General features: G+C 71.6%; 57 protein-coding genes, 1 tRNA gene and 1 pseudogene (1 of these 59 running past the window's edge). 42 read left to right on the plus strand and 17 right to left on the minus strand.

Going from position 1 to position 55652, the window contains the following annotated elements:
* Positions 1-212: 212 nt before the first annotated feature.
* Complete coding sequence (locus GUI43_RS17385; RefSeq protein WP_112601574.1) at positions 213-1124, minus strand: iron-sulfur binding domain-containing protein; 912 nt, start codon at positions 1122-1124, stop codon at positions 213-215.
* A gap of 96 nt (positions 1125-1220) precedes the next feature.
* Here GUI43_RS17385 and GUI43_RS17390 point away from each other — a divergent pair, with 96 nt between their 5' ends.
* From GUI43_RS17390 to GUI43_RS17400, 3 genes are all read left to right on the plus strand, one after another.
* Positions 1221-1733, plus strand: coding sequence for a glycine cleavage system transcriptional repressor (locus GUI43_RS17390; RefSeq protein WP_112588162.1), 513 nt, complete (start codon positions 1221-1223; stop codon positions 1731-1733).
* Complete coding sequence (locus tag GUI43_RS17395) at positions 1730-2302, plus strand: peptide deformylase (RefSeq protein ID WP_112699277.1); 573 nt, start codon at positions 1730-1732, stop codon at positions 2300-2302. Before GUI43_RS17390 ends, GUI43_RS17395 begins: the two co-directional genes overlap by 4 nt.
* A 106-nt stretch (positions 2303-2408) precedes the next feature.
* Complete coding sequence (locus GUI43_RS17400; RefSeq protein WP_112699310.1) at positions 2409-3125, plus strand: hypothetical protein; 717 nt, start codon at positions 2409-2411, stop codon at positions 3123-3125.
* A 6-nt stretch (positions 3126-3131) separates the two neighbouring features.
* On the opposite strand, the gene disA is transcribed toward GUI43_RS17400, so the two are convergent.
* The 4 genes from disA to GUI43_RS17420 form a co-directional block, all read right to left on the minus strand.
* Positions 3132-4316, minus strand: a complete 1185-nt coding sequence (gene disA, locus GUI43_RS17405; RefSeq protein WP_030327921.1) for a DNA integrity scanning diadenylate cyclase DisA — start codon at positions 4314-4316, stop codon at positions 3132-3134.
* Positions 4317-4447: 131 nt separating this feature from the next.
* The gene (gene radA / locus GUI43_RS17410; RefSeq protein ID WP_091403173.1) at positions 4448-5905 is read right to left on the minus strand and encodes a DNA repair protein RadA; all 1458 of its coding nucleotides are present in this window, start codon (positions 5903-5905) and stop codon (positions 4448-4450) included.
* Positions 5906-5990: 85 nt separating this feature from the next.
* Positions 5991-6770 (minus strand): hypothetical protein, encoded by a 780-nt coding sequence (locus GUI43_RS17415; RefSeq protein WP_112588159.1) that lies wholly within the window; start codon positions 6768-6770, stop codon positions 5991-5993.
* Between the two features lie 140 nt (positions 6771-6910).
* Positions 6911-7750 (minus strand): UbiA family prenyltransferase, encoded by an 840-nt coding sequence (locus GUI43_RS17420; RefSeq protein ID WP_225855232.1) that lies wholly within the window; start codon positions 7748-7750, stop codon positions 6911-6913.
* Positions 7751-7796: 46 nt separating this feature from the next.
* On the opposite strand from GUI43_RS17420, the gene GUI43_RS17425 reads away from it, so the two are divergent.
* The 4 genes from GUI43_RS17425 (at position 7797) to GUI43_RS17440 (ending at position 11596) form a co-directional block, all read left to right on the plus strand.
* A complete protein-coding gene (locus GUI43_RS17425; RefSeq protein WP_112699278.1) occupies positions 7797-8570 on the plus strand; it encodes a class I SAM-dependent methyltransferase in 774 nt (257 codons plus the stop codon).
* Positions 8571-8610: 40 nt separating this feature from the next.
* Entirely contained in the window at positions 8611-9777 is a 1167-nt protein-coding gene (locus GUI43_RS17430; protein WP_112601545.1) for an acyl-CoA dehydrogenase family protein, read from the plus strand.
* 85 nt (positions 9778-9862) lie between these two features.
* Positions 9863-10921, plus strand: coding sequence for a type III polyketide synthase (locus GUI43_RS17435; protein ID WP_373861210.1), 1059 nt, complete (start codon positions 9863-9865; stop codon positions 10919-10921).
* Between the two features lie 24 nt (positions 10922-10945).
* Positions 10946-11596: a hypothetical protein gene (locus GUI43_RS17440; RefSeq protein WP_112699279.1), complete on the plus strand. Its 651-nt coding sequence runs from the start codon at positions 10946-10948 to the stop codon at positions 11594-11596.
* Positions 11597-11606: 10 nt separating this feature from the next.
* Here GUI43_RS17440 and GUI43_RS17445 read toward each other — a convergent pair whose 3' ends face one another.
* Positions 11607-12299: a hypothetical protein gene (locus GUI43_RS17445; protein ID WP_112699280.1), complete on the minus strand. Its 693-nt coding sequence runs from the start codon at positions 12297-12299 to the stop codon at positions 11607-11609.
* A 328-nt stretch (positions 12300-12627) separates the two neighbouring features.
* Between GUI43_RS17445 and GUI43_RS17450 the strand changes: the two genes are divergently transcribed.
* The 4 genes from GUI43_RS17450 to GUI43_RS17465 are packed head-to-tail and all read left to right on the plus strand — an operon-like array spanning position 12628 to position 15403.
* Positions 12628-13113 (plus strand): CarD family transcriptional regulator, encoded by a 486-nt coding sequence (locus GUI43_RS17450; protein ID WP_007073334.1) that lies wholly within the window; start codon positions 12628-12630, stop codon positions 13111-13113.
* A gap of 56 nt (positions 13114-13169) precedes the next feature.
* Positions 13170-13865, plus strand: coding sequence for a 2-C-methyl-D-erythritol 4-phosphate cytidylyltransferase (ispD, locus tag GUI43_RS17455; RefSeq protein ID WP_091403154.1), 696 nt, complete (start codon positions 13170-13172; stop codon positions 13863-13865).
* Between the two features lie 13 nt (positions 13866-13878).
* Entirely contained in the window at positions 13879-14364 is a 486-nt protein-coding gene (ispF, locus tag GUI43_RS17460) for a 2-C-methyl-D-erythritol 2,4-cyclodiphosphate synthase (protein WP_112588173.1), read from the plus strand.
* Positions 14365-14374: 10 nt separating this feature from the next.
* On the plus strand, positions 14375-15403 hold the full coding sequence (locus GUI43_RS17465) for a tetratricopeptide repeat protein (protein WP_112588148.1): 1029 nt from the start codon (positions 14375-14377) through the stop codon (positions 15401-15403).
* On the opposite strand, the gene GUI43_RS17470 is transcribed toward GUI43_RS17465, so the two are convergent.
* On the minus strand, positions 15400-16566 hold the full coding sequence (locus tag GUI43_RS17470; RefSeq protein ID WP_112699281.1) for a homogentisate 1,2-dioxygenase: 1167 nt from the start codon (positions 16564-16566) through the stop codon (positions 15400-15402). The genes GUI43_RS17465 and GUI43_RS17470 overlap by 4 nt on opposite strands.
* A 94-nt stretch (positions 16567-16660) precedes the next feature.
* Here GUI43_RS17470 and GUI43_RS17475 point away from each other — a divergent pair, with 94 nt between their 5' ends.
* The 9 genes from GUI43_RS17475 (at position 16661) to GUI43_RS17515 (ending at position 23926) form a co-directional block, all read left to right on the plus strand.
* Positions 16661-17530, plus strand: coding sequence for a hypothetical protein (locus GUI43_RS17475; RefSeq protein WP_112588144.1), 870 nt, complete (start codon positions 16661-16663; stop codon positions 17528-17530).
* Positions 17527-18723 (plus strand): fumarylacetoacetase, encoded by a 1197-nt coding sequence (gene fahA, locus GUI43_RS17480; RefSeq protein ID WP_112588142.1) that lies wholly within the window; start codon positions 17527-17529, stop codon positions 18721-18723. The genes GUI43_RS17475 and fahA overlap by 4 nt, the downstream gene beginning before the upstream one ends.
* A gap of 175 nt (positions 18724-18898) precedes the next feature.
* Entirely contained in the window at positions 18899-19108 is a 210-nt protein-coding gene (locus GUI43_RS17485) for a DUF397 domain-containing protein (RefSeq protein WP_112588140.1), read from the plus strand.
* Between the two features lie 144 nt (positions 19109-19252).
* Positions 19253-19735, plus strand: coding sequence for an SRPBCC family protein (locus GUI43_RS17490; protein ID WP_091403139.1), 483 nt, complete (start codon positions 19253-19255; stop codon positions 19733-19735).
* A gap of 81 nt (positions 19736-19816) precedes the next feature.
* Entirely contained in the window at positions 19817-21073 is a 1257-nt protein-coding gene (locus tag GUI43_RS17495) for an outer membrane protein assembly factor BamB family protein (protein ID WP_112699282.1), read from the plus strand.
* Positions 21074-21175: 102 nt separating this feature from the next.
* Positions 21176-21535, plus strand: coding sequence for an LPXTG cell wall anchor domain-containing protein (locus tag GUI43_RS17500; RefSeq protein WP_112699283.1), 360 nt, complete (start codon positions 21176-21178; stop codon positions 21533-21535).
* Between the two features lie 166 nt (positions 21536-21701).
* Entirely contained in the window at positions 21702-22238 is a 537-nt protein-coding gene (locus GUI43_RS17505; RefSeq protein WP_112699284.1) for a hypothetical protein, read from the plus strand.
* A 58-nt stretch (positions 22239-22296) separates the two neighbouring features.
* Positions 22297-22839: a hypothetical protein gene (locus GUI43_RS17510; RefSeq protein ID WP_112699285.1), complete on the plus strand. Its 543-nt coding sequence runs from the start codon at positions 22297-22299 to the stop codon at positions 22837-22839.
* A gap of 58 nt (positions 22840-22897) precedes the next feature.
* Complete coding sequence (locus GUI43_RS17515; RefSeq protein ID WP_249037776.1) at positions 22898-23926, plus strand: hypothetical protein; 1029 nt, start codon at positions 22898-22900, stop codon at positions 23924-23926.
* A 63-nt stretch (positions 23927-23989) separates the two neighbouring features.
* Here the strand turns inward: GUI43_RS17515 and hisC are convergent, their stop codons facing one another.
* From hisC to hppD, 4 genes are read right to left on the minus strand one after another with little or no spacing between them, the layout of a single operon-like run.
* On the minus strand, positions 23990-25093 hold the full coding sequence (hisC, locus tag GUI43_RS17520; protein ID WP_112699287.1) for a histidinol-phosphate transaminase: 1104 nt from the start codon (positions 25091-25093) through the stop codon (positions 23990-23992).
* Positions 25090-26085: an RDD family protein gene (locus GUI43_RS17525; protein ID WP_112699288.1), complete on the minus strand. Its 996-nt coding sequence runs from the start codon at positions 26083-26085 to the stop codon at positions 25090-25092. Before GUI43_RS17525 ends, hisC begins: the two co-directional genes overlap by 4 nt.
* Complete coding sequence (locus tag GUI43_RS17530) at positions 26082-26789, minus strand: RDD family protein (RefSeq protein WP_112699289.1); 708 nt, start codon at positions 26787-26789, stop codon at positions 26082-26084. The genes GUI43_RS17525 and GUI43_RS17530 overlap by 4 nt, the downstream gene beginning before the upstream one ends.
* A gap of 11 nt (positions 26790-26800) precedes the next feature.
* Positions 26801-28006, minus strand: coding sequence for a 4-hydroxyphenylpyruvate dioxygenase (hppD, locus tag GUI43_RS17535; protein WP_112588126.1), 1206 nt, complete (start codon positions 28004-28006; stop codon positions 26801-26803).
* A gap of 139 nt (positions 28007-28145) precedes the next feature.
* Between hppD and GUI43_RS17540 the strand changes: the two genes are divergently transcribed.
* From GUI43_RS17540 to GUI43_RS17560, 5 genes are all read left to right on the plus strand, one after another.
* Positions 28146-28649 (plus strand): Lrp/AsnC family transcriptional regulator, encoded by a 504-nt coding sequence (locus tag GUI43_RS17540; RefSeq protein ID WP_112588124.1) that lies wholly within the window; start codon positions 28146-28148, stop codon positions 28647-28649.
* A 72-nt stretch (positions 28650-28721) separates the two neighbouring features.
* Positions 28722-30164, plus strand: coding sequence for an outer membrane protein assembly factor BamB family protein (locus GUI43_RS17545; protein ID WP_373861211.1), 1443 nt, complete (start codon positions 28722-28724; stop codon positions 30162-30164).
* 126 nt (positions 30165-30290) lie between these two features.
* Positions 30291-31958 carry a fumarate hydratase gene (locus GUI43_RS17550; protein WP_091403108.1) on the plus strand — a complete coding sequence of 556 codons (1668 nt, stop codon included), beginning with the start codon at positions 30291-30293 and terminating at the stop codon, positions 31956-31958.
* 259 nt (positions 31959-32217) lie between these two features.
* A complete protein-coding gene (locus tag GUI43_RS17555; protein WP_112699290.1) occupies positions 32218-35196 on the plus strand; it encodes an AfsR/SARP family transcriptional regulator in 2979 nt (992 codons plus the stop codon).
* A 35-nt stretch (positions 35197-35231) separates the two neighbouring features.
* A complete protein-coding gene (locus GUI43_RS17560; RefSeq protein WP_181518450.1) occupies positions 35232-36641 on the plus strand; it encodes a class II fumarate hydratase in 1410 nt (469 codons plus the stop codon).
* Between the two features lie 19 nt (positions 36642-36660).
* On the opposite strand, the gene GUI43_RS17565 is transcribed toward GUI43_RS17560, so the two are convergent.
* Complete coding sequence (locus tag GUI43_RS17565) at positions 36661-36951, minus strand: hypothetical protein (protein WP_112699291.1); 291 nt, start codon at positions 36949-36951, stop codon at positions 36661-36663.
* An 856-nt stretch (positions 36952-37807) separates the two neighbouring features.
* On the opposite strand from GUI43_RS17565, the gene GUI43_RS17575 reads away from it, so the two are divergent.
* From GUI43_RS17575 to GUI43_RS17585, 3 genes are all read left to right on the plus strand, one after another.
* Positions 37808-38620, plus strand: a complete 813-nt coding sequence (locus GUI43_RS17575) for a helix-turn-helix domain-containing protein (RefSeq protein ID WP_112601578.1) — start codon at positions 37808-37810, stop codon at positions 38618-38620.
* Positions 38611-38793, plus strand: a complete 183-nt coding sequence (locus tag GUI43_RS17580; protein ID WP_112601554.1) for a DUF397 domain-containing protein — start codon at positions 38611-38613, stop codon at positions 38791-38793. Before GUI43_RS17575 ends, GUI43_RS17580 begins: the two co-directional genes overlap by 10 nt.
* A 97-nt stretch (positions 38794-38890) precedes the next feature.
* A complete protein-coding gene (locus GUI43_RS17585; RefSeq protein WP_112699293.1) occupies positions 38891-39490 on the plus strand; it encodes a GNAT family N-acetyltransferase in 600 nt (199 codons plus the stop codon).
* Here GUI43_RS17585 and GUI43_RS17590 read toward each other — a convergent pair.
* Positions 39457-40002: a CGNR zinc finger domain-containing protein gene (locus GUI43_RS17590; protein WP_091403587.1), complete on the minus strand. Its 546-nt coding sequence runs from the start codon at positions 40000-40002 to the stop codon at positions 39457-39459. The two genes, GUI43_RS17585 and GUI43_RS17590, sit on opposite strands and share 34 nt — an antisense overlap.
* A gap of 86 nt (positions 40003-40088) precedes the next feature.
* Here GUI43_RS17590 and GUI43_RS17595 point away from each other — a divergent pair, with 86 nt between their 5' ends.
* The 3 genes from GUI43_RS17595 to GUI43_RS17605 all read left to right on the plus strand — a co-directional run bounded on the left by GUI43_RS17595 (position 40089) and on the right by GUI43_RS17605 (position 43817).
* Positions 40089-41054 (plus strand): EamA family transporter, encoded by a 966-nt coding sequence (locus GUI43_RS17595; protein WP_112699294.1) that lies wholly within the window; start codon positions 40089-40091, stop codon positions 41052-41054.
* 97 nt (positions 41055-41151) lie between these two features.
* Positions 41152-41847: an HAD family hydrolase gene (locus GUI43_RS17600; RefSeq protein WP_112699295.1), complete on the plus strand. Its 696-nt coding sequence runs from the start codon at positions 41152-41154 to the stop codon at positions 41845-41847.
* A gap of 251 nt (positions 41848-42098) precedes the next feature.
* Positions 42099-43817, plus strand: coding sequence for a S8 family serine peptidase (locus GUI43_RS17605; RefSeq protein WP_112699313.1), 1719 nt, complete (start codon positions 42099-42101; stop codon positions 43815-43817).
* 199 nt (positions 43818-44016) lie between these two features.
* Here GUI43_RS17605 and GUI43_RS34280 read toward each other — a convergent pair whose 3' ends face one another.
* Positions 44017-44511, minus strand: coding sequence for an endonuclease domain-containing protein (locus GUI43_RS34280; protein ID WP_211326716.1), 495 nt, complete (start codon positions 44509-44511; stop codon positions 44017-44019).
* A 224-nt stretch (positions 44512-44735) separates the two neighbouring features.
* Here GUI43_RS34280 and GUI43_RS34285 point away from each other — a divergent pair, with 224 nt between their 5' ends.
* Entirely contained in the window at positions 44736-45068 is a 333-nt protein-coding gene (locus tag GUI43_RS34285) for a hypothetical protein (protein WP_211326717.1), read from the plus strand.
* Between the two features lie 19 nt (positions 45069-45087).
* A complete protein-coding gene (locus GUI43_RS34290; protein ID WP_181549239.1) occupies positions 45088-45228 on the plus strand; it encodes a hypothetical protein in 141 nt (46 codons plus the stop codon).
* A 497-nt stretch (positions 45229-45725) separates the two neighbouring features.
* Here the strand turns inward: GUI43_RS34290 and GUI43_RS17615 are convergent.
* A pseudogene (locus tag GUI43_RS17615) lies at positions 45726-46367 on the minus strand (IclR family transcriptional regulator); the annotation flags it as partial.
* Between the two features lie 348 nt (positions 46368-46715).
* Between GUI43_RS17615 and cysS the strand changes: the two are divergent.
* A complete protein-coding gene (cysS, locus tag GUI43_RS17620; protein ID WP_112699296.1) occupies positions 46716-48131 on the plus strand; it encodes a cysteine--tRNA ligase in 1416 nt (471 codons plus the stop codon).
* Positions 48131-49264, plus strand: a complete 1134-nt coding sequence (gene rlmB / locus GUI43_RS17625) for a 23S rRNA (guanosine(2251)-2'-O)-methyltransferase RlmB (protein WP_112582882.1) — start codon at positions 48131-48133, stop codon at positions 49262-49264. The genes cysS and rlmB overlap by 1 nt, the downstream gene beginning before the upstream one ends.
* A 138-nt stretch (positions 49265-49402) precedes the next feature.
* On the opposite strand, the gene GUI43_RS17630 is transcribed toward rlmB, so the two are convergent.
* Complete coding sequence (locus GUI43_RS17630) at positions 49403-50494, minus strand: ABC transporter ATP-binding protein (RefSeq protein WP_091403085.1); 1092 nt, start codon at positions 50492-50494, stop codon at positions 49403-49405.
* Positions 50495-50835: 341 nt separating this feature from the next.
* Between GUI43_RS17630 and GUI43_RS17635 the strand changes: the two genes are divergently transcribed.
* The 6 genes from GUI43_RS17635 (at position 50836) to GUI43_RS17660 (ending at position 54370) form a co-directional block, all read left to right on the plus strand.
* Positions 50836-50912, plus strand: a tRNA-Thr gene (locus GUI43_RS17635).
* A gap of 129 nt (positions 50913-51041) precedes the next feature.
* Positions 51042-51821 carry a hypothetical protein gene (locus tag GUI43_RS17640; RefSeq protein WP_112699297.1) on the plus strand — a complete coding sequence of 260 codons (780 nt, stop codon included), beginning with the start codon at positions 51042-51044 and terminating at the stop codon, positions 51819-51821.
* 297 nt (positions 51822-52118) lie between these two features.
* A complete protein-coding gene (locus tag GUI43_RS17645; RefSeq protein WP_112605121.1) occupies positions 52119-52520 on the plus strand; it encodes a helix-turn-helix domain-containing protein in 402 nt (133 codons plus the stop codon).
* A gap of 35 nt (positions 52521-52555) precedes the next feature.
* A complete protein-coding gene (locus tag GUI43_RS17650) occupies positions 52556-52975 on the plus strand; it encodes a VOC family protein (RefSeq protein ID WP_088952055.1) in 420 nt (139 codons plus the stop codon).
* Between the two features lie 10 nt (positions 52976-52985).
* Positions 52986-53657 carry a DUF998 domain-containing protein gene (locus tag GUI43_RS17655; protein ID WP_112605124.1) on the plus strand — a complete coding sequence of 224 codons (672 nt, stop codon included), beginning with the start codon at positions 52986-52988 and terminating at the stop codon, positions 53655-53657.
* 68 nt (positions 53658-53725) lie between these two features.
* Positions 53726-54370, plus strand: a complete 645-nt coding sequence (locus GUI43_RS17660; protein ID WP_112605127.1) for a histidine phosphatase family protein — start codon at positions 53726-53728, stop codon at positions 54368-54370.
* Here the strand turns inward: GUI43_RS17660 and GUI43_RS17665 are convergent.
* Entirely contained in the window at positions 54358-54927 is a 570-nt protein-coding gene (locus GUI43_RS17665; protein ID WP_112605130.1) for a hypothetical protein, read from the minus strand. The two genes, GUI43_RS17660 and GUI43_RS17665, sit on opposite strands and share 13 nt — an antisense overlap.
* A 167-nt stretch (positions 54928-55094) precedes the next feature.
* Here GUI43_RS17665 and GUI43_RS17670 point away from each other — a divergent pair, with 167 nt between their 5' ends.
* Positions 55095-55652, plus strand: partial view of a M4 family metallopeptidase gene (locus GUI43_RS17670; protein WP_112699315.1) — the beginning only. It continues 1830 nt past the right edge of the window; only the first 558 of its 2388 coding nucleotides appear in the window; the start codon lies at positions 55095-55097; its stop codon lies off the right edge, out of view.

Below are 55652 nucleotides of genomic sequence, written 5' to 3' on the forward strand. Positions count from 1 at the left end.
TCAGCAGCGGGGGCGGTCGAGTGGAGCGGCGGCACCCGCGAGCGCTTCGACTGTCGGTGCGGCCGACTCCGTGGAGGGCGGCGCGGGCGTGCGGAGGGCGGCCTGTGGGCGCGCGGACGTAGCAGCGTGTGGGCGTGCGGAGGGCGTGCGGACGTAGCAGCGTGCGGGCGTGCGGATGCCGGCCTGTGGGGCCGGCGCGAAGGGTGGGCGGGTCAGGTGGTGAGGTCCACGGTTGGCAGGGACGGGCCGTCACCGACCAGGCGGAAGGAGTCGGTGCCGGCGGGTTCGACCAGCCCGTCCTGCACCAGCCCGGCGAGGGCGCGGGCGCGTTGCACGTCGTCGGTCCAGACCTGGTCCAAGCGCTGGTGCGGGACCGGCCCGGTGCTGTCCCGGAGCACTCCGAGCAACAGACCGCGGACCTGTCGGTCGGTGCCCGCGTACCGCTGGGGTCGGCGGGTCGGCCCGGCCGGCGCCTCCTGGCCGGACGCCCGCCAGGCGCAGACCGACTCGACGGGGCAGGCGGTGCAGCGCGGTGACCGGGCTGTGCAGATCACCGCGCCGAGTTCCATGAACGCTGCGCTGGCCAGTGCTGCTGCGGCCGGTTCGGTCGGAAGCAGTTCTTCGGTGGCGACGAGGTCCGCTGGTCGGGTGACGGGCCCGGCGTCCGGTTCGCCGGCCACCGCCCGGCACACGACCCGGCGTACGTTGGTGTCGACGACCGGGTGCCGCTGCCCGTACGCGAAGGCGGCCACCGCCCGGGCGGTGTACGTGCCGACGCCGGGCAGTGCGAGCAGCTGCTCCAGCCGGTCCGGCACCTGGCCGCCGTGCCGGTCGACGATCGCGACCGCGCATTCGCGTAGCCGGACCGCCCGACGGGGGTAGCCGAGGCGTCCCCACATCCGGATCGCCTCGGCTGGGGTGTCCGCCGCCAACGCGGCCGGCTCCGGCCAGCGGGCCAGCCATGCCTGCCAGGCCGGCACCACCCGGATCACGGGTGTCTGCTGGAGCATGACCTCGCTGACCAGGATGGCCCACGGGGTGACGCCGGGCTCGCGCCATGGCAGGTCACGGGCGTGCTGCTGGAACCACCGGCTGACCAGGGAGGCGAAGTCGGGTTGAGTCATGGCGTCGTCGATGATGTCACGACCGGCGTTCCCGTTGGGTGGGCGGCTCGGGCGGGGTGCCACGTCCTCGTTCGGCGGACGGGGGAGAATGCGCGGATGAACGAGCTCGCGATCACCGTCATCGGTCGGGACCGGCCGGGCATCGTGGCCGACGTCGCGGAGGTGCTGGCCCGACTGGGCGCAAACCTCACCGACAGCACGATGACGCGGCTGCGGGGGCATTTCGCGATGACCCTCATCTGCACCGGCCCGGCGGCCGCCGAGGTCGAGGCCGCGCTGGCGTCGCTGGCCGCCGAGGGTCAGCTGCTGGCGACGGTACGCGCCGTCACCCCGGACGGTGATGTGCCTCCGGTGGGTGAGCCGTACGTGATGGCGGTGCACGGTTCGGACCGGATGGGGATCGTCGCGGCGATGACGCGGGTGCTGGTGGATGCCGGGGGGAATGTCACCGACCTGAGTACCCGGTTGACCGGTGCGCTCTACGTGGTCCTGGCGGAGGTCGAGTTGCCGGCCGGTGTGGCGGACGCTGTGCTCGACCGGCTGCACCGGACGGCTGCCGAGCTGGGCGTGGAGGTCACCCTCCGGCCAGCGGATCCGGATCTGTTGTGAGCGGCGGGGAGCGCGGGCCGGAGGTCGGCCTGGGGGACTGGACACCGGAGTCGCTGGACGTGCCGGGCGAGGTACGGGCGGTGGTGTCCGCCCCGCATCCGGTGCTGAGTCGGGCCGCGGACGAGGTCGACCCCACGGCGAAGGAGACGGTCCAACTCGCGGCCGACCTGATAGCCACTATGAAGGTGTCGCCGGGCTGCGTCGGGCTGGCCGCGCCGCAGGTCGGGGTGGGTGCGCGGGTGTTCGCCGTCGACGTGACCGGGCACCCGAAGGCGGTGACGGTGCACGGCACCTTCGTGTTGTGCAACGCGCGCGTGGTCGAGGCGACGCGGTGGAAGCCGGGCCGGGAGGGCTGCATGTCGGTGCCGGACCTGACCGGGGACGTGAAGCGGGCCAGCCGGCTGGTGGTGGAGGGTGACCTGCCGGGCAGCGGCGAGCCGGTGCGGCTGGTGACCGACGGCTTCGAGGCTCGGGCGTTGCAGCACGAGATCGACCACTGCGCGGGGCTACTCTTCCTGGACCGGGTGGCCGGCGCGCACGCGGTCTATCAGCGCAAGGTCTACCTGTGATCGGGTGCCGGACCGTCCTCAATGGAGGGTGGTGTGAGCGCCCCGGAGCGGCTCCGGCGCGTCGCGCCGCACTGCCGGGTACGGCGCGGCTACGGTGGAGGGCATCATGCGTCTGACGGTCGGCCCCCTGCCACCCGCCGTGTACTGGCGGCGTCGCGCCGTCGTACTCGGAGCGGGGTTCCTGTTCCTGATTGTCCTGCTCTACTCCTGCACCGGTTCGGGTCGTTCCGGCGACAAGGAGCCGAAGGCGGGCGGTTCGCCGTCGGCGACGTCCGCGGCGACGTCTGGTCCCGCCGGGCCGGTGCTGACACCTCAGACCGGCGGTCCGTCGTCGTCCGCGTCCGCTGATTCGGGTGCGACGAGCCCGAGTCCGGCGATCACCAGCAACACACCGCCGCTGGGCGCGGCGGCCGGTTCGGAGGACGACGGCACCTGCACCGATGAGGAGATCAGCGTGGTCTCGTCGGCGAGCCCGACCTCGGTGCAGCGGGGCGCGGTGGTCCAGCTGCAACTGAAGATCAAGAACACGTCGGATCGGACCTGCAGTCGCAACGTGGGTGCGGACGTCCAGGAGATCTTCATCAAGTCCGGTGCCGAGAAAATCTGGTCGTCGGATACCTGCGGCAAGGTCCAGGGCTCGGACGTCGTGTCCTTCACGCCGAACATCGAGCGCTCCTACCAGGTGCCGTGGAACGGGCGGGACACCAGCCGCTGCGACGGCGCGTTGGCCGGCGGGCCGTTCCCGCCGGTCGGGGCGTACCAGGTGTTCGCTCGGGTCGGCACGAAGCTCAGCGACCCGGTGAAGCTCACCGTCACCGGCTGAGCCGGGTCAGACGTAGCGTTCCAGGATGGATGCCTCGGCGAGCCGGGACAGCCCTTCACGAACGCCGCGGGCCCGGGCGTCACCGACCCCTTCGACGGCTTGCAGGTCCTCCACTGTCGCGCCGAGCAGACGCTGGAGGCTGCCGAAGTGCAGCACCAGGCGATCGACCACCGCCACCGGCAGCCGGGGCACCTTGGCCAGCAGTCGGAAGCCGCGCGGGCTGACCGCGGCGTCGAGCGCGTCGGACGCGGCCGGGTAGCCGATCGCCTTGGCCACCGACACCAGGTCGATCAGCTCGGTGGCACCGAGCAGATCCAGCTCGACAAGAGCCTCGTCCAGGGTGCGCGACTTGCGGCCGACGGGGAGGTAGTCCCGGATGACCAGCGTGCGGTCGGCGTCCACGCCGGCCATCAGCTCGTCGAGTTGCAGGGCGAGCAGGCGACCGTCAGTGCCCAGCTCCACCACGTAACCGGCGATCTCGTCGGCGATCCGGCGAACCATCTCCAGTCGCTGCACCACTGCCACCGCGTCCCGCACGGTGACCAGATCCTCGATCTCCAGGGCGGAGAGCGTGCCGGAGACCTCGTCCAGCCGGAGCTTGTAGCGCTCCAGGGTGGCGAGCGCCTGGTTGGCGCGGGAGAGGATGGCCGCCGAGTCGTCGAGCACGTGCCGTTGGCCGTTGACGTAGAGGCTGATGATCCGCATGGACTGGCTAACCGAAATGACCGGATAGCCGGTCTGGCGGGCCACCCGCTCGGCGGTGCGGTGCCGGGTGCCGGACTCTTCGGTCGGGATGGACGGGTCGGGCATCAGGTGCACTGCCGCCCGGACGATCCTGGTGCCGTCGCTGGAGAGCACGACAGCGCCGTCCATCTTGCACAGCTCGCGCACACGGGTCGCGGAGAACTCCACGTCCAGTGGGAAGCCGCCGGTGCAGAGGCCCTCGACCACCTTGTCGTAGCCGAGCACGATGAGCGCGCCCGTGCGACCCCGCAGGATGCGCTCCAGACCGTCGCGCAGGGCGGTGCCCGGGGCCATCAGGGCGAGATTGGCGCGTAGCGGATCTCCGGCGCTCCCGGCGGCTCCCGCAGTCACGCTCACGCTGATCGGGCGGGCGGGCGAGCCCACGGCGCCGGTGCGGGCCTGGGGCGGCGCGCCGGCTGGCTTGGTGGTATCGCGGTCGATCGGCACGGGCACAGTCTACGGACTGCCGTGCGGTGGGTGCTGTCGTGGTTACTGTGATGTGTCACGATGCCGCCCTTTCCAACGTTTCCCGCTTGGGACGTGCTGTCCGGTTTGGCCGCCCTCGTCGGCACGGTGGGTCACTCGGCGGACGCGCGGGCAGCATGGTGCAGCGCCGAACGGACGTCGGTGACCTCGGTCACCCGCATCTGCTCGGGGCCCGCGCCGGTGCTGGCCGGGCCGCAACCGGGCGGCACCAGGGCTACCTTGAACCCCAGTCGGGCGGCCTCGGCCAGCCGGCGCGGCACCGCCCCGACCCGGCGCACCTCGCCGGTCAGCCCCACCTCACCGATCGCCACCAGGTGCGGCGCGATCGCCAGGTTGAGCCCGCCGGAGGCGACCGCCAGAGCCACCGCCAGGTCGGCGGCCGGCTCCACCACCCGGATCCCGCCCACGGTGGCAGCGAAGACCTCCCGGTCGTGCAGGGTCAGCCGCTCGGTGCGCCGTTGCAGCACCGCGAGCACCATCGCCAGTCGCGCCGAATCGAGGCCGGAAACGGTGCGTCGGGGAGAACCCGCCACTGTCGCGCCGATCAGCGCCTGCACCTCGGTGACCAGGGCCCGCCGCCCCTCCATGGCCACCGTCACGCAGGTGCCCGGGACCGGTTCCGCGTAGCGGGTCAGGAACAGCCCGGACGGGTCGGCCAGGCTGCTGATGCCGCCCTCGTGCATCTCGAAGCAGCCGACCTCGTCGGCCGCGCCGAACCTGTTCTTCACGCCGCGCACCAGGCGCAGCGACGAGTGCTTGTCGCCCTCGAAGTGCAGCACCACATCGACCAGGTGCTCCAGCACCCGAGGCCCGGCCACCTGGCCGTCCTTCGTGACGTGCCCGACCAGCACTGTGGCGATGCCCCGCTCCTTGGCGACCGAGACCAGCGCGGCGGTGACCGCGCGGACCTGGGTCACCCCACCGGGCACCCCCTCGGTGCCGGTGGTCGAGATGGTCTGCACCGAGTCGAGCACCAACAGGCCCGGCTTGACCGCGTCGAGGTGACCGAGCACCGAGGCGAGGTCGCTCTCCGCGGCGAGGTAGAGCTGCTCGTGCAGCGTGCCCATCCGCTCGGCGCGCAGGCGCACCTGACTGACCGATTCTTCGCCGCTGACCACCAGCGAGGGGCTGCCGGCGCCGATCGCCCAATGCTGCGCCACATCCAGCAGGAGGGTCGACTTGCCCACGCCGGGCTCGCCGGCGAGCAACACCACGGCACCGGGGACCAGGCCGCCGCCGAGCACCCGGTCGAGCTCGCTCACCCCGGTGGGCACGGCGCGGGCCGGAGCGGCGCTGATGGTGGCGATCGGTCGGGCCGGCTCGGACGGCATCCGGGAGCTGACCACCCGACCGGAGACGGTCGGGCCGGTCACCGTGTGCTCGACCACCGCCCCCCACTCGCCGCATTCCGGGCAGCGCCCCACCCACTTGGGCGGCTGGTGCCCGCAGGCGTCGCACTGGTAGGCCGGACGCGGATCGCGGGCGGCGGACCGACCACGGGCGGCACCGGCCGTGCCGCCACGCGGAGGGGTCGATCGGGAGGTGGTCACATCAGGACGCTAGCCCTCGCGTACGACGAAAACACCCCGGCGTGGTGGTCACCACGCCGGGGCGTTTGTCGATGTGCGGGTCGGGTCACTCGTGGGTCGTGCCGCCCTCGTTGCCCTCGTAGCCACCCTCGCGCTCGATGATCGGCGACGGAGGGGCCGCCGGGGTGAGCGGCACGGCGATCGGCGCCTGCCCGGTGACGGTGTTGCCGTTGCCGAAGTCGAAGGTCACGACGACGTTCTGGCCGGAGCGCAGCGCCTCGGTCAGGCCGATCAGTCGGAGCTGCGTGGTGGCCTCGGAGTTGAACTGGACGTAGCTCAACGGCGCCAGCTCGATCCGAGCCGGCTGGCCGGGGGCGGAGGGGCTGGCCGAACCGGACGCCCGCGCCGACTCCGGGGCGGACGGGGTGGCCGAGGACGATCCGGTCTCGGAGGGCGTCACCGACGGGCTCGGCGAACCGGACGTCGAGTTCGACGGGCTGGCCGAACCGGACGGCGACGGGCTCATTGAGGCGGATTCCGAGGCGGACGGCGACGGGCTCGCCGAGCCGCCGCTGATCACGATCTCGCGGGCGCTCTCCGTGGTGACGGTGACCGTCACCGTCTCCTTCGAGTCGTTGTAGATCACGGCGCTGAGCCCAGCGTCCTGGCCGGCCTTGTAGCCCTCGGTGCCCGGGTAGTCCACGAGCAGGCCACGCACGGAGAAGGATCCGTTGTTGGTGGTGAGGCTGACGCCCTGGACCGACGCCTCCTTGGTGGCGGTCTCGGCGATCTGACCGGTGCCGCAGCCGGACGTCAGCAGACTGGCCGCCGCAATCCCGGACAGCAACAGGGCCGCCCGCCGGGATCCCCTGATCGAGCGCGTCACGTCGGTCCTCCTCGTCACAATCCCCACCCGGGCCGTACGCCGGGCACGGTGGCCATACCCGCGCAGACCGCGCTCCAGGGTAGTTGGGACTGATCGAGGCCCGCACGCGGACCCGGCAATGCCACCTGCCCGGGTGGCGTTCACACCACCCGACCGCTCGCCACCAGCAGAACCACGTCGATGAGGGCCACCAGCATCACCGCCCGGAAGGCCGCCACCGGCCGCCGGCCGGCCCGGGTCGCCGAGCGCCCGGCGTACCAGCTCAGCGGCGGCACCACGGCGGCCGTGCCGACCGCCGCCCAGCCGATCGCCGACGGCGGCCCCGGTGGTCCGAGGACCAGCGTCGCGGTCGCCGCGAGGAGGAGACCCGCCGCGGCCACCCGGCTGCCGGCGGCACCCAGCCGGTGGGGCAGGCCGCGCACGCCGGTGCGGGCGTCGTCGGCCAGGTCGGGCAGCACGTTGGCGAAGTGCGCACCGGCACCCAGGCAGGCTGCCGCCGCCACCAGCCAGACCGGCGGGGTCGGCTGACCGGGCAGCGCCAGCACCACGAAGGCGGGCAGCGCGCCGAACGACACGGCGTAGGGCAGCACCGAGAACGCGGTGGCCTTGAGCGGCCAGTCGTAGAGCAGGGCGGAGACCAGGGCGAGCGTCAGCCAGAACGCCGCCACCGGGTTCGTGGTCAGCGCCAGCAGCGGGCAGGCCACCGCGGCCGCCGCGGCGGCCCAGGCCGTGACGCGTCGACCGACCGCGCCACTGGCGACCGGCTTGTCGGTACGCCCCACAGTGGCGTCCCGCTCGGCGTCCAGCGCGTCGTTGGTCCAGCCGACGGCGAGCTGGCTGGCCAGCACGGCGAGCACCACCGAGACGATTCCGGCCGGCCGGTGGCCCACTCCCCAGGCCAGCAGACCGGCCACCGTGGTCACCGCCGCGGCCGGTTCCGGATGGCTTGCTCTGACCAGCCCTAACACCCTCGACGACATAAGGGAAGTCTGGTCGTTACCGAGCAGTCGTGCCACGCTCGGTTCCATGCGAGACGTGGCTGCGGCCGGGGCGTCCACCGGTCCGAGGGTGCTGCCGCGAAACGATCCGCGTCAGTACGACGATCTGGCCGGTGAGTGGTGGCGGCCGGACGGCGCGTTCGCGATGCTGCACTGGCTGGCTGAGGCCCGTGCCGCGCTGGTGCCGCCGGCCACCCGTCCGGACGCGTTGCTTGTCGACCTGGGTTGCGGCGCCGGCCTGCTCGCGCCGCACCTGGCCGGCAAGGGCTACCGCCACGTGGGGGTGGATCTGACCCGCTCGGCGCTCGTCCAGGCGGCCGAGCACGGGGTGCGGGTGGTCCAGGGTGATGCCACAGCGGTGCCGCTGCCCGACGGCTGCGCCGACGTGGTCTCGGCGGGTGAGCTGCTGGAGCACGTGCCGGCCTGGCCGCGCGCGGTGGCCGAGGCGTGCCGGCTGCTGCGCCCCGGGGGCGTGCTGGTGCTGGACACCCTCAACGACACGGCGCTGGCCCGGCTCGTCGCGGTCCGGATCGCCGAGCGGCTGCCGACGGTGCCGCGTGGCATCCACGACCCACTGTTGTTCGTGGACGCCCGGGCGCTGGTGGCCGAGTGCGCCCGACACGGTGTCGAGCTGAGCCTGCGGGGCATCCGTCCGCAGGTCGGCGGCATGCTCGCCTGGCTGCTGCGCCGCGCTCGCGCGAGCCGAACGGCCGGTGCGGTGCCCGCCGGCCGGGCGCCGCGCATCGTGCCGACCCGCTCCACCGCCGTGCTCTACCAGGGCCGGGGGGTCCGCAAAGGATAGTCAGGCCGTGGCGGGGTATGGAACGCCGAGGAGGAACGAGATGACGGTGCACGCGCTTGAGGCAGCACGCCGGTTGGCGCCGCGGTTCGCCGCGCGGGCGGCCGAGCACGACCGGGACGGTTCCTTCCCCGTGGACGACTTCGCCGACCTGCGCGAGGCCGGCCTGTTCGGGCTGATGGTGCCCCGGGCGCTCGGCGGTCTGGGTGCCAGCTTCGCCGAGTACGCCGCGGTGGCCACTGAGCTTGCCCGGGGCAACGGTGCGACCGCCCTGGTGTTCAACATGCACGCCTCGGTGACCGGCGCGCTGGGCGCGGTGACGGAGGAGTTGGCCGAGGCGCTGGGCGTGCCCGACGAGGCGCTGGCCGCCCGCGACCGGCTGCTCAGCGCGGCGGCGCAGGGCTCCTGGTACGCGGTCGCGATGAGCGAGCGTGGCGCGGGCGCGCGGCTGTCCCAGCTGACCACGGCGTACGAGCCGACCGACGGGGGTTGGCATCTCAAGGGCAGCAAAACCTTCTGCTCCGGCGCCGGGCACGCGGACGGCTACCTGGTGGCGGCGCGCAGCGCGGCCGACCAGTCGGTGGTCTCACAGTTCCTGGTGCCGGCCGGCGACGGGCTGACAGTGGAGCCGACCTGGGACTCGCTCGGCATGCGCGCCACCTCCTCCCACGACCTGCACCTGGACGTCACGGTGCCCGCCGACCGGCTGCTCGGTGGGGTGGAGGGGCTTGCGCTGGTGGTGGCCCAGTTGATGCCGCACTGGTTGGTAGCCAGCTACGCCGCCGTCTACGTGGGGGTCGCCCGTGCGGCGATCGACGCGGCGGCCGAGCACCTCAACGCCCGCAACCTGGCCGGTCTGCCGGCGGTGCGGGCCCGGCTGGGTCGGGCGGACGCGGCGACGGCCGCCGCACAGTTGGTGGTGGCCGAGGCGGCCCGCCGGGTGGACGAGGCGCCCGGTGACGAGGAGACCAACCGTTGGGTGTGGCGGGCGAAGCTGCTCGCCGGGACCACGGCCGCCGAGGTGGCGGCGTCGGTGCTGGAGGCGGCGGGCACCTCGGCGACCCGCCGTGGACATCCGCTGGAGCGGCTCTACCGCGACGCCCGCTGCGGCTCGCTGCACCCGGCCACGTCGGATGTCTGCGCCGACTGGCTCGGCATCGCCGCACTGGGCGGCGACCCGGATCGTGACGGATCGGCACCGCGTTGGTGAGCCCGCCGCACCGGGCTCGCACGGAAGAACGACCAGCCGAGGTGGCTGGTGGGACGGCCAGGGGGAGGACAGCATCTGACGAGAGGTGGGGATCGTGTTCGTACCAGTGATCGCGGGGCTCGGGACAGCGCAGCCGCCGTCCGCTTCGCAGGACGAGTTGTGGGAGGGCTTCTTCTCCCGGCACTTCACCGGCACCACCCGGTCGTTGGCCCAGCGGATCTTCGCCAACTCGGGGGTGACCCGGCGGCAGGCCGCGGTCAATCCGCTGCTGGAGGACGTCTCGGACTGGCCGACCGAGCGCCGGATGCGCCGCTACCAGGTGGAGGCGCTGCCGCTGGGCAAGGAGGCGGTGGGTCGGGCGTTGACAGCGGCCGGGCTGAGCGCCGGCGACATCGGGCTGTTCATCGTCTGCTCCTGCACCGGGTACGCCACCCCGGGGCTGGACATCCTGCTCGCCCGGGACCTGGGCATGGCCGCGGACACCCAGCGGATGTTCATCGGCCACATGGGCTGTTACGCGGCGTTGCCGGGGCTCGGCGCGGCGAGTGACTTCGTCACCGCCCGGGGGCGACCGGCGCTGCTGCTCTGCGCGGAGCTGACCAGCCTGCACATCCAGCCGTCCAGCGCCCGGGTGGACACGCAGCAGATCGTCTCCCACGCGCTCTTCTCGGACGCCGCGGTCGCCGCCGTGGTCATGCCGGGCGGCTCGGGGTACGCGGTGCGCGAGGTCACCGCCGTCACCGACACGTCGACCGCCGACCACATGACCTGGGACGTCACCGACGCCGGGTTCCGGATGGGGTTGTCGCCGAAGGTGCCGCAGGTGCTGTCGAGGCACGTCCGCGGGCTGGTCGACGATCTGTTGGCCCGGCACGGCATCACCAGCTCCGAGGTGGACGGTTGGGCGGTGCACCCGGGCGGGCCGCGGATCCTCAACGTGGTGGAGCGGGAGCTGGCGCTGCCTCCGCTGGGGCTGGCGGCGTCCCGGGCGACGCTTGACGAGCACGGCAACTGCTCGTCGCCGACCGTGCTGCTGATCCTGGACCGGCTGGGTCGGGCGACACCGGCGGCTCGGCGCATCGTCATGCTGGCCTTCGGCCCCGGCCTCACCCTGTACGCCGCCCTGCTCGATCGACAGGACTGAGCCTCCGGCCGGTACGCTCACGGGGTGGATGTGACCTCGGACGACCGGCTGCGCTCGGTGGTCCTGTTTGGCGCGGCGGTGGCCGTCCTGGTCGTCGGTGCCTGGTGGTGGCGTGCCGCCGCGCCCGCGTCGACGGCAGGGACGGCTGTCCCTTCGGCGGCGGCGGCGCCGTCGGTCGGGCCGAGCGTCAGCACCCCGATGGAACGTCTCCTCGCGGCCGAGGAGCCCGATGAGCGGGTGACGGTGAGGTTGGACCCGAACACCGGCGAGGTCCTCCGGGTGCGCAACGGCTCGCACGTGGTGCTCGACCCGGCGACGGGCTCGATCACCGACATCGAGGGCGATCCCGCGGTGCTCTTTCCCGCGGGTGAGCTGCCCTCGTTTCAAATGACGATCTGGCGGGAGGAGCGGGAGCTCGCTCCTGGCCAGGATGTGACCCGGCAGGCCAGCAACGACGGCTCCCGCTACCTGCTCCAGTACCGGTGCACCCGGCCGGGCACGCTGGCGGTGACGAGCGACGAGGCCAAGATCAACGGTCCGGCGCGCATCGACTGCGACGGCACGGTCGCCAATGCCGAGGTGCTGCCCGGCGCCGGGCCGTTCCGGGTGTCACTGACGGCCGTCGATAAGCCCATCGACATCCAGGCGCAGCTCGTCGCCCTGCCCCCTCGCTGACAGGGGCCGCTCAGGCGGCCAGGGCGCTCAGGTCGCTCCGGTAGGAATCGACAGTGCCCAGGTCGGGCAGCACCCGGGTCACAGTGCCGGCCCGGTCGACCAGCAGGGCTGTCGCGGCGCCGGAGCGGGCCGGCTGGCCCAGGAACGAACGCAGGCCTCCGGCGGGGTCGGCCAGGGCGCGAGCCTGCCGTTCGATGGTGGGCCCGGCTGGGGCCGTCCGCCCTCCGGTCACGGTGACCACGGAGACGCCGGCGGGCGCGGCCGCCAGGGCGTCGGTGACCCGGTCCGGGCAGGGGCAGCCGTCCAACAGAATGATCATGGCGGGCAGCAGGCCGCGCAGTGGCACGGGTGCGTCGTCCGCGTCGACCAGGTCCAGTGCGGGCAGCGCCCGACCGACGAGGGTCGCGGGTGGCGAGTAGGGGGCCGGAGTCGGCCGGTCGGCGCCGCGGTTGGCGCGGGGCCAGGTGACCGCCAGCAGGCCGGCCAGCGTGGTGAGGACCGCCACCAGCAGGACCACCAGCGGCAGGCCCAGGGCCCGGTGACCGCCCGGGAGGCCACTGGCCCGGCGCAGCTCACGGCGAACCTGAGCGGCCTCGGCGGCCAGCGCGGAGGCGTCGTCGGGAACCACCACGCGGCCCCATTCGGGCGGTAGGCCGGGCAGGCCGTCGGCTGGCCCGTGACCCTCTGCGTCCGGCTTGCCCATCGGACCTCCTGGAAGCGTCTCGAGAGCGGAGTGCGGCTCGGTCTCCAGGGTCGCGCACCAGGGGCTCCTCCCGCTACATCTGGGCGCAGTCCTGCTGGCCGGGCTACCATGGGAGGAGCGCATAGCCCTTGATCTCGACGTTCTGTTCACCCGTACCGGGCAGTCATTTCCGCGTTACGGAGTGTGTTCGAACCATCGGTTTGACCGCCTGTCAAGCTGAAGCAAGACCTCTCACAGGGCCCCTGAGCTGCGCCAACGGTCAGGACATCGGTGAGACATCGGTGCCTGAGCGTGTTACCCTAGACACAGCGAAAGGGGTTTCGAACCTATGGTTTTCAGTGTCGGCGAGACCGTTGTTTACCCCCACCACGGGGCCGCACTCATCGAGGCAATCGAGACTCGGGTCATCAAGGGCGAGCCTAAGCAATACCTCGTCCTGAGGGTCGCGCAGGGTGACCTGACGGTCCGGGTGCCGGCCGAGAACGCCGAGATCGTGGGCGTCCGCGAGGTGGTCGGCGAAGAGGGCCTCGGGAAGGTCTTCGACGTTCTGCGGGCTCCGCACACCGAGGAGCCGACCAACTGGTCGCGGCGTTACAAGGCCAATCTGGAAAAGCTGGCTTCCGGCAACCCGCTGAAGGTCGCCGAGGTCGTGCGTGACCTGTGGCGCCGGGAGCGGGAGCGGGGCCTCTCTGCGGGCGAGAAGCGGATGCTCGCCAAGGCCCGCGACATTCTCGTCGGCGAGGTCGCGCTGGCCGAGAAGAGCACCAAGGACGAGGCGGAGACGCTGCTCGACAAGGTCCTCACCGAGGCCTAGTCCGCACAGCATCGTCGTACCCACTTCGTAGTGAAGAAACCACCGAGGACCGCGACGTGACCGCGCAGCTCAATCCGCGCGGTGACGTCGCGGTCCTCGTGCCTGCGGCGGGTGCCGGCGTACGGCTCGGCCCCGGCCGACCCAAGGCGCTGCGCCTGCTCGCCGGTGAACCGCTGTTGGTGCACGCCGTGCGTCGACTGGCCGCCGCTCCGTCGGTGCACACCATCGTGGTGGCCGCGCCGGCCGCCGAGGTGCAGGCCGTCCGCGAGCTGTTGGCCCCGGTCGCCCCGGTGATCGTGGTGCCCGGCGGTGCCGAACGGCAGGCGTCGGTGGCCGCCGCGCTGGCCGCTGTCCCCGCCGGCCCGACGATCGTCCTGGTGCACGATGCCGCCCGGGCGCTCACCCCACCTGATCTGGTCGAATCTGTCGCGGCGGCGGTGCGTGGCGGGCGTGACGCGGTGATCCCGGTCCTACCGGTCGTCGACACGATCAAGGAAGTCGGTGCCGACGAGGTCGTGCTCGGCACCGTCGACCGTTCCGCCCTGCGCGCGGTGCAGACCCCGCAGGGTTTCCGTCGGGCCGTGCTCAGCGCCGCCCACGCCGCCGCCGGTGACTCCCTCACCGACGACGCCGGGCTGGTCGAGAAGCAGGGCGTCGCGGTGAGCTGCGTGCCCGGCTCGGAGTACGCAGTGAAAATCACCCGACCGTTCGACCTGGCTCTGGCCGAGCATCTGCTTGCCGCTGCCGGTTGACGCGTACCCTCTGATCATGATCGTTCCCCGGGTGGCCATCGGCACCGACGTGCACGCGTTCGAGCCGGGCCGGCCCTGCTGGGTGGCCGGGCTGCTCTGGCCCGATCAGGACGGCCTCGCCGGGCACTCGGACGCCGACGTGGCCGCGCACGCCGCCTGCAACGCGCTGCTCTCCGCCGCCGGTCTCGGTGATCTCGGTTCCGCCTTCGGGGTGGGCCAGCCGGAGTGGGCCGGCGCGTCCGGGGTGGCTCTGCTGACCGAGACGGCCCGTCGGGTGCGCGTCGCCGGCCTGGAGATCGGCAACGTGTCCGTGCAGGTCATCGGCAATCGCCCCAAGATCGGCCGGCGCCGCGCGGAGGCGCAGGAGGTCCTCTCCGCTGCGGTCGGCGCTCCGGTCACCGTCTCGGCGGCGACCACGGACGGGCTCGGCTTCGCCGGCCGCGAGGAAGGGTTGGCCGGGGTCGCGGTGGCCCTGGTGTACGACGCGCCGGCCGCCTAGGCTCGCCGCGATGTCCAGCGACCCCGCCCCCGACCAGTTCGCCGCCGACGGCTACGTCCAGCGGGCCCAACTCCTCGCCGAACTCGGCCGCTACGACGAGGCGGCCGGGGAGCTGGCGTACGGGTTGGCCCTCCAGCCGGATGACGTCGACGCGCTCACCATGCTGGCCCGGGTGCACCTGGCCGCCGGTCGCCCGGCCGAGGCGCTCACGGCCGCCGACACGGCCGTGGCCGCCGCACCGGAGGCCCTGCCGCCACTGGTCGCCAGGGGCATGGCCCTGGCCGACCTGGAGCGCTACAGCGAGTCGGCGGCCACCGCCGATCGGATCCTCACCCTCGGCCCGGCCGACGCGTACGCCCAGCGGAGCGCCGCGGCGATCCTGGCCGGCGCCCGCAACGGTCAGCCGGCGCTGAACGCGGCCTGGCGCGGTGTCGAGTTGGCCCCGCAGGAGCCGCAGGCGCACCTGGTGCTCAGCCTGGTCGCCGCCCGCCTGGACCTGTTCGACCTGGCCGAGCGGGCCTACCGGGAGGCGCTGCGGCTCGACCCGCGGATCGGCGAGGCCGGCCACGACGTGGGCGTCATGCGGCTGGAGCAGCGCCGCTGGTCGGAGGCGTTGGAGCACGTCGCCGAGGCGGTGACGGTCAGCCCGAGCCGGATCGACTCGCCACGAACCCTCGCGTACGGGCTGCACCGCCTGGTGCTCTACGGCGCGGGCTGGTCGCTGGTGGCGGCGGTGCTGGTCGCGTTCGCGGCGTCGGCGAGCGACGGGTTCTCCCGCGTCCTGGCGGTGCTCGCCGCCCTGACCGGCGGGATCATCGTCTGGCAGCTCGCGGCTCGGCTGCCCGGGCTGACCCGGACCGTCCTGCCCGCCCTGCTGCACTCGGACCGGGCGATGGCCCTGGCCATCTACGCCGTGGCCGCCGCGCCGCTGCTGCTGCTGGTGTACGCCATGGTCGGCTCCCCGTGGCCCCTGGTGCTGGCCATCGCCACCACGGCGGTAGCCGAGTTCGCCGTATTCACCAGAACCGCCATCCGCTAGACAGAACGCGCCCACGTCCAGGCGTACCCCTCGTCTTCGCAGGCGCTGGCGGCGTCGCAGAGATCCAGCGGGCGGAAGGTGTCGACCATGACGGCCAGCTCGTCGAAGTAGTCCGCGCCGATGGAACGCTCGGCGGCACCCGGCTGGGGGCCGTGGGTGAAACCGGACGGATGCAGGGAGATCGAGCCCTGTTCGATGCCGGAGCCGCGCCGCGCCTCGTAGTTGCCCCCGGTGTAGAACAGCATCTCGTCGGAGTCGACGTTGTGGTGGTTGTACGGCACCGGGATCGACTGCGGGTGGTAGTCGACCTTGCGCGGCACGAACGAGCAGATGACGAAGTTGGGCCCCTGGAAGGTCTGGTGCACAGGTGGGGGCTGGTGGATGCGGCCGGTGATCGGCTCGAAGTCGTGGATGGAGAACGCCCACGGGTAGAGGTGCCCGTCCCAGCCGACCACGTCGAACGGGTGGTTCGCGTAGACGTAGCGGGTCCAACCGCGACGGTGCCGGACCAGCACCTCGACCTCCTCGCCGTCGACGAGCAGCGGGGCGTCGGGGCCGCGGACGTCCCGCTCGCAGTACGGCGAGTGCTCCAGGAACTGGCCGCGTACGGAGAGGTAGCGCTTGGGCGGGCCGATGTGCCCGGACGCCTCCACGGCGAGCAGACGGACGGGCTGGTCGCCGGTGGGCACCAGCCTATGGATGGTCGAGGTGGGGATGACGACGTAGTCACCGGCGACCGCGTCCAGCACCCCGAACGGGGACTCGACCCGCAGGGTGCCCGACTCGACGTAGAGGCAGTGGTCGCCGGTGGCGTCGCGGAACAGCGGTGAGGGTCGGTCGGCGAGGACGTACCCGATCCGTACGTCGTCGTTGGCGAGCAGGTACTGCCGGCCGAGGATGGGGTCGGAGCCGCCGGTGTCCAGTTTGTGGGTGCGCAGGTGGCGGGGCTTGAGCGGCAGGTTCGGCGCCCGGGTGAACGCGGACGGGGTGAACTCGTCGGCGGCCAGGATCGCGGTGGGCGCGTGCCGGTGGTAGAGCAGGGACGAGTCGGAGGAGAAGCCCTCCTGGCCCATCAGCTCCTCGGCGTAGAGGCTGCCGTCGGGCTGCCGGAACTGGGTGTGGCGCTTGCGCGGCACCTCGCCGACGCTGCGGTAATACGGCATCTCGCCTCCCGATATTTCCCGTTCACCGGCCGAAGGCGTCCGATAATCGGACGCTGTTGTCCGTTCCTCGTAGCGTCCCGTACATTCTTGTTCCGTGTCAACGCAGGTGCCAGCACTCCTCCACGGCCTGGTGGACGACGCCGCCGTCTTCCCACCGGGCAGCGCCGCGCTGCACGACGCCCTGGCTGCCCACCGTCAACACCGCGCCGCCTGGTACGCCGACCTGGTCGGCCCCCTGCTGATCCCTGCGTCGGACGTGGCCGCCGGTGAGCTGAGCGGTCTCGTCGACCCGGGCGAGGGCCTGGTGGTCGGCGTGATCGGTGACACCGGGATCGCGAACCTGCCGTTCGCGCTGTCGTTTCTCGCCCCGGACGGCGTCACCGCGCGTCAGGTCGAGGTGGCGGTCGCCAAGCGCGGCGAGGACCCGCTGCCCGGCATCGCCGAGTTGCTGCGGCTGACCGACGAGCTGCCGGGCGTGGAAGCCGTCTACGCAGAGCTGCCGCTGACCTTCGGGCTGATGGGCGCACTGGACGCGCTCGTCGCGGCGCGGGCCGACGGGGCGCCGATCGCGGCCAAGTTCCGCACCGGCGGCCTGGCCGCCGAACTCTTCCCCACCCCGACCGAGCTGGCCGCGGTGATCTGCGCCTGCCGGGACCGGGGCCTGCCGTTCAAGCTGACCGCCGGGCTGCACCAGGCGATCCGACACCTGGACCCGGAGACCGGGTTCACCCACCACGGCTACGCCAACGTGTTGGCCGCGACCCTGGCCGCCGCCGACGGTGACGGTGTGCGCTCGGTCGCCGAGCTGCTGACCGTTGTCGACCCGCGCCCCCTGGTGGAGCGCACGACGGCACGGCTGGACGGGCCTCGCCCTCTGTGGGTGGGCTTCGGCTCGTGCAGCATCCTGGAACCACTGACCGATCTGATCCGGCTTGGGCTGGTGAACGGGGGCTACGACGCATGACCTGGGTGACCGGCGCCGACGGTTCGCCGTACGGGGTGACGAACCTGCCGTACGGGGTGTTCCGGCAGAACGGGGGTCCTGCGCGGATCGGCGTACGGATCGGGTCCTGGGTCTTCGACCTCGCGGCGGCCGAGGCCGCCGAGCTGGTGCTGGCTGCCGGCACGCTGTGCCGGCCCGTGCTCAACGACTTCATGGCCCTGGGTCGTCCGCAGTGGACGGCGGTACGGCAGCGGCTCACCGAGCTGCTGACCGACCCGGCGCACCGGGACGCGGTGGAGCCACTGCTGGTGCCCCTCGACGACGTGGAGCTGCTGCTCCCCATCGAGGTGGCCGACTACGTCGACTTCTACTCATCCGTTCACCACGCGTCGAACGTCGGGCAGATCTTCCGCCCCGGCCAGCCGCCGCTGCTGCCCAACTGGAAGCACCTGCCGATCGGCTACCACGGGCGGGCCGGCACGGTGGTCGTCTCCGGCACGCCGGTGACCCGGCCGACCGGGCAGCGGGCCTCCGCCGAGGGCCCGGTCACCGGCCCATCGGTACGCCTCGACATCGAGGCCGAGGTGGGCTTCGTGGTGGGCGTACCCAGCGCGTTGGGCGATCGGGTTTCCGTGGACGACTTCGCCGAGCACGTCTTCGGGGTGGTGCTGGTCAACGACTGGTCGGCCCGGGACATCCAGGCCTGGGAGTACCAGCCGCTCGGCCCCTTCCTGGGCAAGTCGTTCGCCACCTCGGTCTCGGCCTGGGTGACGCCGCTGGACGCCCTCGCCGACGCCTTCGTGCCAGCCCCCGACCAGGACCCGCCGGTGGTGGACTACCTGCGGGACGTGCCGCACCTGGGCCTGGACCTGCGCCTGGCGGTCGAGTGGAACGGCGACCAGGTCAGCGAGCCCCCGTTCGCCACCATGTACTGGACCCCCGCCCAGCAGTTGGCGCACCTCACCGTCAACGGCGCTTCGCTGCGCACCGGTGACCTGTACGCCTCCGGCACCGTCTCCGGCCCGGACCGAGGACAGGTCGGCTCCTTCCTGGAACTGACCTGGGGCGGGGCCGAGCCGGTCAAGGTGGGCGGCGAGAGCCGTACCTTCCTCGACGACGGCGACACGGTGACCATCACGGCCACCGCCCCCGGCCCGGACGGCACCACCATCGCCCTCGGTGAGGTATCCGGCACGGTTCGTCCGGCCCGCTGAGCGGGCACCCGCCATCCGTCTCGTGCATGGGACCCGTGATCGCACCGGCTGTGCGATCACCGGCCCTGGTTGATCCGTTGATCGTCCGGATTCCGTTGCTACACCGCGCAATCCGAGTCGGGCTCTGCCCGGCCGTCAGCGGTGGGGCATCCCGACGCACACGGAGGTAACGACGATGCACGATCTTGCGGGCGCGGTCTGGCGTACCAGCAGCCGCTCAAACGACCAGGGGCTCTGCGTGGAAGTGGCGGACAACCTGGTCGATGTCCATGGTCTGGTCGGGGTCCGCGACTCCAAGGACCAGGCCGGTCCCACACTCGCGGTCAGCCCGCCGGGGTGGACAGCGTTCATCGGCGCGATTCGGGCCGGCCACTTCGAGCGCTGACCGGCGCTTCGGCACCGGTCGACGACGACCGGAGCCGAAGCGACCGCCGAATCGGACAGCGTGGCCCCCGGACGGTGAAAATTCCGCTCCGGGGGCCCCGTCCGGCCCTCACTCCGCGTACCGTCGGGGACACGGGAGGGTGGCATGTCGACGGTGGCGATTACCGGGATCATCGAGGCGCACGCTGTCGACGTCTGGCGTCTGCTGACCGACCTGCCCGGCCGCGCGGCCCGGTTGACCGCAGCCGGCCCGATCGAGGTGCTCACTCCGGGTTCGTTCGGCCCGGGCACCTCCTGGCGCGAGGAGCGGGTCCAGCCGGGCGGCGGCACGCTGACCGAGGAGTTCCTGGTGGTCGAGGCGCTCGCACCGCAGCGACTGGTGCTCTGTTCCTCCGGCACCGGCGCCGACTACCGCATCACCTGGAGCTTGCGGCCGGTCCGCCGCCGCCGTCGGGGTTGCACCGCGATCACCGTCACCCACGAGGCGGTGCCGACCGCTCCGTACGGTCGGGTGGTGGCGCTGCTGCTCGGTGGGCTGGCCGCGCGGGCGGTCGAGGCGGCGCTCTGGCGTGATCTCGCCGACCTCGCGGTCGCGGCCGGTGCCACCGGCTCCGTCGAAGCCGCCTGAGCGCCAGTCGCTCAGCCTTCGCCGTGACCTGAACGGGGTCCGGCCCCCTCCGCTGGGTAGGGTGCCGGGCGGAGGTGCGGCATGAGGTTCCCGAGAGGCCGGCGACGGCTCGCGATCGCGGTCGCGGCGCTGCTCGCGACGGCGGCCGTAGTGGTCATCGTCCACCGGGTCCTCGCACCGGCAGAGGTGAGCACTGTGGCGCGGGCCGACTATCCGGCCCCGGCCCGACCGGCTGCCGGAGTGATCGGTCGGTTGCCGGTCGCCCCGTTGATCGTCGACGGGAGACTGAGGGTGTACGCCGCACACCGCCAGGTCTACGCCGACCGGCCGGTCGACGGGCGGTACCGGACCAGCCCGTACTGGTCGTACCGGCGGTGGCCGGCGGAGCTGACCGGGGTGGTGGCCAGCGGCAGCACGGTGGTCAGCCGCTGGTCCGACGGGGAACTCGTCGCACTCGACGCCCGGACCGGCGGGGTGCTCTGGCGAGCCGACGGCCCGGAGCCCGTCGAGAGCACGGCACCGGTGCGTCGTACCTGGGCGGCGGCCGTCTGGGATGCGCCCGGGCTGCAGCTCACCGACCTTCCCGACGGGCGGATCGTGCTGGTGGTGACGGGGGATGCCCAGGCGCGCGGGGTCGAGCTGAGCGGCGGCCGGGAGCTGTGGCGGGTCGAGCTGCCCGGCAGGTGTCGTAGCGATGTCGGCACCACCGCCACCGGGCAGCTGATCGGCCTGGATACCTGCGCCGGAGCGGCCACTGTCGAGTTCCGGGACGCGGCGACGGGCGAGGTGCGTGAGCGTTGGCGACCGCCGGGCGGCCCGGACAGGTTTGTGGTGACGCCGCTCGGCTGTCGTACCGGCGGGTCGGACTGTCTGGGGTTGCGGACCGCCGGGCCGGGTGACGAGGGCGGTCGGGGTTGGTTGTTGGCTGCCGGTTCGCCGGTCGCCGCCCCCGCGCTGGACCCGGCCAGCGTCGCGCTGGTCGGTGAGCAGTCCGTCGCCGTGCTCGACGGGGTCGTCGTGGGCCGATCGGCGCGTACGGGCACCGAGCTGTGGCGGTCCCCGGGCCTGAGCGGGGCCCGGGTGCTGGCCGGGCAGCCTGGCCGGGTGCACCTGCTGACCGAGGCGAACGATCTGGTGACGCTGGATCCGGCGACCGGTAGGCAGTTGTCCCGCTTCGTGCTCAATGTCGGCTCGGACGGGACCGGCTGGGCACCCGGGGCGGTGACGGCCGAGGACGGGTTCGTCGCGGTCGAGCGGCTCCGCAAGCCGGTCGACCCGACTGGCGACGACCGGCGCTACTACTACACCGGCGAGGCGGTGATCCTGGCCGCCACCTGATCGTGGCGTCTTCGACCACGGAACACCGAACCGTTCCATTCCCTTTGTCGTAAAAGGGTACTTTTTTCATGGTTCAGGTTTTCCGGTGGAAGGGGTCGGCGCATGGCCAGGACAGCAGCCAACTACCTCGCGGGTGGCACGCTCGTCGCCACCGCGAGCCTGGCGTTGGCGGTGTCGCCGGTGCTGGCCGCCGACCCCGCCTCGGCACGGGGGTTCGGCGTCGTCTGGGCCGAGCCGTCGGCGGGCACCGGCGTCACCTTCGAGATCCTGCCGGCGTCGCCGACCCCGCCGCCGACTCAGCCGCCGCCCACGTCCACGCCGACGGCACCGCCCCAGCCCACACCCAGTCACGGTGAGTTGCCGGTCACCGGGTCGGGTGGGTCGGCGTTGCTGCTCGCCATGGTGGGTGCAGCCCTGATCGTCGTCGGGTGGTTAGCCGCCCGCAGGCGTCGGCCGAGCTGACAGCTCGTCGGCGCGGCCGAGCTGACCCGCGAAGTAAACGACCGGCCGAGGCGTCCCCCCTCGCGGACGAGGTCTTCACCTCCTCATCCGATGATCGTCAGCGGGAACCGGGTGTCAGGCCGGTCGGTGTTCGACAAAACGGACATAAGTTATCTATAGTCCCATTGTGCGACTCCTGGCAGCCCTGTTGGGCTCGATCATCATCCTGCTCTTCCCGGTGCCGGCCGAGGCGGCGCCGACTGGCGCGAGGACGGTCACGCTCGCCCGGACCGTCGGGGTGGACATCTCCGTGCCGGCGTCGGTCAACCTCGGCTCGGGCATCGTGGGGAATTCCCTGACCGGGCAGCTCGGTCCCGTCGAGGTGCGCGACTCCCGCGGGCCGGTCAACCCGAACGTCTGGATCGCGACCGTCTCCGCCACGGTGTTCATCACCGGTGCGGGCGGCGCGCAGCGAACGATCGCCAATGGCCAGGTCTTCTACTCGTCCGGTCCGGCGGTCCGCAGTACCGGCGGCGGCATCCTGGTGCCGGGTCAGCTCACCGCCGCCCAGGCGGTGTCTCTGAGTGCGACCCGAGAAGCGTTCCGGAAGACCAGCGGCAATGGCAACAACACGGTCGTCTGGGTGCCGACGATTCGCGTCGCCATCCCGACCGGTGTCATCGGAGGGACCTACCGGGGCGTAATCACCCACTCTGTAGCCTGACGGGTGATTCGTCCCATTCATAGGACTTTGGTATGGTCTGCTGCCTACTGTCAGCGGCATGAGGAAGCCACTTCTTGCCCTGACCGCCGGTGCGGCCGCCGTGGTAGCACTGGCCTCGCCGGCCGCGGCGGCCCCGTCGGGTGACACCATCGTCACCTTCACCATCGCCACCGCCGACCTGAACATCACCGTTCCTGCCGCCATCAACCTCGGTTCCGCGTTTGCTGGCAACAGCATCACCGGTGAGCTCGGCACCGTGACGGTCTCCGACCAACGGGCGGCGCTCTCTGCCACGTGGACGGCCACCGTCACCAGTAGCTCGTTCACCACGGGCGGCGGTACCCCCGAGGAGACCATCCCGCCCAACAACGTGGAGTACTGGTCCGGTGCGGCCACTGCCACCAGCGGCACCGGCACGTTCGTTCCCGGACAACCCACTCAGGCCGACGCGGTGGTCCTGAACATCCCCCGAACTGCCTTCTCGAAGACGTCGGGTGCCGGCGTCAACTCGGCGAGCTGGGCACCGGACATCCGGATCACCATCCCGGCGACCGCCGTGGGCGGCACCTACTCGGGGGTGATCACCCATTCGGTGGCATGATCGGGCCTGCGCCCTCGCCCTGGCCGCGACCGTCCTGGTCGCGGCCGGGGCGCCGGCGATGGCCGCAGGAACGGTGCCGGCCGCCGCGTACCGGCCGCCGGCACTCGCCGAGCCCACAGTGCCCGAGGCCGACATGCCGGCGGCGGGATCGCGGCAGCCGTCGGTCACGCCGAGCCCCGATGCCCTGCCGGCCGGGGTGGGGATTCGGCTGCTCGACGCGCCGGCGAACCGGCGTGACGACACCCGGGCGTACAAGTACATCGTCGACCACGTCAAGCCCGCAACGACGATCAAGCGCCGGGTCGCGGTGCGGAACTCGTCGGAGCTCCACCGGAAGGTGACTCTCTACGCCGCCGCCGCCAGCGTCTCCGACAACGGATTCGAGTTCGCCCCGGAGCGGACCGAGAACGAGCTGAGCAGCTGGATCACCGTGTCGCCGGACGAGGAGGCGCTCGCACCCGACGAGGAGGTCGAGGGGCTGGTGACCATCAAGGTGCCGTCCGCCGCGGAGGCCGGCGAGCGGTACGCGGTCGTCTGGGCCGAGGTGCCCGGGACGGACGGGTCGAATGTCCGGAGTGTCGGCCGGGTCGGCATCCGGGTCTACCTGTCGGTGGGCCCCGGTGGTGAGCCCCCGTCGGGCTTCGACGTCGGCCCACTCACCGGTGGTCGGGATGCCGAGGGGACGCCGTTCGTCATCACCGAGGTGCGCAACACCGGTCGCCGTGCGCTCGACCTGGCCGGTGAGCTTCGGCTCAGCGACGGGCCTGGTGGCCTCGCCGCCGGTCCGGTGAAAGCCGAGGCGGGAACGCTGCCGCTGGACGGTCGGGCCACGGTCCGGGTGCTGCTCGACCGTCGGCTCCCGGACGGCCCCTGGGCAGCAACACTCGCGCTGGCCAGCGGCTGGACCAGGCGCACCGCCACCGGTGCCGTGACCTTCGGCCCGGTGCCCACTGCGGCGAGCAGCGAGGACCGGTCTCGCCAGTTGCTCACCGGCGGACTGGTCGCCTCGGGCCTGGTGCTGACGTTTCTGATGGTCTACGTGTACCGCCGACGGCTGCGGACTCAGGAGCCGGTACCAGCCGCCTGACGTCGGTCGGTCCGGTCCCCTGGAGCAGTAGAGGGGAACCGGACCGACCGAATGCTCGCCGGGTCAGACCAGCGCGGCCTCCGCAGCGGCCAGGAACGCGTCGTTCTCGGCCGGGGTGCCGATGGTGACCCGGACCCCGTCTCCGGCGAACGGCCGCACGATCACCCCGCGCGCCTCGCACGCCTTGCCGAACGCCACGGCCCGCTCGCCCAACGGCAGCCAGACGAAGTTGGCCTGGCTCGTCGGCACGTCCGGCACGAACTTGCGCAGCGCCTCGGTGACCCGGTCCCGCTCGGCGACGACCAGGGCGCAGCGACGCTCCATCTCCGCCACCTGGGTCAGCGCGGCGAGCGCCCCGGCCTGGGCTGCCGTGCTGCTGGAGAACGGGGTCGCCACCTTGCGGATGGCGGCCGCCACCACCGGCTGGGCAACCAGCCAGCCCATTCGCAGCCCGGCGAGCCCCCACGCCTTCGACAGCGTGCGCAACACCGCGACGTTCGGCCGTTCCAGGTAGTCGAGACCGTCCGGCACCTCCGCGTCGGTGACGAACTCCCGGTACGCCTCGTCGATGACCACCAGCACGTCGTCCGGCACCGCGTCGAGGAACCGGTCCAGCTCGGCCCGGCGCAGCGCCGTACCCGTGGGGTTGTTCGGGTTGCAGACGAAAATCACCCGGGTCCGGTCGGTCACCGCCGCGGCCATCGCCGCCAGGTCGTGCCCGTGCCCGGCGTCGTTGGGCACCCGCACGCTGGTCGCGCCGCTGGTCGCCACGATGATCGGGTACGCCTCGAAGGACCGCCACGAGTAGAGCACCTCGTCGCCGGGCAGGCAGGTGGCACGCACCAGGTGCTCGGCCAGCGCCACCGAACCGCAGCCGGTGGCGATCCGATCGGCGTCCACCCCGTACCGCTGGGCAAGCGCGTCCCGCAGCGCGACCACACCCATGTCCGGGTAGCGGTGCGAGGTGGTGATCGCCTCGGTGACCGCCTCCACCACGCCGGGCAGCGGCCCGTACGGCACCTCGTTGCTGGCCAGCTTGATGGCCTCCGGCAGGCCCAACTCCCGGGCCAGGTCGGCGGGGCTGCGCCCCGGCACGTAGCTGGGCAGCGCGTCCAGGTCGACGCGGGTCAGCCGCAGCGCCGGCTGGTGACGTCCGGAGTCGGTCATGGGGTGTCTCCCGGGGGCTGGTTACGGTCGTTCGAGGGGGCGGTATCGGTGTGTGGGGGGACTTCGACGACCACCGTCTGCGCGCGCTTGTCGTGCAGCGCCTGGCGCAGGGGGTGGTCGAAGAGGGGGGAGAGAGCGTCGACCAGTTGCAGCACCAGGCCGAGCCCGGCGCAGTACCAGAGCAGAGTCGGCAGGCCCAGAGTGCTCCACCGGCTCAGCGCCCGGCGGACGCCCAGCGGCTGGTCGGCGGCCATCGGCACCGCCCGGATCCGCATCACCCGCTTGCCGACGGTCTGCCCGCCGGAGGCCATTGTCGGCACCTCGTACGCCAGCCAGAGCGCGGTGGCGATCAGCAGGATCGCCACCAGCAGAGAATTGGCCTGCTCACTGGGGATCGGCAGGCCGTCGGCGGACGTGTCGCCGCGCGACGCGCGCCGGAAGACCTCCTGCCAGTACGGGGCCCACTCCTGCGCCCAGCGCCAGACGAACCAGCCGTTGACAACCACGTTCAGTGCGAAGACGAGGCCGAAGTCGATCAGCCGGGCGACCAACCTACGGCCGTAGCCGGCCAGCCTGAGGCCGTGCGGTCGCGGCTCGGGCGGTCGTCCGGGCCAGCCGGGATGACCGGCCGGAGGCGCCCAGCCGGGAGGGGCACCCGGTGGGGTCCAGCCAGGCGGACCGCCCTGCGGACCCCAGCCGGGAGGGCCCGCCTGCGGTACCCAGCCCGGGCCGTGGCCCGGTTGCGGGCCGTACCCCGGGGGTGGGCCCTGCTGCTGCGGTGACCAGCCCGGCGCTCCGGTCGCCGACTCAGGAGTCGTCGACGCCGCGGGCGCGGCCGGGGTGACCGGAGCGGGCGGCGGCTCGGGCGGCGGCGGGCCGTCCGGCGGGGTCGCGTCGACGGGAATGGGCGCACCGAGCCAGCCCTCGCCGTCCCAGTAACGCCGGGTCTCGGTATCGGCGGGGTCGACATACCAGCCAGGTTGAACGCTCACGAAGACACCTTAACGACGACCGTCGCGGCGAACTTGTCATGGAGGCACTGCTGCCACGGCTTGTCCCAGAGCTGCCAGAACCCGTCGAGGTAGCTGATCCCGGGGACCAGTGAAGCCGCCAGGTACTGCACGAGCCATCGCCGGCCAGCCATCCGCCGGTCCAGGGTGTGGGCCGGGTCGATCGGTACAACGCGCAGCTTCATCACCTTCTTGCCGAGCGTCTGACCGCCGCGCTTGAGGTACTCCACGTGGTAAAGCCAGTAGAACCCGAGCATCAGGACGAGGAGCCCAAGCTGGAGCAGCAGGATCGGCAGGAAGAAGCCGACGAAGAAGGTGCCCGGCTCGGGTTCCACGAAAGTCCCGTCGGGATTGGTCTGCGTCATCTCGGTGAACATTCGCCACCAGAGGATGAGGAAGAACGGACTGAACAACGCAAGCGACACCGCGCTCGCCAGTGCCGTGTCGATCAGCCAGGCCAGCAGCCGGTCGGTGAAGCTGGCCAGCGGCTGACCACTCGGGCTCAGCGGCGGGGGCAGCGGGCCGGGTGGGCCAGCATGCCATTGCGGCGGACCGTACCCGGGTGGGGCGTACTGCGGCGGCGTGGCGTACCCGTGGGGGTGTGGGCCGGGCTGCGGCGCGAAGCCGCCGGCGGTGGGTCGGGGCCCACCGGCCGGCGGCGTCGGGTACGACGGAGGTTGCGTCACGCTCGCAAGTGTTACAGGTTGCCGCGGGCTTCCTGCTCCCGCTCGATCGCCTGGAAGAGCGCCTTGAAGTTGCCCTTGCCGAAGCCCAGCGAGCCGTGCCGCTCGATCAGCTCGAAGAAGACAGTGGGACGGTCCTGCACCGGCTTGGTGAAGATCTGGAGCAGGTAGCCGTCCTCGTCCCGGTCGACCAGGATCTTGCGGGCCTTCAGCTCCTCGATCGGCACCCGCACCTTGCCGATCCGCTCGCGCAGCTCCGGGTCGTCGTAGTACGAGTCCGGCGTGTCCAGGAAGTCGACACCGGCCGCGCGCATCGCGTCGACGCTGGCCAGGATGTCGTTGGTGGCGACGGCGATGTGCTGCGCGCCCGGGCCCTGGTAGAACTCCAGGTACTCGTCGATCTGGGACTTCTTGCGGGCGATCGCCGGCTCGTTGAGCGGGAACTTCACCTTGCGGGTGCCGTTCGCCACGACCTTGCTCATCAGCGCCGAGTAGTCGGTGGCGATGTCGTCACCGACGAACTCCGCCATGTTCGAGAAGCCCATCACCCGCTTGTAGAACTCGACCCACTCGTCCATCCGGCCCAGCTCCACGTTGCCGACCACGTGGTCGACGGCCTGGAAGAAGCGCTTCGGCTGGATGCCGGCGTCGATCATCGGCTGCCGGTCCACGATCGGGCCCCGGGCCACGAAGCCGGGCAGGAACGGGCCGGTGTAGCGGGACCGGTCGACCAGCGTGTGCCGGGTGTCGCCGTACGCGGCGATGGCGGCCATCCGGACGGTGCCGTGCTCGTCGGTCACCTCGTGCGGCTCGACGACGCTGGCGGCACCCTGCGCGATGGCGTGCGCGTACGCGGCGTCCACGTTCGGGACCTCCAGCGCGATGTCGCTGATCCCGTCGCTGTGCCGGGCCACGTGCTCGGCGCCCTCGGCGTCCGGGCGCACCGCGCCGGTCAGCACGAACCGGGCCGAGCCGCTGGTCAGCACGTACTGGGCGTGGTCCCGGTAGCCCTGCTCGGGGCCGCGGTACGCCACGCAGGTCATGCCGAAGGCGGTGGAGTAGTAGTGGGCGGCCTGCTTGGCGTTGCCGACCAGGAAGTGCACGTGGTCGAGGCCCCGAACCGGGAACGGGTCGTGGCTGATGTCGTGGTCGACAGCGCCGACGAGCCGGTCGACGTCGACGTCCTCGGTCGACTGGGGTCGGTCGATCGCCTGGGTCATGGTGGGCTCCCTCGCGTACCGGCCGGCCTTGTGGGCCGCCGTGGTCGGTTCTTGTGGCGAGGATCGCTGTCCCGGCATCGAGTGGGCAACTGTTGCCAGAAACGCTGGTCAGGTTGCGCATTCGGTATGGTCTTCACTCATGAATGGTGAGCAGAATGTACAGCTCGACGCGCTCGACGTGCGCTTGATCGAACTGCTCGCCGAGGAGCCGCGGATCGGGGTGCTGGAGTGCTCCCGGCGGCTCGGCGTGGCCCGGGGCACCGTGCAGGCGAGGCTGGACAAGCTCATCGAGCGGGGGGTCATCAAAGGCTTCGGCCCCGAGATTGCGCCGGCCGCGATCGGGTTCGGGGTGACCAGCTTCGTCACCCTGGAGATCAGTCAGCGGCACGGCCACGACCCGGTCACCGCCCACCTCGCCGCCATCCCCGAGGTGCTGGAGGCACACACCATCACCGGCTCCAGCGACCTGCTCTGCCGGATCGTGGCCCGCTCCAACACCGACCTGCAACGGGTCATCGACCAGATCGTCTCGTCCGCCGGCATCACCCGCGCCTCGACGATCATCGCGCTGGCCGAGCAGATCCCCTACCGCACGCTGCCGTTGGTGCGTAGCGCTGTTCGGGCCGAGGGAAGGGTGCTGTAACACCTCCGAGCGCAGAAAGCGCGGCGACACGGCGGCGCGGGCGTACGGAAGATCCGTGATCGTGGCTACGGTGTGCGGGTGGCGAAGGGGAGCGTGCGCGGTGGGCTGCTGCTCGGCCTCGCCGTGGTCGTCGCGCTCGCCGCCACCGGCGTGTGGAACCCGTTCCCCGGCCTGTGGGACTGGGTGGACCGCAGCGAACCCATCTCCGAGCCCGACGTGGTCTGGCAGCAGCGGGTCGGCGGCACTCCGCGCAGCGTGACCATCGCCGGCGACGCCGTCGTGGTCGAGCAGCGCACCCGGGTCGAGGCTCGCAGCCTGGCCACCGGCGCCCAACTCTGGGAGCGCAAGGCGGACTGGGCGGCGGTCGCCGGCGGCGACCGCGACCCGGTCGTGGCCGTGGGCAAGCTCCTGGTCAAGGGGTACGAGCTGCTCGACCCGACGACCGGGGTGACCCGGCGGCGTGACGATGACGCGGTGGCCGTCTGGACGTACCGCAACCTGCTCCTCGACGCCAGGTGCACGGACGCCACAGACTGCACCCTGAGCGCCTGGGACCCGCGTGGCACCGCGCCGCTCTGGACGGCCTTCCTGCCCGGGGTGCACAGCGGCCTGCTCGCCGACAATCCGGGTCTGCGCGGCACCCGCCGGCTCACCGCCACCCGGATCGACGACGGCGTGGCTGGGGCGGAAGCCGCGCCACCGCTGCTCGGCTTCCCGGTCGACGGTCGGGTCCACGTGGTCGACACCGCCACCGGCCGGGTGTTGCAGAACGTCGAGCCCGGCCGGGAGGAGCGGCTCTCCGTGGTGGGCGGCCGGCTGCTGCGGATCGCCGCCCGCTCCCAGGACGGCACCTGTTACTTCGCCATCTCGGCCCGGGACTCGGCGACAGGGCAGGAGGCCTGGCAGCGGGCCGGCATCAACCTGCGCACCGCCGACACCGCCGGCTGCGTGCAACGCGAGGACCCGCAAGGTGCGCGGAACGTGCTGATCGGCGTCGCCCCGGACGGCCGCGAGGCGGTGATCGACGGGTACGACGGCCGGCTGCTCTGGGTCGGTGAGCCGGGCACGAAGTTGATCGCGGTGGACGACCGTTCGGCGGTGTTCCGGGCCGCCGACAAGCGCTCGGTCATCGCCCGTGAGCTGGGCACCGAGAAGGTGCTCTGGACGCGACAGGCCAGCGGCAAGGCCGGGGCCGCGCTCACCCCGTACGCGGTGGTGGTGGCCGACGAGAAGCCGTCCCGGCTGGCGGCACTGGACCCGCGCACCGGCCGGGAGTTGGCCGTCCTGCGCACCTCGGCGAACGTCCTCGCCGTCGGGTCACAGGGCATGATCATCGGCGAGGGGCGGGAGATCGGGTACGTCCGCTTCGGCGCGTCCGGAAGCTCGCCCACCCGACCGCCCGGCGACGGTGGGAATCCCGGTCCGGGCGGCCCTGGCCCCGGCGGGCCGAACAACGGCGACTGCGGGCCGAAGGGGGAACTCTGCCCCGACCCGGGCGGCGGCAAGGACGGTTGAGCGGGCGGTTCGCCCGATGATCCACCGGGCGTGCGGGGCCCGGCACGCCCGGTGGATGAGAGCGGCGTCCCAGGACCCGCCCGGCGGGTGGGAGTGATCGACCGGTCTGCCCTAGGCTTGCCGCTCATGAGCAGTGCCGCCGCATTCTCGTACGCCCCTCTGCTGCCGACCGGCCCGGACCAGACGGATTATCGCCTGGTCACCGACGAGGGCGTGGACGTCGTACACGGCCCGGGAGGCCGTCGGTTCCTCACCGTGGAGCCGGCCGCGCTCACCGCGCTGACCGCCGAGGCGATGCACGACATCGCGCACTTCCTGCGCCCCGCGCACCTGGCGCAGCTCCGGGCGATCATCGACGACCCGGCCGCCTCGCCGAACGACCGGTTCGTCGCGCTGGACCTGCTGCGCAACGCCAACATCGCCGCCGGCGGTGTCCTGCCCATGTGCCAGGACACCGGCACCGCCATCGTGATGGGCAAACGCGGTCGGCACGTGCTGACCGACGGTGCCGACGCGGAGGCCATCTCGCGGGGCGTCTACCAGGCGTACACCAAGCTCAATCTGCGCTACTCCCAGCTCGCCCCGCTGACCATGTGGGACGAGCGGAACACCGGCAGCAACCTGCCCGCCCAGGTGGACCTGTACGCCGAGGACCCGGACGGGCACCCCGACGCGTACAAGTTCCTGTTCATGGCCAAGGGCGGTGGCTCGGCCAACAAGTCGTACCTCTACCAGGAGACGAAGGCGCTGCTCAATCCAACGCGGATGATGCAGTTCCTGGAGGAGAAGCTGCGGCTGATCGGCACCGCCGCCTGCCCGCCGTACCACCTGGCCATCGTCATCGGCGGCACCTCCGCCGAGTACGCGCTGAAGACCGCGAAGTACGCCAGCGCCAAGTATCTTGACGCGCTGCCGACCGCGGGTTCGATGAGTGCGCACGGCTTCCGTGACCTGGAGCTGGAGGCGGAGGTGCTGGAGCTGACCCGCAACTTCGGCATCGGCGCGCAGTTCGGTGGGCGGTACTTCTGCCACGACGTACGGGTGGTCCGGTTGCCCCGGCACGGTGCGTCCTGCCCGGTGGCGATCGCTGTCTCCTGCTCGGCGGACCGTCAGGCCGTCGCCAAGATCACCCCGTCGGGCGTGTGGCTGGAGCGCCTCGAAACCGACCCGGCGCGGTTCCTGCCCGACGTGACCGACGATTCACTCGACGCCGAGCTGGTGGTCCGGGTCGACCTGAACCGGCCGATGGACGAGATCCGCGCCGAGCTGTCGAAGTACCCGGTGAAGACGCGCCTCTCGCTCTCCGGGCCGCTCGTGGTCGCCCGGGACATCGCCCACGCAAAGATCGCCGAGCGGTTGGACGCCGGGGAGCCGATGCCGCAGTACCTGCGTGACCACGCGGTCTACTACGCCGGCCCGGCGAAGACCCCCGAGGGGTACGCGTCCGGCTCGTTCGGCCCGACCACCGCCGGCCGGATGGACGCCTACGTGGAGAAGTTCCAGGCCGCCGGCGGCTCCCAGGTGATGCTGGCCAAGGGCAACCGGTCGGGTCAGGTGACCCGCTCCTGCCAGCAGCACGGCGGCTTCTACCTCGGCTCGATCGGCGGCCCAGCAGCCCGCCTCGCGCAGGACTGCATCAAGCACGTCGAGGTGCTCGAATACGCGGAGCTGGGCATGGAGGCGGTCTGGAAGATCGAGGTGGAGGACTTCCCCGCCTTCATCGTGGTCGACGACAAGGGCAACGACTTCTTCGCCGAGGTGACCAAGCCGGTGCTCACCGTCGGCCGCCGCTGACCCGACAGGTACGCCAACGGGCGCCGGGCGAACTCGCCCGGCGCCCGTTCTGTCGCCCGTGCTCTGCCGACATCGGTACGCCCGCCCCGCTGGGGTGGGACGGGCGCACCGCCCCCGTCGGATGCCGTCACCGACAACCCGGAATGAGTGTGCTGCGCACCGCTGTCGATCCGCTCTCAGATCACTATCGCCTGACCGAGGCGGTCTGTTACCACCGGACTACTCTGCTGGAAGTTGCACCACTGACGCGGGAGAGCAGATGCGGTTCGGGATCCTGGGGCCCCTGCGGGTGGGCGGTGGCGAGTCCACTGTCACCGCCGGGCGCGACCGGATCGTGCTCGCCATGCTCTTGTTGCGGGCCGGCCGGCTCGTGCCGGTCGACGAGCTGGTCGACGCGGTGTGGGAGGACCACCCGCCGGCCACCGCCCGGGCGCAGTTGCAGACCTGCGTGTCGCGGTTGCGCCGCCGCTTCACCGAACTCGAACTGGCGCCGGACCTCATCGTCACCGACCCGGCGGGGTACGGGGTGCGTACCGCACCGACCGACCTGGACGCCGAGGTCTTCACCCGGGGCGTGGAGGTGGCCCGAGCCGCCGCCACCGCCGGTCGCCTGGTCGACGCCCGTGTCGAATTCCGCGCCGCCCTGGCGTTGTGGCGCGGGCCTGCGCTGGGTGGAATCCCGAGCCGGAGCGTCCGCCGCCGTGCCCAGGCACTCGACGAGCAGCGCCTCACCGCCCTGGAGGAGTGCGTCGACGTCGAGCTGCGCCTTGGTCAGGCAGCCGAGCTCATCGAGGAGCTTGCGGAGAGCGTCGACCGGCATCCGTTGCGGGAGCGGCTGCGCGGCCAACTGATGCTGGCGCTGTCCGCGGTCGGGCGGCAGGCCGACGCGCTCGCGGTCTACCGGGAGGGCCGGCGGTTCTACGCCGACGAGTTGGGCATCGAGCCGGGCGTCGAGTTGCAGGAGCTGCACCAGCGGGTACTCGCCGGTGACCTGGCCCTGGCCGGTCGGGAGGCGCGGCCGACCGCTCCGGTCCGCTCGCTGCCCCGGGCGATCGGCGACTTCACCGGCCGGCAGCAGACGATGGCCCGCCTGGTCAAGGAGGTGGAGGCCGGGGCCCGGATCCAGCTCATCGACGGCATGGCGGGCAGCGGCAAGACCACCCTCGCGGTGCATCTCGCCACCGCTCTCGCAGACGACTACCCGGACGCCCAGCTCTACATCGACCTGCACGGGCACAGCGAGCGCACTCCGTTGACGCCGGCCGTGGCGGTGGCCACGCTGCTGCGGCAGCTCGGTGTGCCCGCCGAGAGGGTGCCGACGAGCCAGGACGACCGGTTGGCGCTCTGGCGTAGCGAGCTTGCCGGTCGGCGGGCCCTGCTGGTGCTCGACAACGCGGCGACCGCCGACCAGGTGACGCCGCTGCTGCCCAACGGCTCGCACTGCCTGATCCTGATCACCAGCCGCCGCCGGCTGGTCGGGGTGGATGAGGGGCGACCGTCGTCGCTTCCCGTGCTCGACAGTGACGAGGCGGTCGAGTTGCTCGGGCGGGTCGTCGGCGTGGACCGGGTGGCGGCGGAGCCGGAGGCGGCCACCAAGGTCGTCCAGCGCTGCGGACACCTGCCGCTGGCCATCCGGCTGGCCGGTGCCCGGTTGGCACACCGACCCCGTTGGCGCATCGCCGACCTGGCCGAGCGGCTGAGCACCCGGCCGGATCCATTGGCCGAGTTCGAAGCCGGCGAACGGTCCGTCGGCCGGGCCTTCGCCCTGTCGTACGCCCAGGTGTCGCCGGTGGCGCAGCGCGCGTTCCGGTTGCTGGGCCTGCACCCGGGAGTACGGTTCGACAAATCGGTCGCCGCCGTACTGGCCGAGCTGTCCCTACCCGAGGCCCAGGACCTGCTGGACGAGTTGGTCGACGCGCACCTCGTGGAGGAGGCCGAGCCGGGCCGGTACCGGTTGCACGACCTGGTTCGGGAGTACGCGCGGACGCTGGTGGCCGAGCCGGAGCGGACGGTCGAGCGACGGGGCGGCATCGAGCGTCTGCTCGATCACCACCTGCACGTCGCCACGGCGATCGCCCGCGAGAGGGAACTCTCCGCGCTCCGCTCCCTGATTGTGGTGGGGGAGCCGCTCCGTCCTGACCTGGTCATGCTCGTCGCCGAGCAGGGTCGAGCCTGGCTCGACGAGAACCTGGCCGCCTGGACAGCCCTGGTCCGATTGGCGGAGACCGAGGGTTTTCTCCGCTACTGCTGGCAGTTGGCGAGAGCCTGCTGGCACGCCCAGTTCGAGGGCGGTCGCCTGGATGAACTGATTGAGACACACAGCATCGGCCTGCGCGCCGCCGAGGAGTTGGGTGACGACAGGGCGGTGGGGATGATGCTCAACTACCTCGCCTCGGCCCATTACCGGCTGGGTGATTTCCCTACGGCGATCCGGGTGATGGAGAGGTCACTCGACATCTTCCGCCGCCTGGGTCTGCAATACGAATACCGCAACACCCTGGGCAACCTGGGCACCGCGTACGCGGCCAACTTCCAGTTCCGCCGGGCTCGCGAGTCCTACGACGCTGCTCGGGCGCTGGCGACGCGGATGGGCGACACGACGGCGCTGGCGAACGAACTCAACAACCTGACGATCACCCTACTGCTCTGGGGACGGCACGACGAGGCGCTGCACACCGCTCGGCGGCACCTGGGGATCGCCCGCGAAATCGGCGACACGCGGCGGCTCGGCAACGCCTTCGGGCACCTCGGGATGGTCCGGCATCGGATGGGCGACGTGGCGCCGGCCGCACGGTTGCTGCGGGTGGCGCTGCGCTTCAAGCGCCAGATGGGCGCCCGGTTCGGTGAGGGTGAGGTGCTCAACGAGATCGGGATGATGGAACGGGAGGCCGGCCGTCCGGAAGAGGCCGCTGATCTGCACCGTGCAGCGCTGGTCGCGATGACCGAGGCGGGGGATCGCATCGGCCAGTGCGGCTCGCGCAATCTGCTGGCCCGAGCCATCCTGGATCAGGGGGACGTGAGCAGCGCGCTCGACCTGCATCGTCGGGTACTCGTCGACGCCACCGGGCTGGGTTCCCTGCACGAGCAGGGTCGGGCGCTGGAGGGCATCGCCCGCTGTCTGCTGGCGACCGACCCGGCGGCGGCGCGGGCGCACCTGACCCGGGCGCTGGCGCTGTTCCGGCAGATCGAGTCGCCGGACCAGCACGAGGTGGAACGGCTGCTCACCGAGTTGGGCTGACGGATCATCTGCGAGTCGGCCACGGGCGCGGCAGGATGGTACGCGTGACGACTCCAGAGGCGACCGGTTACCGCATCGAACGCGACTCGATGGGCGAGGTGGAGGTGCCCGCCGAGGCGCTGTGGCGGGCGCAGACCCAGCGCGCGGTGCAGAATTTCCCGATTTCCGGCCGGGGCCTCGAACCGGCCCAGATCAAGGCCCTCGCCCAGATCAAGGGCGCGGCGGCCGAGGTCAACGGCGAGCTGGGCGTGATCGACGCCAACGTGGCCGCCGCAATCGCCGCCGCCGCCGCGCACGTGGCCGACGGTGGTTACGACGACCAGTTCCCGGTGGACGTGTTCCAGACCGGCTCCGGCACCTCGTCGAACATGAACACCAACGAGGTGATTGCGACCCTGGCCAGCCGGGAGCTGGGCTCCCCGGTGCATCCGAACGACCACGTCAACGCCTCCCAGTCGAGCAACGACGTCTTCCCGTCCTCGATCCACCTGGCGGCCACCCAGTTCATCGTCGAAGACCTGCTGCCGTCGCTGGCGCACCTGGCGTCGGCGTTGGAGGCCAAGGCCGCCGAGTTCGAGACGGTGGTCAAGGCCGGGCGTACCCACCTGATGGACGCCACCCCGGTCACCCTCGGCCAGGAGTTCGGCGGGTACGCCGCCCAGGTCCGCTACGGGATCGAACGGCTGGAGGGCGCTCTGCCCCGACTGGCCGAGCTGCCGTTGGGCGGCACCGCCGTCGGCACCGGGATCAACACCCCGCTCGGCTTCGCCGCCGCCGTGATCGACAAGCTGCGCGAGTCGACCGGGTTGCCGCTGAGCGAGGCGCGTAACCACTTCGAGGCGCAGGGCGCGCGGGACGCGTTGGTGGAGACCTCGGGGCAGCTACGGACCGTGGCGATCGGCCTCTACAAGATCGCCAACGACATCCGCTGGATGGGCTCCGGCCCCCGCGCCGGTCTGCGCGAACTGCGTATCCCGGACCTCCAGCCCGGCTCGTCGATCATGCCCGGCAAGGTCAACCCGGTGGTCGCCGAGGCGATGCGGCAGGTCTGCGCCCAGGTGATCGGCAACGACGCGACCGTCGGGTTCGCCGGCTCACAGGGCGACTTCGAGCTGAACGTGATGCTCCCGGTGATGGGCCGCAACCTGCTGGAGTCGATCCGGCTGCTCTCCGCTGTGAGCCGGCTCTTCGCCGACCGGCTGGTGGTCGGCCTGGTCGCGGACGCCGAGGTCTGTCTGGCGTACGCCGAGGGCTCACCGTCGATCGTCACCCCACTCAACCGCTACCTGGGGTACGACGAGGCCGCGTCGATCGCCAAGGAGGCGCTGGCCAAGCAGACCTCGATCCGCGAGGTGGTCATCTCCCGGGGCCACGTCGACTCCGGAAAGCTCACCGAGACCCAGTTGGACGAGACGTTGGACCTGCTCCGGATGACCCACCCCTGACCCGGCTCGCCTGCCCCGGTCAGGGTAGGTGCCGTGGTCTCGCCCAGCCGAGGAAGCGGGTGAAGAGCGCGGCGGGGTCGGGGCCGTCGTGCGGGTTGAGTCGGTACAGGTCGGCAGCGGCCTCGTGCAGGGCCATGCACAGGTAGATGTTCAACCCGATGCGGTCGTGCGCGTACTCCTGGCGCAGGGTGAGTCGGGCGACCGGGCACGGCCAGGGCGCGGCGCACACCCGGCAGAGCCAGAGCGGGCGCAGCGGCAGGTGCGGTCGGCGTGGTGTCGTCGCGCGGCCGTCCGGGGCGGTCCGGGACATGCGGCGGCCTTCCTTTCGACCTGAATCGTTTGTGGCATCACCACGCCCCCGGGGCTCGCCCCCGGGCCGGACTGCGCCAAGATCGTGCTCGACCCTGGATGTAGTGGCTTCCGCATGTCAGGACCCCACTCTTTCCAGGATCGAGCACGATCTTGCGTGGTCGGTCGGGGCTGCCAGTGGGGTCCGGTGGCCGAAGTGGTCGGTCGGTTGGTGGGCGTGGTCGGGTGCTGAGCGCGGCTGGAATGGTGGGCGTGGTCGGCCGGGTCGGCCGGGTCGGCATGGTCGGCCGGGGTGGCCGGGGTGGCCGGGGTGGCCCGGGTGACCTGGTCGGCCGGGGTGGCCGGGTGGCCGGTGTGGGCGTGGTCGGGGATGTCTTGGGCGGATGCTTTGGACCTGACTCGTTTGTGGCATCGCCTCCGCTTGTCCTGGTGGGTGCGCTCCGACCGTGGCTCGCTCTGGCCGTGGCTCCCCGCGGTGTGGCTCGGTCCGGGTGTGGCTCGGTCCGGCTGTGGCTCGCTGCGGGGTGGCTCGCTCGACCGTGGCTCGCTCGACCGTGGCTCGCTCGACCGTGGCTCGCTCGACCGTGACTCGCTCGACCGTGGCTCGCTCGGGCGTGGCTCGGTCCGGCTGTGGGTGTCCGGGAGGTGGGACCGCCCGGCACGGGGGAGCGGGCGGTCCCGTGCGGCGCCGGCAGATCCCGGGGGACGGGGAGCGGCGCCGCGCTTCACAGTCTGGTGATCAGGCGACTACGGTCGGAAGGGTTTGGCCGCGTCGTCATAGTCGCCCTGTTTTGGGTGGCACCGCCGCTGGCGGCCGGCTGGAGATGATCGTCGGCGGGGTGGAGGGCGGGCACGGCATGGCCGATGGACAGATGACGGCGGCGGCGTTCCTGATCGCGGAGCTGCGCCGTGCGCGGGTCCGGCGCGGTTGGAGTCAGGACGAGTTGGCCAAGGCGGTCAACTACTCGGCGTCGATGGTCAGCGCCGTCGAGCTGGGTCAGCAGCCGCCCACCGCGAAGTACCTGGAACTCGTCGACCGCGCCCTGGACACCGGCGGCCTCTTCGGCCGGATGTCCACCGAACTGGTCAGCCTGGACCGGGCGCAGCCCTGGCTACGCGGCTGGCAGGCGATCTTCGAGCAGGCGCGCGCGGTCCGCTGGTACGAGCCTCGGTACGTGCCGGGGCTCTTCCAGACGGAGGACTATGCGCGAGCCGTCTTCGAGGCGGGCGGCCTGCTCGCCCCCGAGGAGGTCGACCGGCGACTGACCGCCCGGATGGAGCGTCAGGACGTGCTGCACAGCGAGCGTGCGCCGCAGATCGTGGCGGTGCTGGACGAGGCGGTGCTGCGGCGACGGGTAGGTGGACGGAAGGTGATGCGCGACCAGACGCTGCACCTGGTCGGCATCGCCACCGCGCACCCTCGGGTCCGGCTGCACGTGGTGCCGCGATCCGCCGAGGAGTACCCGGGGCTCGGCGGGCAGTTCGCGCTCGCCGCCCTGCCCGACGGCACGGAACTGGCCTATCTGGAGTGCCAGGTTCGCGGCCAGGAGCTGGACCAGCCGCAGGATCTGTTGCGGTTGCAGCGGGTCTGGGAGGCTACCTTGGGCGAAGCCCTGCCCCCGCAGGCGTCGATCGAGTTGATGAACGAGGTGGCCGAGTCGTGGAGTTGACCGACGCTCGCTGGCGCAAGAGCAGTCGCAGCAACCAGGACAACTTTTGCGTCGAGGTCGCGACGAATCTCGGGGACGTGGTCGGCGTGCGAGACAGCAAGGACTCGGACGGGCCCGTGCTCGTTGTCGACGCGTACTCCTGGCGGCTCTTCGTGGGCGCGCCCCCGCGCTGACCCGACCGCCTCGCCCGCGACGGCGGTCTGGTTTTCCGCGCACCTGGCCCTGATAAACGGCTCGACGGGGTCCTAAACGGCACGGATGATCCGAGCCATGGGTGACGATGGCGCGGCGGTGCCGGCGGGGACCGAGCGGCTGCGGTTGCGGCGGCTGACCATGGCCGACGTGGACGCGCTGGTCGAGTTGGACAGAGACCCCGAGGTGATGCGTTTCCTCACCGGGGGCGTCGCGACCCCGCTGGCCACCGTGCGCAACGAGCAGTTGCCGAGGCTGCTGGCGCAGTACGACAGATATCCCGGGCTGGGTCGGTGGGCGGCGCACGACCGGGAGTCCGGCGAGTTCCTGGGTTGGTTCGCGTTGGACCCGTCGGCGGACGGCACCGAGGCCGAGTTGGGCTATCGGCTGCGCCGCTCGACGTGGGGGCGCGGGCTGGCCACCGAGGGGTCGCGGGCGTTGGTCCGGTACGCCTTCGACACCGTCGGGGTGCGTCGGGTCTGGGCCGAGACGATGACTGTCAACGAACGCTCCCGGCGGGTGATGGTGAAGGCCGGGCTGCACTACGTGCGGACCTTCCACCTTCAGTGGGACGACCCGATTCCGGGCACCGAGCAGGGCGAGGTGGAGTACGAGGTGCGGGCGGAGGAGTGGGCGACCGTCGGTCAGGAGCGGCCGGCGGCCCGGCGGGCGCGGTAGGCGGTCACCGCGGCGCGGTTGCCGCAGCCGGCCTCGCAGAACCGCCGGGACCTGTTGCGGGACAGGTCGACGACGACGTTGTCGCAGTCCGGGTATTCGCAGATCCGCAATCGGCTCAGCTCGCCGGTCCGGACCAGGTCGGCCATCGCCATGGCGGCTTCGACCGCGATCCGGGTGGCCAGCGGTGCGTCGCGGGGAACGGCGTGCAGGTGGTACGGCTCGTCGTCGTGCTCGATGAGCTGAGGCAGCGCCTTGTGTTCCAGCAGCAGGCCGTTGACCACCGCGACGATCTCGGGTGGTTCGGCGTACCAGATGCGGCGCAGTTGGGGCCGCAGCTCCCGTACGGCGCGCAACTCGGCCTCGGTGTGCTCGTGCCGGCCGCTGTAGGAGTGGCGGACGAAGAACGCGTCCAGCGCAGCAATATCGGGCAGCAACTCACCGTCCCGACCTGCGGTGTTGACCAGCGCCGCGGCTGCGATCAGCGAACACTCGGTGTCATGAGCGAATAGCAACTTGACTCCTGTCAGGGCTTCCGCCTAGCGTCATCAGTACGAGGATAGTTTGCTCATGACACGGTGCCCATCCCGAGGAGCGCGACATGCACTCACGATCTGCTGCCGGCATCGGGTTGGCGCTGCTCGCCGCAGTCACCTTCGCCACCTCCGGAACCTTCGCCCGTTCGCTCATTGAGGCCGGCTGGTCAGCCGAGTCGGCGGTGATCGCCCGCGTCGGCGTGGCCGCCCTGGTGCTGGCGATTCCCGCCCTGCTGTCGCTGCGGGGTAGATGGGACGTGCTGCGGAGCAACGCCACCGCCATCGGGCTGTTCGGGCTCCTCGGTGTGGGGCTGGCCCAGGTGTGCTTCTTCAACGCCGTGCGCTACCTACCGGTCGGTGTCGCGCTGCTGCTGGAATACCTGGGCATCATCCTCGTCGTGGCCTGGATGTGGCTGCGGCACGGGCAGCCGCCCCGCCGACTCACCGTCGCCGGGTCGGTGGCCGCGCTGGTCGGGCTGGCGTTCGTGCTCGACCTCGCAGGCACCGCCGACTTCCACCCCGTGGGCGTGCTCTGGGGGCTCGGAGCGGCGTTCGGCCTGGCCGGATACTTCGTGCTCGCCGGCCGGGTCGACCCCCGGCTGCCCTCGGTCGCCATGGCCAGCGGCGGAATGGCCGTCGGCGCCGCCATGCTGCTCCTCATCGGGTTGACCGGCCTGCTGCCGCTGCACGCCACCTTCGGCGAGGTCACCTTCGCCGGGCAGCCCACCAGCTGGTTGGTGCCCATCGCCGGGCTGTCGCTGGTGGCCGCCGTCATCGCGTACCTCGCCGGCATCGCCGGCACCCGGATCCTCGGGCCCCGCCTGTCGTCGTTCCTCGGGCTGACCGAGGTGCTCTTCGCGGTGCTGATCGCCTGGCTGTTCCTGAACGAGCTGCCCACCGGCTGGCAGTTGTTCGGCGGTGCGCTGATCGTCGCCGGCGTCGCCCTGGTACGCCTCGACGAGCTGCGCGGGTCGCCCGCGACGCCCGGGCAGCCCACGCCCGAGCCCGAGCTGGCGCTTGACGGTCGGTGAGGTTTGGCGGTCGGGTGCTCCTGATGATCGGGCGATTGCCGGCGGGCGGTGACCTCAGCGGTCGGTGGGTTCCGCGGGCGGTGAGAGGGTGGGCGTTGTGCTGACCACTGTGGTGTTCGACGCTGACGAGACGCTGTTGGACCTGCGTCCGGCCGTCACCGGCGGGCTGGTGGCCGTCCTCGACGAGATGCGGCGACGCACAACTGCGGCGGCCGGGGTGACGCTCGCCGAACTGGAGTCGGACTGGGGCGCGGTCTTCGGCGAGTTGAGCGCCGCCCCGGTGGCGGAGATCCGGCGCGCCGCACTGGCCCGGTCGCTGGCCCGCGCCGCGCTGGTCCACCACCTGGACGAGATCGCGGACCTCTTCTTCGCCCAGCGCTTCGCCCTCACCCGACCGTTTCCGGACGTGCCACCGGCGCTGGCCACGCTGCGCAGCCGGTACACGCTTGGTTTCGCCACAAACGGCAACAGCCGCGCCGAACGGTGCGGGCTCGCCGGCGAGTTCGCCTTCGAGCTGTACGCGCACGAGAACGGCCTGCCCAAGAAGCCGGCCCCGGAGTTTTATGCCGGGGTGGTCGCGGCGGCCGGCGTGCCGGCCGGGCAGATCGTGTACGTCGGCGACTCGTGGGAGCACGACGTGGTGGCGCCTCGGCGGGCCGGCCTGCGATCGGTGTGGCTGAACCGGCTCGGCCTGCCTCGCCCCCTTGGCTGCCCACCCGACGCCGAAGTTTCCAGCATGGCTGACCTGCCCGCCGCGCTGGCGAATCTCGGTGTCGACGCGGTAGGTGTGTAGGTCGAGGAGGACGGTGCGGGTGTCTCTGCGGCCTGTGCCTCCGCGGCGTGTGCCGGTGCGGCCTGTGCCTCCGCGGCGTGTGCCGGTGCGGCCTGTGCCGGTGCGGCGTGTGCCTGTGCGGCCTGTGCCTGTGCGGTCGGGGTGCGGCTCGAACTGGCGGGATTCACGGCCATAACGGGCGCTCAACTGGCGTAATCTGGATCGTTGTTGTGTGATGGCTGCCACGTCCCTCAACGAGAGGATCCGATGTGGTGAGCAAGCGCTTCACCGCCCGTACGGTCGCGACCGCGGCTGTGTTGGCACTTACGGCTACGGGGTTGGGTGTGCCGGCCAACGCCGCGCCGAGCAACTCCAGGACCTTCACCGTCGTCGCCGAGGATGGCGTCGCCACCGACACGGCCGTCGCCGCGATCCGGGCAGCTGGCGGCACTGTGGTGTCCCGGTCCGATGAGGTCGGCATGTTCCAGGTCAGCAGCGACCGGGCCGACTTCGCGGCCAGGGCGACCGCCGCGCCGACGCTGATCGGCGCCGCCGAGCAGAAGGCCATCGGCCGCAAGCCGAAGCTGGACCGGGTCGAGCAGGAGCACCTGCCGGCCGCTGCCGGTGCTCGTGCCGGTGCTGCCGGTGCTGCCAAGAAGGGCGCCAAGCTCGATCCGCTCGATGACAAGCTGTGGGGCCTGGAGATGATCCGGGCCGACAAGGCCCGCAAGATCGAGCCGGGCGACCGTCGGGTGACCGTCGGCGTACTGGACACCGGCGTCGACGCCAGCAACCCGGACATCGCTCCGAACTTCAACTGGTCGCTGTCGCGTAACTTCGCGCCCGACCTGACCGATGTGGACGGCCCCTGCGAGGTGCCGAGCTGCCTCGACCCGGTCGGCACCGACGACGGCGGGCACGGCACCCACGTGGCCGGCACCATCGGCGCCGCGGCCAACGGCTTCGGTCTCTCCGGCGTCGCCCCGAACGTCTCGTTGGTCGAGCTCAAGGGTGGCCAGGACTCCGGCTACTTCTTCCTCGACCCGGTCGTCAACGCCCTGGTCTACGCCGGCCGGTCCGGGATCGACGTGGTCAACATGTCGTTCTATGTCGACCCGTGGCTCTACAACTGCACCGCCAACCCGGCCGACTCGCCCGAGGACCAGGCCGAGCAGCGGGCCATCATCAAGGCGATGAAGCGGGCGCTGGTCTTCGCGCACAACAAGGGCGTCACCCTCGTCGGTGCGCTCGGCAACAACAACGAGGACCTGGGCGCGCCGCGCACCGACGTCACGAGCCCCGACTACGGCGCCGACCCGTATGACCGCCCGATCGACAACGAGAGCTGCTGGGACCTCCCCACCGAGGGCCCGCACGTGATCGGCGTGTCGTCGGTTGGCCCGTCCGGCAAGAAGTCGGACTTCTCCAACTACGGCACCGAGCAGATCTCGGTTGCCGCGCCCGGTGGATTCGCGCGGGACGGCTTCGGGACTCCGACGTACAACACCCCCGGTAACCGGATCCTCTCCAGCTACCCGCTCAAGGTGCTCCAGGAGGAGCCCATCTCCGTCACCATCCCGGACCCCAAGGTGGACGCGGACGGCAACATCGATCCGCGCGTCGCCACGAGCGTGTTCAAGCAGTGCAAGGCCAACGGCGAGTGCGGGTACTACACGTACCTGCAGGGCACCTCGATGGCCTCCCCGCACGCCGCCGGTGTCGCCGCGCTGATCGTCAGCCGGTACGGCAAGGCGCAGGGTCGGACTGGCTTCGGCATGTCGCCGGACCTGGTCGAGCAGCACCTCTACCGCACGGCCGCCGAGCACGCGTGCCCGGAGCCGCGCCTCCAGCAGTACCGCAACGAGGGCCGGGACGAGACCTACGACGCGTACTGCGCCGGTGGGGTCAACTTCAACGGCTTCTACGGCTACGGGGTCGTCGACGCCTACGCGGCGGTGAAGACCCCGCTCAAGCCGAGCGCCCGCCCGTAGCGCACATCGCACTGCGGTGGCCCAACCGCCGCCGTCCTCCGGGGCCCGGTCGACACCTCGTCGACCGGGCCCCGGCTCGTCCAGGCAGGTTGTCACCGGCCGCCGCCGGGCGCCAGTCATGATCGACTCGGTTTCCTGGAAGGCGCGGTGTTGGCGCCTGAAGGATGGCGCGGTTTCCAGGAACCCGAGTTGATCCTGGTCATCTGGACGATCCCTGTCGCCAGCCGCGGCTGACCAGCGCGTCGCGCACCTCTCGGAGCACCGACGGGAACTCGCCGTGCAGCCGGCGGCTGGTCACGTGCAGGACCAGCCAACCCGCGGCGACCAGTTGATTCAGCCGACGGCGGTCGCGGTGTAGCTGCTCCACGTCGGAGTGCCACTTCCCGTCGTACTCCACCGTTACCCGATATTGCGGCCAGGCCAGATCGGGGTGCAGAACAATGCCGCTGGGCAGGCGTACCGGATGTTGAACCGCTGGGCGCGGCAGCCCACTCAGCACCAACCGCACGCGTAGTTGTGACTCCGGCGGAGACTCGGCTCCGCCGTCGGCCAGGTCGAACACCCAGCGTGCTCGTCGCGCACCCGGCCGGTCAGCATTGCGAGCAGCCATGGCGGCCAGGGTCTCGCGACCGACCAGCCCCTGCCCGAGCAGCGAATCGACGATGGTGACCGCCCGCACCGGGTCGAGCCACACAGCCGTCTCCCAGGCGGCCCGCCCGGGATCGGATCGGGGAATTGGGAGGTCTTGTCCCCTGGGCCTGGGCGGGCTGGCCGCCGCCCACCCATCGCCTCGACCAGCCACCACCATGCTCCCTGCTCCGACGGACACCGCGGCCGGACGGGACAGGCGCCGTGCTGGGCGTTGTGACATTCCGCCGGTAGGTGGGCGGCCCACCCCCGTAGGTCGCGCTGGATCACGTGGACTTCCAACGCTCGGCGGTCGTCCCGCGTCCGGCATTCGTCCTGCGTCGGGCGGTCGTCCTGCGTCGGGCGGTCGTCCTGCGTCAGGCGGTCGTCCTGCGTCAGGCATTCGTCCTGCACCTGGGGGTCGGCCTGCGTCCGGCGGTCGTCCTGCACCTGGGGGTCGGCCTGCGTCTGGGGGTCGTCCTGCGTCTGGGGGTCGTCCTGCGTCCGGCGGTCGGATTGCGGCTGACCGATGTCCTGGCGTCGGCGGACGGCTCGCGTCCGGTGGCTGGCCTGATGGTCGTCGTGCGGATGGCGCGGCCAGCTCGACGGTCTCGCTCGCCGTGAGCGGGGTGATGGCGTTGACGTGCACGCGGAGGCCGCGCTGTGGGCCTATCCGCAGCGGTCGGGGCACGAGGACGTGCACATCGTCGGTAAAGCTCGCGGCGTGTTGGACGCCGTGCAGGTAGGCGGCCGACGGGCCGCCGACCACCACGCCGGGCGGTAGCCGCAGGAGGGCGGCGCGACACGCGAGGGCGTGATCACGGTCCAGCCGCGAGTCGGCGTAGATGTCGTGGCGCAACCGCACCCAGGCAGAGTTGCGCAGCTGATGTTCGGTGAGCAGGCCGTCCCGGACAGCGTCGGAGCCGCGGAAGATCTGCCAGGCCAGGGCATCGGGGCGATGCGGACGTGGGGGCATGCCGAGCAGCCTGCCGACCACGGACTGTCCACCGAAACCCCTGTGGACAACTCGGCCCGCGCATGCCGCCGGACCTGTGGACAACCACGAATCCGCCTGCCGATCGTGCTATGGCAGTGGTCAGAACGACCGACCAATCAGGCATCGGAGCCGTCGACGGGCGGTGATCCACTCGCGTTTCTGAAAGTCGGGCGATCACCGGCTTCGGGACACCGCGACTTCCATGAACCCGAGTCGATCAAGCCGCGGGGGCAGGGCGGGGTGGCGCGGCGGGGGGACGGTGAGGTGGGGTGCGGCGGTCGGGGTCAGCTGAGGGCGGTGGTGATGGCTCGGGCGGCGGCCAGCACCTCGGGGCCGATCGTGTCGACGTCCAGCGGGGCGAGCGCGACCACGCCGACGCTGGCCTCCAGGCCGGGTACGCCGAGCACCGGTGCGGCCACCCCGTACGCCCCGGCCTGCAACTCCCCGCTGCTACTCACCGGCTCGGCCACCCCGGCGCGACCGGCCAGGATCGCCCGGCCGGCCGCTCCCAGGTCCAGTGGATGCCGTGCCCCGGCCCGGTACGCGACGTGGAACGACGTCCAGCTCGGCTCGACCACGGCCAGGGCGACGCCCTCGCCACCTTCGACGACGGTCAGGTGCGCGGTCGCGCCGGCCTGCTCGGCGAGGCGGCGTAGCGCGGGCAGCGCACCCTCGGCGAGCAGCGGCTGGGCCCGTCGGGCCAGGTGCAGCAACCCGGCACCGAGGCGCAGCCGACCGTCTCCGTCGCGGCGCAGCATGCCGTGCCCGGTCAGCGCACTGACCAGTCGGTAAACGGCGGCCCGGCCGATGCCGAGTCGATTCGCGGCCTCGGTGACGGTGAGACCGCCAGAGGCGTCGGCGACCAGGTGCAGCAGCCGCAACCCCCGGTCGAGCGTCTGCGACGTCTCCCCGCCCCGCCCCGCAACCGCGTCGGCCCGCCCCGCGCCAGCATCGGCCCGCCCGAGGGTCGCGTCGGTCGAGCGGGAGGACTGTCCGGAGGCCGCGTCGGCTGAGCGGGCGGCCTGCCCGGAGGCCGCGTCGGCTGAGCCGGAGGCCCGCCCGAAGGGCACGTCGGCCCGACCTCCACCTGCGCCGGACGATCCGAAGGTTGCGTCCGTCGGCCCGGAAGCCCGCTCGAAGGCCGGGTCGGCGGGGGCGGTGGGGTTGGCTGGCGGGTCACCGGAGCCACCGGAGCGTGCGGTCGCATCCACGCCTGGCAGCGTACGACCCGGCACCGGCGGACCCGGACAGGCACGGACAGCTACCCTTGTACGGTGACGCTACGCCTGTATGACACCGCCACCCGATCGGTGCGGGACTTCGTCCCGCGGGAAGCCGGCAAGGTGGGGGTCTACCTGTGTGGTCTCACCCTCCAGGCGCCGCCGCACATCGGTCACCTTCGCTCCGGCGTCAACTATGACGTCCTGCGTCGTTGGCTGTTGGCCGCCGGCTACGAGGTCACCTTCGTTCGCAATCTGACCGACATCGACGACAAGATCCTGGTCAAGGCGGGCGAGCAGGGCCGACCGTTCTGGTCGATCGCGTACGCCAACGAGCTGCTGCTCGCCGAGTCGTACCGGTCGTTGAACGTGCTGGCGCCCACCTACGAGCCGCGCGCCACCGGGCACATCCCCGAGATGCATGAGCTGATCACGAAGTTGATCGCCGACGGGCACGCGTACCCGGCGAGTGACGGCTCCGGCGACGTCTACTTCGACGTGGCGTCCTGGCCGGCGTACGGGTCGCTGTCGGGTCAGTCTCCGGACGCCATGCAGTCGGCCGGGGACGCCCCGGATCGGGGCAAGCGGGATCCGCGCGACTTCGCGCTGTGGAAGGGCGCCAAACCGGACGAGCCGGCGGACGCCTACTGGCCCTCGCCGTGGGGGCTGGGCCGTCCCGGCTGGCACATCGAGTGCTCGGCGATGTGCTGGCGCTATCTCGGCCCGGAGTTCGACATTCACGGCGGTGGCCTGGATCTGACGTTCCCGCACCACGAGAACGAGATCGCCCAGTCCCAGGCGGCCGGGTTGCCGTTCGCCCGCTACTGGGTGCACCACGGGCTGCTCAGCATCGGCGGGGCCAAGATGGGCAAGTCCGCGGGCAACGCGCTGGGCCTGGCGTACGTGGACTCGCTCGGGGTGCGGCCGGTGGAGCTGCGCTACTACTACGCCGCCGCGCACTACCGTTCGGTGATCGACTACTCGGAGGATTCGCTGCGCGACGCGGCCACCGCGTACCGGCGGATCGAGGGTTTCGTGCAGCGGGCCGCCGAGCGGGTCGGTGCCGGGCAGCTCGGTGAGCTGCCCGCCGGCTTCGTCGCCGCGATGGACGACGACCTCAACACGTCCGCCGCGCTGGCCGTGCTACAACAGCACATTCGGGACGGCAACACCGCGCTGAGCGTCGGCGACGATGTGACCGTCCGCACCACGCTGGCCGTGGTGCGGGCAATGCTGGATATTCTCGGGATCGACCCCCTCGACCCGGCCTGGACCGGTGGCGGCCGATCGGACGATCTTCGTGCCGTGGTGGACTCCCTGATCGCGCTGGCCCTGGAGCAGCGTGCGCAGGCGCGGGGCCGCAAGGACTGGGCTGCCGCGGACGCCGTGCGCGACCAGCTCAAGCTGGCCGGCGTGGTGGTCGAGGACACCCCCCAGGGCCCCCGTTGGACTATTGGAGAGCAGGACTGATGGCCGGCAACTCGCAGCGCCGTGGCCGGCGACTGACGTCGAAGGCAGGCGCCCCCAAGGGCACCGGCGGCAAGAACAAGGACTCGTTGGCCGGGCGGGGTCGCACCCTGCCCGCGGACGAGCGGCCGTGGCACAAGGGCTACTCGGGCACCGAGAAGCTGCCCCAGCGCACCGCCTGGAAGCAGGACAAGGAGCGCCGCGCGGCGGCCGAGGAGGGGCGCGCCCCCAAGATCGGCCAGCCCGGCAGCAAGGACACCACCTGGGGTCGGGGTGGCGGTCGGGGCGTACCGGTCGGCCGGGGTGCTGCCACCGGCGGGCGGGGCGGCAAGCCCACCGGGCGGTCCGGCCCCCGGGTCACGCCGGGGCGCAAGTCCAACCCGTCCAAGGACACCCCGGAGCTGTTGGTCGGGCGTAACCCGGTGCTGGAGGCGCTGCGCGCCAACGTGCCGGCGACGGCGCTCTACACGGCCCAGGGCATCGACATGGACGACCGGATCAACGAGATCATCCGGACCGCCGCTGACCGGGGCATCGCCAACCTGGAGATCAGCCGCGCCGAGTTGGACCGGATGACCGGCGGGGTGCTGCACCAGGGCGTCGGCTTGCAGGTGCCGCCCTTCGCGTACCAGCCGTTCGAGGACATGGTCGCCGCTGCCCTGGAGCAGCAGGCCCCGCTGCTGGTCGCGCTGGACGGTGTCACCGACCCGCGCAACCTGGGCGCCGTGATCCGGTCGGCTGCCGCGTTCGGCGCGCAGGGTGTTTTCGTACCCGAGCGTCGTGCCGCCGGGATCACCGCGACCGCCTGGCGGACCAGTGCCGGCGCGGCCGCGCGGGTGCCGGTGGCGCAGGTGACCAACCTGACCCGGTCGCTGAAGGCGTGCCGCGACGCCGGCTTCATGGTCGTCGGCCTGGATGCCGACGGCGACACCGACCTCTACAACCTGGAGGCCGCGGTCGGTCCGCTGGTGGTGGTGGTCGGTTCCGAGGGGCGCGGTCTTTCCCGCCTGGTCGGGGAGACCTGCGACCTGACCGTCAGCATCCCGATGATCTCCGAGGTCGAGTCGCTCAACGCCAGCGTGGCGGCGGCGGTCGCCCTGGCCGAGGTCGCCCGCCGGCGCTCCGTCGAGCAGTAGCGCACGTCGAACGACGGCCCCCTCCCGCCGAGCGCGGGAGGGGGCCTTCGTGTCAGCTCTGACAGGTCAAGAGCCGCTTCGGGTACGGCGAAGGGGCGGCCCGCCGAAGCGGACCGCCCCTGTCGGTACGGCGTTACGTCAGATCCGGCCACCGGTGGCGGCGTGGAAGACGTGGCTGCGACCGGCGACCGGCTTGACGAACACGGTGTCACCCATGTTCGGCATGTTGCGCCGGTCGGTGCGGACGACGAAGCGCTCCGAGTTGCCACCCAGCGCGGCGTGGCCGTAGACGTTGGCGTCCGAGCCGAGGTCCTCGACCAGCTCGACCACGACCGGCATGCCGCCCTCGGTGGGGCTGACCAGCTCGCAGTCCTCCGGGCGGAAGCCCACGGTGACCTTGCCGTCGCCACCCTCGGCGCGGGCCGCCTCGACCTGCTCGCGGGTCAGCGGGATCTGCAGCTCGGCGAACTCGGCGCCCCGCTCGTTCAGAGGAACGGTCTTGATGTTCATGGCGGGCGAGCCCATGAAGCCGGCGACGAACACGTTGGCCGGGGTGTCGTAGAGCGCCCGCGGGGTGTCCACCTGCTGGAGGACACCGTCGAGCAGCACCGCGACCCGGTGACCCATGGTCATGGCCTCGACCTGGTCGTGCGTGACGTAGACCGTGGTGACGCCCAGCTTGGCCTGCAGGGACGCGATCTGGGTACGGGTCTGCACGCGGAGCTTGGCGTCGAGGTTCGACAGCGGCTCGTCCATGAGGAAGACCTGCGGCTCGCGGACGATCGCCCGGCCCATCGCGACACGCTGACGCTGACCACCGGAGAGCGCCTTCGGCTTACGGCTGAGGTACTCCTCCAGCTGGAGCAGCCCGGCCGCCTCCTTGACCCGCCGGTCGATCTCCGACTTGGAGGTCTTGCGCAGCTTGAGGGCGAACGCCATGTTCTCGTACACCGTCATGTGCGGGTAGAGGGCGTAGTTCTGGAAGACCATCGCGATGTCGCGGGCCTTCGGGGGAAGGTGGGTGACGTCACGCTGGTCGATGTAGATCGAACCGGCGTCCACGTCCTCCAGACCGGCGAGCATCCGCAGGCTGGTGGACTTACCGCAACCCGAGGGGCCGACCAGGACGAGGAACTCCCCGTCGCCGATCTCGAGGTCCAGCTCGTTGACGGCGGGACGCTCTTGGCCCGGGTAGACCCGGGACGCCTTGGAATAGGTGACCGTAGCCATGGTGAAGCGCTTCCTTTCACCGGCAGGAACGTGCCGGACGATCCGAGTGAAGGAGCAACCGGCACGTGTCCGTGCCGGTTCAGCGGACGGCGGCGCGGTCGCGGGGGCGCCCGGTCGTCGTCCGTGTCAGTGAACCGTAAACGCGTTTACCCGTGCTGCCAAGGTGGGGGGCCGCCCTGCCCACCAGGCGGGCTACGCATTCCGGTCACTCGGGCACGGGCAGACATCAATCGACGCCGTGGGAAACGAGTCTGCGTCGGGTTGTTGACGATTCCCGTTCTCGGGAGGCCACGCGATCGGGATTACCGGACGTCAGTCGCTATGCTGACCTCGACGCACGCGCCCCTGTAGCTCAGCTGGCCAGAGCACTCGCCTTGTAAGCGAGATGTCGCCGGTTCGATCCCGGCCGGGGGCTCCAATTACATCAGACCTTTCCGAACGGCACTGCTGTCCCTGTCGGTCCGGCCCGAGCGGCATCCGGGCGTCGACCAAGTTCGCTATCGTGCCTCCGTCCCGCCATCAGGCGGTGGTCCACGGGGGAGTCACAATGAAACAGAGCACCACTCTGCTCGTGCTGGGCTTGACCGGCGGCCTGTTCGTTGCTGCCGGCTGCACTCCGACGACTGAGCCCACGCGCGCCGACAAGCTGGTCCAGGCCACCGCCACGGCCACTGCCGTGCCGTCTCCGACGCCCAACGTCCGCAGCGAATTGGTCGTGGCATTGCAGCGGTCGCAGGGGGCTGCCCACCGGTACGCAGTGCGCGGCAACCTGCCCGAAGGGCAGAACGTCAACGGCACGGGTGCCTTCGATCCGAAGAAGCGCCGTTTCCAGACCACGATCTCGGTCACCGGAGGGAAGTATCCGTCGGCGGGGAGCCGGATCGTGATTGGCAACGACAGTTACGTGCGGCCGTCCGACGACAAGGACTGGGTGCACGTCGATCTGAAGCGAGTGAAGCGCGACGATCCCTTCCTGCGCTTCGACTGGGTCGACCCGACCGGCCTGAAGGCGTTCACCTCGTCGATCGCCTCGGTGGACCGCGTCGACCCGCATACCTACACCGGCCGTTTCGACCCCACCGGCAAGGACGCCACGTCGTTCCTCCCGGTGGGCGCACCGAGCATCGTCTCGATCGGCATAGGCCTGTCGCCGTTCACGATCACGACCGACGACCAGGGTTGGGTGACCTCGATCAAGGTGGAGCTGAGCCCCAGCGATGGCCGGAAGCTGACGCTGACCACCACCATGAAAGATCATGGGAAGTCCTTGAAGATCAACGCGCCGGCACGCGCTGGTGAGGCCGCCGACTTCTACTACCGCAAGTAACAGTTCAGCCGCACCGGGCCGGTGTCACTCCGGGCGCACGGTGTCCCACAGGTGTGGTTGGCAGTAGTGGTTGCGAGCACCAGCCGCCAGCACCGCCCGCAGCGGGACGAGGTGCGGGGTACCCGCGAATCATCGGGGATCGGAGACAATCGTGCGGACCCCGGTCGCCCCGGTCGGGCCCGCGAGGGGCACTGCCACCGCGGATGCCCCGAGTTGAGTGGCGCGCCCACCCGACCGGACGACGGAGCGCCCGGCGCTAACCTGGGGCCGGAGCAGCGCGGAGCGGGACGGGGGCAGATGAGTCGGGCGGTGGAGGAGTCGAACCGGGCGATGCTGCGCGCCCGGGACGCGATGGACCGGGCGTACGCCGAGCCTCTGGACATTCCCGCGTTGGCCCGGATCGCGCACGTCTCGCAGGCGCACTTCATCCGTACCTTCCGGGCAACCTTCGGTGAGACCCCGCACCGCTACCTGCAACGCCGCCGGGTGGAGCGGGCGATGTCGTTGCTGGTGGAGACCGAGCGGGACGTGACGGACATCTGCTACGCCGTCGGCTTCGGCAGCCTGGGCACGTTCAGTCGGACGTTCCGGCAGATCGTCGGGGAGTCCCCCTCGGATTTCCGGCGTCAACGCGTCGCGCCGGCCAACGTGCCGTCGTGCTTCACCAAAGCCTGGACCCGACCCAGCAGTTTTGGATAAGCCGCAGGTCACGGTCTACCTCTAGCGTCATGGGCATGACGATGAACGCGATCAGCCGCTCCCAGATCTACGTCCTCGACCAGGACGCCGCGCTTGACTTCTACGTCAACAAGCTCGGCATGGAGGTCAACACCGACCAGGACCTCGGCTTCATGCGGTGGCTCACTGTCAACCTGCCCGGCGACCCGGAGCGCGAGATCCTGTTGGAGAAGCCGGGCCCGCCCGCGCTGGACCCGGCCACCGCCGAGCAGGTCCGTGAGCTGCTCACCAAGGGCGCCCTCGGCGGGTACCTCTTCATGACCACTGACGACGCCCGCAAGACGCACGAGGATCTTGTGGCGAAGGGCGTCGAGATCACCGACGAGCCGACCGAGCGCCCGTACGGGATCGACTTCGGCATCCGGGACCCGTTCGGCAACCGGATCCGCATCGGCCAGATGTTCCCGCGGGCGTAGGGGGCGGGCGATGAGCCAGGCCGCGGCGTTTCCAGTGGTACGACCGACCGCCGTCGGTCGGGACCGCCTGCTGTTGATCGGCGGGGTGCTCGCCGGCCCGATCTTTGTCGGCTCGGCGATGGTGCAGGCGGCGACCCGCGACGGCTTCGACTTTCGTCGCCACCCGGTCAGCGTGTTGAGCACCGGAGAGCTGGGTTGGATTCAGATCGTCACGTTCCTGGTCACCGGGGTGCTCTGCGTGCTGGCCGCCCAAGCGTTGCGCCGCCGTACCGGCGAAGGCAGCGGATCGGTCTGGCTGCCCCGACTGCTCGCGCTGTACGGCCTGGGCCTGGTCGGGGCGGCGATCTTCAGCGCCGACCCGGCCGACGGGTTCCCGGTCGGTACGCCTCGGGGCGCCGGTGAGATCAGTTGGCACGGGGGCCTGCACTTCCTGGTGGCGGCGGTCGCCTTCGTGTCGCTGATCGTGGCGACTGTGGTGGCCGCCCGTCGGGCCGCCCGGCAGGGGGCGCGCGGTCGAGCCGCGTACAGCCTGGTGACCGGGATGTTCTTCGCGGCGGCCTGGGTGACGCTGATCGCCCGGCCGACTCCGGCGGTGATGGTGGCGTTCGGCCTGGCGGTGACGGCCGGCTGGCTGTGGGTGTCGGTCACCTTCGCGCGGGCGGCGTCCGGTCGGGTCGACTGAGCCGACGGCCGCAGGACCGGGAGGTGCGGGGTCGAACTCGTACCTCCCGGTGTGTTGAGGTGGGGGCCATGGTGACCCGGTTGCTCTACCTGACCCGACACGCCGAGCAGGATCTCTCCGAGCCGAGTGGGCCGGATGCCGGCGAACCGGATACCGGCCTGTCGGAGCGCGGCCGGCGGCAGGCCGCCCTGCTCGGCGAACGCCTGCGGGCCCGGCGGTTCGCCGCCGTCCACCACGGGCCGCTGCGCCGGGCCGCGCAGACCGCCGAGCTGGTCGCCAAGTCGCTGTCCGACGTTCCGGTGTACGAGACGGAGCTGGCCGGTGACCACCTCCCACAGGACACGGATCCGGCTGGCCTGCCGCCCGCGTACGCCGAATTCCTTACGCAGTTCTCGGCGGCCGAGCGGGTCGACGGGCCGCGAGTGACGGCGGACGCGGTGCGGCGCTTCGCCGGCCCGGTCGCCGAGGGGCCCGCCGGCGGGGAACCGGTGCGTGAACTGGTCGTGACGCACAGCTTCCTGATCGCCTGGCTGGTGCGGCACGCCCTCGACGCGCCGGAGCGGCGGTGGCTGGGTTTGAACTCACACAACGCGGGGCTGACCGTCATCCGGTACAGCGCGGCCGGCCCGCCCAGTCTGATCGCCGTCAACGACGTGGCCCACCTGCCGCCGGAGCTGCGGGGCACCGGCCTGCCCCCGGACTACCTGGTCTGAGTGTCGGTGGCCCGCAGCAGCAGCTCGACCAGCGCGCGGGTGGCTGGCAGCCGTTGCGCGTCGTCGCTGGGGCAGTCGTCGTACCCGATCTCGGTGGTGCCGACGGTCAGCCGGTAGCTGAACACGTCTGTGCAGTTGGTCGCGCCGGCCGTCTGGCGGGCCTCGGCGGACAGCCGGGAGTCGGCGGTCAGCCCGCGCAGCCGGCCGAGGTCGGCGGGGTTGAGTTGGCCGGTACGCCGACCGCCGGCACGGTCCACGGCCGTCCATCGGCCGTCCGGCTCGACGGTCACGGTGTCAGCGCGGCCGGCGAAGCCGCCGGAGCGAAACAGCATCACCCGCGTCGACGCGATATCGGTGGCCGGCGGCCCGGTCGGCAACGTGGAGGCGGGGGCCGCGGTTGGCGGCGGCGGGGCGTCGGTGGCCGACCCGGTCGGGGTGGGGCCGGCGCTGGTCGGCGTTTGGTCACGAGCGGCGCCGCTTCCGTCGGTGCTGGTGCAGCCGGCCAGGAGCGCGACCAGTAGGGCGAACGTGGCGCCGGCTGTCGAGGCGGGTCTCATGTCCGTCGGACGTGCCGGGGCGGGTGTTGGTTCCCTCGTCAAGCCCCTCATCCGAACGGTCAATGTCGATGTCTGACATCGGTTCAGGCCTTCTCTTTTCTTCAACACATAGCTATATGTACATGTGTGACTACCTCCGTCACATCCTTCTCCTCACAGGAGCGCACGTGAAAAGAGCTCTTGCCGCCGTCAGTGCAGTGCTGCTCACCAGCGGCCTGCTGACCGGCGTCGTCACCCCGGCGCATGCGGCCCCGCCCACCTCTCCCGCGCCGGACGCCTCCGCCGCGGCCCGAGCGGCAACCGTCCTACGAGCGAACCCCGGAGCCGTCCAGGGTTCGAGCGCCGAGTCCTACCAGGTGCACAGCACCAAGGTGGACGCCAACGGTGCCGCGCACACCCGCTACACCCGGACCTACCACGGCCTGCGGGTGTACGGCGGTGACTTCGTCATCCACACTGCGCCGAACGGCACGTACGCCGGCAGTTCGGTCGGTTTGGCCGCGCCGCTGACCCTCGCCACCTCGGCCGGGACCACCGCGGCGGCCGCGAAGAAGGCCGCCAGTGCCCGGTTCGCCGGTAAGGCCGAGGCGGTGGGCACACCGGAACTGTTCGTCGACGCAAGCTCCGGCACGGGCCGGCTGGCGTGGGAGACCGTGGTCAGCGGGTGGCAGCCCGACGGGCAGACCCCGTCCCGGCTGCACGTGATCACCGACGCCGCCACCGGC

This window comes from Micromonospora noduli (assembly GCF_003264365.1).
GTDB lineage: Bacteria > Actinomycetota > Actinomycetes > Mycobacteriales > Micromonosporaceae > Micromonospora > Micromonospora noduli.

Excerpts from the sequence above, each read along its gene's own strand:
- GUI43_RS17420 (WP_225855232.1), bottom strand. The coding sequence starts at position 7,750 with ATGTCGTCGAGGGTGTTAGGGCTGGTCAGAGCAAGCCATCCGGAACCG.
- GUI43_RS17585 (WP_112699293.1), top strand. The coding sequence starts at position 38,891 with ATGGGTGACGATGGCGCGGCGGTGCCGGCGGGGACCGAGCGGCTGCGG.
- GUI43_RS17400 (WP_112699310.1), top strand. The coding sequence starts at position 2,409 with ATGCGTCTGACGGTCGGCCCCCTGCCACCCGCCGTGTACTGGCGGCGT.
- GUI43_RS17510 (WP_112699285.1), top strand. The coding sequence starts at position 22,297 with ATGAGGAAGCCACTTCTTGCCCTGACCGCCGGTGCGGCCGCCGTGGTA.
- GUI43_RS17555 (WP_112699290.1), top strand. The coding sequence starts at position 32,218 with ATGCGGTTCGGGATCCTGGGGCCCCTGCGGGTGGGCGGTGGCGAGTCC.
- GUI43_RS17470 (WP_112699281.1), bottom strand. The coding sequence starts at position 16,566 with ATGCCGTATTACCGCAGCGTCGGCGAGGTGCCGCGCAAGCGCCACACC.
- fahA (WP_112588142.1), top strand. The coding sequence starts at position 17,527 with ATGACCTGGGTGACCGGCGCCGACGGTTCGCCGTACGGGGTGACGAAC.
- GUI43_RS17495 (WP_112699282.1), top strand. The coding sequence starts at position 19,817 with ATGAGGTTCCCGAGAGGCCGGCGACGGCTCGCGATCGCGGTCGCGGCG.
- GUI43_RS17640 (WP_112699297.1), top strand. The coding sequence starts at position 51,042 with ATGAAACAGAGCACCACTCTGCTCGTGCTGGGCTTGACCGGCGGCCTG.
- GUI43_RS17575 (WP_112601578.1), top strand. The coding sequence starts at position 37,808 with ATGGCCGATGGACAGATGACGGCGGCGGCGTTCCTGATCGCGGAGCTG.
- GUI43_RS17560 (WP_181518450.1), top strand. The coding sequence starts at position 35,232 with ATGGTACGCGTGACGACTCCAGAGGCGACCGGTTACCGCATCGAACGC.
- GUI43_RS17390 (WP_112588162.1), top strand. The coding sequence starts at position 1,221 with ATGAACGAGCTCGCGATCACCGTCATCGGTCGGGACCGGCCGGGCATC.
- hisC (WP_112699287.1), bottom strand. The coding sequence starts at position 25,093 with ATGACCGACTCCGGACGTCACCAGCCGGCGCTGCGGCTGACCCGCGTC.
- GUI43_RS17450 (WP_007073334.1), top strand. The coding sequence starts at position 12,628 with ATGGTTTTCAGTGTCGGCGAGACCGTTGTTTACCCCCACCACGGGGCC.
- GUI43_RS17465 (WP_112588148.1), top strand. The coding sequence starts at position 14,375 with ATGTCCAGCGACCCCGCCCCCGACCAGTTCGCCGCCGACGGCTACGTC.
- GUI43_RS17565 (WP_112699291.1), bottom strand. The coding sequence starts at position 36,951 with ATGTCCCGGACCGCCCCGGACGGCCGCGCGACGACACCACGCCGACCG.
- GUI43_RS17550 (WP_091403108.1), top strand. The coding sequence starts at position 30,291 with ATGAGCAGTGCCGCCGCATTCTCGTACGCCCCTCTGCTGCCGACCGGC.
- GUI43_RS17515 (WP_249037776.1), top strand. The coding sequence starts at position 22,898 with ATGGCCGCAGGAACGGTGCCGGCCGCCGCGTACCGGCCGCCGGCACTC.
- GUI43_RS17665 (WP_112605130.1), bottom strand. The coding sequence starts at position 54,927 with ATGAGACCCGCCTCGACAGCCGGCGCCACGTTCGCCCTACTGGTCGCG.
- GUI43_RS17660 (WP_112605127.1), top strand. The coding sequence starts at position 53,726 with ATGGTGACCCGGTTGCTCTACCTGACCCGACACGCCGAGCAGGATCTC.
- GUI43_RS17385 (WP_112601574.1), bottom strand. The coding sequence starts at position 1,124 with ATGACTCAACCCGACTTCGCCTCCCTGGTCAGCCGGTGGTTCCAGCAG.
- GUI43_RS17540 (WP_112588124.1), top strand. The coding sequence starts at position 28,146 with ATGAATGGTGAGCAGAATGTACAGCTCGACGCGCTCGACGTGCGCTTG.
- GUI43_RS17490 (WP_091403139.1), top strand. The coding sequence starts at position 19,253 with ATGTCGACGGTGGCGATTACCGGGATCATCGAGGCGCACGCTGTCGAC.
- GUI43_RS17500 (WP_112699283.1), top strand. The coding sequence starts at position 21,176 with ATGGCCAGGACAGCAGCCAACTACCTCGCGGGTGGCACGCTCGTCGCC.
- hppD (WP_112588126.1), bottom strand. The coding sequence starts at position 28,006 with ATGACCCAGGCGATCGACCGACCCCAGTCGACCGAGGACGTCGACGTC.
- GUI43_RS17485 (WP_112588140.1), top strand. The coding sequence starts at position 18,899 with ATGCACGATCTTGCGGGCGCGGTCTGGCGTACCAGCAGCCGCTCAAAC.
- GUI43_RS17655 (WP_112605124.1), top strand. The coding sequence starts at position 52,986 with ATGAGCCAGGCCGCGGCGTTTCCAGTGGTACGACCGACCGCCGTCGGT.
- GUI43_RS17595 (WP_112699294.1), top strand. The coding sequence starts at position 40,089 with ATGCACTCACGATCTGCTGCCGGCATCGGGTTGGCGCTGCTCGCCGCA.
- rlmB (WP_112582882.1), top strand. The coding sequence starts at position 48,131 with ATGGCCGGCAACTCGCAGCGCCGTGGCCGGCGACTGACGTCGAAGGCA.
- GUI43_RS17430 (WP_112601545.1), top strand. The coding sequence starts at position 8,611 with ATGACGGTGCACGCGCTTGAGGCAGCACGCCGGTTGGCGCCGCGGTTC.
- GUI43_RS17645 (WP_112605121.1), top strand. The coding sequence starts at position 52,119 with ATGAGTCGGGCGGTGGAGGAGTCGAACCGGGCGATGCTGCGCGCCCGG.
- GUI43_RS17445 (WP_112699280.1), bottom strand. The coding sequence starts at position 12,299 with ATGGGCAAGCCGGACGCAGAGGGTCACGGGCCAGCCGACGGCCTGCCC.
- GUI43_RS17650 (WP_088952055.1), top strand. The coding sequence starts at position 52,556 with ATGACGATGAACGCGATCAGCCGCTCCCAGATCTACGTCCTCGACCAG.
- GUI43_RS17425 (WP_112699278.1), top strand. The coding sequence starts at position 7,797 with ATGCGAGACGTGGCTGCGGCCGGGGCGTCCACCGGTCCGAGGGTGCTG.
- GUI43_RS17630 (WP_091403085.1), bottom strand. The coding sequence starts at position 50,494 with ATGGCTACGGTCACCTATTCCAAGGCGTCCCGGGTCTACCCGGGCCAA.